Annotated in this window: 50 protein-coding genes and 4 tRNA genes (1 of these 54 running past the window's edge); 40 read left to right on the top strand and 14 right to left on the bottom strand. The window is 57.6% G+C overall.

What is annotated here, in order from left to right:
• Both LHW45_04460 and LHW45_04455 read right to left on the bottom strand, forming a co-directional pair.
• Positions 1–537 carry the 5' portion of a cysteine desulfurase gene (locus tag LHW45_04460; GenBank protein MCB5284826.1) on the bottom strand. It extends 657 nt beyond the left edge of the window, so only the first 537 of its 1,194 coding nucleotides appear in the window; its start codon is at positions 535–537; its stop codon lies off the left edge, out of view.
• Positions 534–941, bottom strand: a complete 408-nt coding sequence (locus LHW45_04455; GenBank protein ID MCB5284825.1) for an Rrf2 family transcriptional regulator — start codon at positions 939–941, stop codon at positions 534–536. Before LHW45_04455 ends, LHW45_04460 begins: the two co-directional genes overlap by 4 nt.
• Before the next feature lie 130 nt (positions 942–1,071).
• Here LHW45_04455 and LHW45_04450 point away from each other — a divergent pair, with 130 nt between their 5' ends.
• Entirely contained in the window at positions 1,072–1,848 is a 777-nt protein-coding gene (locus LHW45_04450) for an ABC transporter ATP-binding protein (GenBank protein MCB5284824.1), read from the top strand.
• Positions 1,845–3,986: a TonB-dependent receptor gene (locus tag LHW45_04445; protein ID MCB5284823.1), complete on the top strand. Its 2,142-nt coding sequence runs from the start codon at positions 1,845–1,847 to the stop codon at positions 3,984–3,986. The genes LHW45_04450 and LHW45_04445 overlap by 4 nt, the downstream gene beginning before the upstream one ends.
• Position 3,987: 1 nt before the next feature.
• Here the strand turns inward: LHW45_04445 and LHW45_04440 are convergent, their stop codons facing one another.
• From LHW45_04440 to LHW45_04430, 3 genes are all read right to left on the bottom strand, one after another.
• Positions 3,988–5,967 (bottom strand): T9SS type A sorting domain-containing protein, encoded by a 1,980-nt coding sequence (locus tag LHW45_04440; protein MCB5284822.1) that lies wholly within the window; start codon positions 5,965–5,967, stop codon positions 3,988–3,990.
• A 116-nt stretch (positions 5,968–6,083) separates the two neighbouring features.
• Positions 6,084–7,775 (bottom strand): AMP-binding protein, encoded by a 1,692-nt coding sequence (locus tag LHW45_04435; protein MCB5284821.1) that lies wholly within the window; start codon positions 7,773–7,775, stop codon positions 6,084–6,086.
• 2,303 nt (positions 7,776–10,078) lie between these two features.
• Positions 10,079–12,508: an FAD-dependent oxidoreductase gene (locus tag LHW45_04430; GenBank protein MCB5284820.1), complete on the bottom strand. Its 2,430-nt coding sequence runs from the start codon at positions 12,506–12,508 to the stop codon at positions 10,079–10,081.
• 178 nt (positions 12,509–12,686) lie between these two features.
• On the opposite strand from LHW45_04430, the gene LHW45_04425 reads away from it, so the two are divergent.
• From LHW45_04425 to mltG, 12 genes are all read left to right on the top strand, one after another.
• The gene (locus LHW45_04425; protein ID MCB5284819.1) at positions 12,687–13,811 is read left to right on the top strand and encodes a M20/M25/M40 family metallo-hydrolase; all 1,125 of its coding nucleotides are present in this window, start codon (positions 12,687–12,689) and stop codon (positions 13,809–13,811) included.
• A 3-nt stretch (positions 13,812–13,814) separates the two neighbouring features.
• Positions 13,815–14,555 (top strand): 4-hydroxy-tetrahydrodipicolinate reductase, encoded by a 741-nt coding sequence (dapB, locus tag LHW45_04420; GenBank protein ID MCB5284818.1) that lies wholly within the window; start codon positions 13,815–13,817, stop codon positions 14,553–14,555.
• Positions 14,549–15,325: a diaminopimelate epimerase gene (dapF, locus tag LHW45_04415; GenBank protein ID MCB5284817.1), complete on the top strand. Its 777-nt coding sequence runs from the start codon at positions 14,549–14,551 to the stop codon at positions 15,323–15,325. Before dapB ends, dapF begins: the two co-directional genes overlap by 7 nt.
• Entirely contained in the window at positions 15,313–15,948 is a 636-nt protein-coding gene (locus LHW45_04410) for a helix-turn-helix domain-containing protein (protein MCB5284816.1), read from the top strand. The genes dapF and LHW45_04410 overlap by 13 nt, the downstream gene beginning before the upstream one ends.
• Positions 15,949–16,061: 113 nt before the next feature.
• Positions 16,062–16,547 carry a ferritin family protein gene (locus tag LHW45_04405; GenBank protein ID MCB5284815.1) on the top strand — a complete coding sequence of 162 codons (486 nt, stop codon included), beginning with the start codon at positions 16,062–16,064 and terminating at the stop codon, positions 16,545–16,547.
• 8 nt (positions 16,548–16,555) lie between these two features.
• Positions 16,556–17,077: a transglycosylase SLT domain-containing protein gene (locus LHW45_04400; protein ID MCB5284814.1), complete on the top strand. Its 522-nt coding sequence runs from the start codon at positions 16,556–16,558 to the stop codon at positions 17,075–17,077.
• A gap of 55 nt (positions 17,078–17,132) precedes the next feature.
• Entirely contained in the window at positions 17,133–17,840 is a 708-nt protein-coding gene (locus LHW45_04395; GenBank protein MCB5284813.1) for a hypothetical protein, read from the top strand.
• A gap of 96 nt (positions 17,841–17,936) precedes the next feature.
• Positions 17,937–19,211 (top strand): bifunctional folylpolyglutamate synthase/dihydrofolate synthase, encoded by a 1,275-nt coding sequence (locus LHW45_04390; GenBank protein ID MCB5284812.1) that lies wholly within the window; start codon positions 17,937–17,939, stop codon positions 19,209–19,211.
• 567 nt (positions 19,212–19,778) lie between these two features.
• The gene (locus LHW45_04385; protein MCB5284811.1) at positions 19,779–20,348 is read left to right on the top strand and encodes a hypothetical protein; all 570 of its coding nucleotides are present in this window, start codon (positions 19,779–19,781) and stop codon (positions 20,346–20,348) included.
• Positions 20,332–20,919 carry a hypothetical protein gene (locus LHW45_04380; GenBank protein MCB5284810.1) on the top strand — a complete coding sequence of 196 codons (588 nt, stop codon included), beginning with the start codon at positions 20,332–20,334 and terminating at the stop codon, positions 20,917–20,919. Before LHW45_04385 ends, LHW45_04380 begins: the two co-directional genes overlap by 17 nt.
• A complete protein-coding gene (gene ruvX / locus LHW45_04375; protein ID MCB5284809.1) occupies positions 20,916–21,335 on the top strand; it encodes a Holliday junction resolvase RuvX in 420 nt (139 codons plus the stop codon). The genes LHW45_04380 and ruvX overlap by 4 nt, the downstream gene beginning before the upstream one ends.
• The gene (gene mltG / locus LHW45_04370; protein MCB5284808.1) at positions 21,332–22,342 is read left to right on the top strand and encodes an endolytic transglycosylase MltG; all 1,011 of its coding nucleotides are present in this window, start codon (positions 21,332–21,334) and stop codon (positions 22,340–22,342) included. The genes ruvX and mltG overlap by 4 nt, the downstream gene beginning before the upstream one ends.
• Positions 22,343–22,387: 45 nt before the next feature.
• Here the strand turns inward: mltG and LHW45_04365 are convergent.
• The 4 genes from LHW45_04365 to LHW45_04350 all read right to left on the bottom strand — a co-directional run bounded on the left by LHW45_04365 (position 22,388) and on the right by LHW45_04350 (position 22,765).
• Positions 22,388–22,461: transfer RNA gene (locus tag LHW45_04365), tRNA-Gln, on the bottom strand.
• 16 nt (positions 22,462–22,477) lie between these two features.
• A tRNA-Gln gene (locus LHW45_04360) sits at positions 22,478–22,552 on the bottom strand.
• Between the two features lie 10 nt (positions 22,553–22,562).
• Positions 22,563–22,654, bottom strand: a tRNA-Ser gene (locus LHW45_04355).
• A gap of 25 nt (positions 22,655–22,679) precedes the next feature.
• Positions 22,680–22,765: transfer RNA gene (locus tag LHW45_04350), tRNA-Ser, on the bottom strand.
• 140 nt (positions 22,766–22,905) lie between these two features.
• Between LHW45_04350 and LHW45_04345 the strand changes: the two genes are divergently transcribed.
• From LHW45_04345 to LHW45_04330, 4 genes are all read left to right on the top strand, one after another.
• Positions 22,906–24,048: a protein kinase gene (locus LHW45_04345; protein MCB5284807.1), complete on the top strand. Its 1,143-nt coding sequence runs from the start codon at positions 22,906–22,908 to the stop codon at positions 24,046–24,048.
• Positions 24,049–24,054: 6 nt separating this feature from the next.
• Positions 24,055–24,474 carry a DUF2752 domain-containing protein gene (locus LHW45_04340; GenBank protein ID MCB5284806.1) on the top strand — a complete coding sequence of 140 codons (420 nt, stop codon included), beginning with the start codon at positions 24,055–24,057 and terminating at the stop codon, positions 24,472–24,474.
• Between the two features lie 3 nt (positions 24,475–24,477).
• Positions 24,478–25,299 carry a GNAT family N-acetyltransferase gene (locus tag LHW45_04335; protein MCB5284805.1) on the top strand — a complete coding sequence of 274 codons (822 nt, stop codon included), beginning with the start codon at positions 24,478–24,480 and terminating at the stop codon, positions 25,297–25,299.
• Positions 25,300–25,608: 309 nt separating this feature from the next.
• Positions 25,609–31,911, top strand: coding sequence for a choice-of-anchor J domain-containing protein (locus tag LHW45_04330; GenBank protein MCB5284804.1), 6,303 nt, complete (start codon positions 25,609–25,611; stop codon positions 31,909–31,911).
• 73 nt (positions 31,912–31,984) lie between these two features.
• Here the strand turns inward: LHW45_04330 and LHW45_04325 are convergent, their stop codons facing one another.
• Positions 31,985–32,212, bottom strand: a complete 228-nt coding sequence (locus LHW45_04325; protein ID MCB5284803.1) for a hypothetical protein — start codon at positions 32,210–32,212, stop codon at positions 31,985–31,987.
• A 450-nt stretch (positions 32,213–32,662) separates the two neighbouring features.
• On the opposite strand from LHW45_04325, the gene LHW45_04320 reads away from it, so the two are divergent.
• Genes LHW45_04320 through LHW45_04300 form a run of 5 tightly spaced genes read left to right on the top strand, consistent with a single transcriptional unit; the run spans position 32,663 to position 38,006 of the window.
• Positions 32,663–33,388, top strand: coding sequence for an XRE family transcriptional regulator (locus LHW45_04320; protein ID MCB5284802.1), 726 nt, complete (start codon positions 32,663–32,665; stop codon positions 33,386–33,388).
• A 13-nt stretch (positions 33,389–33,401) separates the two neighbouring features.
• Positions 33,402–35,150: a DNA recombination protein RmuC gene (gene rmuC, locus LHW45_04315; protein ID MCB5284801.1), complete on the top strand. Its 1,749-nt coding sequence runs from the start codon at positions 33,402–33,404 to the stop codon at positions 35,148–35,150.
• Positions 35,151–35,207: 57 nt separating this feature from the next.
• Positions 35,208–36,182 carry a class II fructose-bisphosphate aldolase gene (locus tag LHW45_04310; GenBank protein MCB5284800.1) on the top strand — a complete coding sequence of 325 codons (975 nt, stop codon included), beginning with the start codon at positions 35,208–35,210 and terminating at the stop codon, positions 36,180–36,182.
• A gap of 11 nt (positions 36,183–36,193) precedes the next feature.
• Positions 36,194–37,192: a type I glyceraldehyde-3-phosphate dehydrogenase gene (gene gap, locus LHW45_04305; protein ID MCB5284799.1), complete on the top strand. Its 999-nt coding sequence runs from the start codon at positions 36,194–36,196 to the stop codon at positions 37,190–37,192.
• Between the two features lie 40 nt (positions 37,193–37,232).
• The gene (locus LHW45_04300; GenBank protein ID MCB5284798.1) at positions 37,233–38,006 is read left to right on the top strand and encodes a GYF domain-containing protein; all 774 of its coding nucleotides are present in this window, start codon (positions 37,233–37,235) and stop codon (positions 38,004–38,006) included.
• Positions 38,007–38,040: 34 nt separating this feature from the next.
• On the opposite strand, the gene LHW45_04295 is transcribed toward LHW45_04300, so the two are convergent.
• A complete protein-coding gene (locus LHW45_04295) occupies positions 38,041–38,901 on the bottom strand; it encodes a hypothetical protein (GenBank protein ID MCB5284797.1) in 861 nt (286 codons plus the stop codon).
• A gap of 164 nt (positions 38,902–39,065) precedes the next feature.
• Here LHW45_04295 and LHW45_04290 point away from each other — a divergent pair, with 164 nt between their 5' ends.
• From LHW45_04290 to tsaB, 5 genes are all read left to right on the top strand, one after another.
• On the top strand, positions 39,066–39,443 hold the full coding sequence (locus LHW45_04290) for a desulfoferrodoxin (GenBank protein ID MCB5284796.1): 378 nt from the start codon (positions 39,066–39,068) through the stop codon (positions 39,441–39,443).
• A gap of 27 nt (positions 39,444–39,470) precedes the next feature.
• The gene (locus LHW45_04285) at positions 39,471–40,061 is read left to right on the top strand and encodes a rubrerythrin family protein (protein ID MCB5284795.1); all 591 of its coding nucleotides are present in this window, start codon (positions 39,471–39,473) and stop codon (positions 40,059–40,061) included.
• Between the two features lie 10 nt (positions 40,062–40,071).
• Entirely contained in the window at positions 40,072–40,215 is a 144-nt protein-coding gene (locus LHW45_04280) for a rubredoxin (GenBank protein ID MCB5284794.1), read from the top strand.
• Positions 40,216–40,290: 75 nt separating this feature from the next.
• A complete protein-coding gene (locus LHW45_04275) occupies positions 40,291–40,743 on the top strand; it encodes a ferritin family protein (GenBank protein MCB5284793.1) in 453 nt (150 codons plus the stop codon).
• A complete protein-coding gene (gene tsaB, locus LHW45_04270; GenBank protein ID MCB5284792.1) occupies positions 40,740–41,411 on the top strand; it encodes a tRNA (adenosine(37)-N6)-threonylcarbamoyltransferase complex dimerization subunit type 1 TsaB in 672 nt (223 codons plus the stop codon). The genes LHW45_04275 and tsaB overlap by 4 nt, the downstream gene beginning before the upstream one ends.
• Before the next feature lie 392 nt (positions 41,412–41,803).
• Here tsaB and LHW45_04265 read toward each other — a convergent pair whose 3' ends face one another.
• Entirely contained in the window at positions 41,804–43,060 is a 1,257-nt protein-coding gene (locus tag LHW45_04265; protein ID MCB5284791.1) for a glycosyltransferase, read from the bottom strand.
• A 1-nt stretch (position 43,061) separates the two neighbouring features.
• Positions 43,062–44,195 (bottom strand): glycosyltransferase, encoded by a 1,134-nt coding sequence (locus LHW45_04260; protein MCB5284790.1) that lies wholly within the window; start codon positions 44,193–44,195, stop codon positions 43,062–43,064.
• Positions 44,196–44,380: 185 nt separating this feature from the next.
• Between LHW45_04260 and LHW45_04255 the strand changes: the two genes are divergently transcribed.
• The 12 genes from LHW45_04255 to LHW45_04200 all read left to right on the top strand — a co-directional run bounded on the left by LHW45_04255 (position 44,381) and on the right by LHW45_04200 (position 55,413).
• Positions 44,381–45,601 (top strand): carboxypeptidase regulatory-like domain-containing protein, encoded by a 1,221-nt coding sequence (locus LHW45_04255; GenBank protein MCB5284789.1) that lies wholly within the window; start codon positions 44,381–44,383, stop codon positions 45,599–45,601.
• Positions 45,602–45,700: 99 nt separating this feature from the next.
• Complete coding sequence (locus tag LHW45_04250; protein ID MCB5284788.1) at positions 45,701–47,158, top strand: NADP-dependent malic enzyme; 1,458 nt, start codon at positions 45,701–45,703, stop codon at positions 47,156–47,158.
• A 1-nt stretch (position 47,159) separates the two neighbouring features.
• Positions 47,160–48,044 carry a flippase-like domain-containing protein gene (locus tag LHW45_04245; protein MCB5284787.1) on the top strand — a complete coding sequence of 295 codons (885 nt, stop codon included), beginning with the start codon at positions 47,160–47,162 and terminating at the stop codon, positions 48,042–48,044.
• Positions 48,045–48,051: 7 nt separating this feature from the next.
• The gene (gene trmFO, locus LHW45_04240) at positions 48,052–49,359 is read left to right on the top strand and encodes a methylenetetrahydrofolate--tRNA-(uracil(54)-C(5))-methyltransferase (FADH(2)-oxidizing) TrmFO (protein ID MCB5284786.1); all 1,308 of its coding nucleotides are present in this window, start codon (positions 48,052–48,054) and stop codon (positions 49,357–49,359) included.
• Complete coding sequence (locus LHW45_04235) at positions 49,352–49,699, top strand: DUF3795 domain-containing protein (protein ID MCB5284785.1); 348 nt, start codon at positions 49,352–49,354, stop codon at positions 49,697–49,699. The genes trmFO and LHW45_04235 overlap by 8 nt, the downstream gene beginning before the upstream one ends.
• A complete protein-coding gene (locus LHW45_04230; protein MCB5284784.1) occupies positions 49,692–50,540 on the top strand; it encodes a hypothetical protein in 849 nt (282 codons plus the stop codon). The genes LHW45_04235 and LHW45_04230 overlap by 8 nt, the downstream gene beginning before the upstream one ends.
• A gap of 168 nt (positions 50,541–50,708) precedes the next feature.
• Positions 50,709–52,037 carry a GTPase HflX gene (gene hflX / locus LHW45_04225; protein MCB5284783.1) on the top strand — a complete coding sequence of 443 codons (1,329 nt, stop codon included), beginning with the start codon at positions 50,709–50,711 and terminating at the stop codon, positions 52,035–52,037.
• A 56-nt stretch (positions 52,038–52,093) separates the two neighbouring features.
• A complete protein-coding gene (locus tag LHW45_04220) occupies positions 52,094–52,759 on the top strand; it encodes a CoA transferase subunit A (protein MCB5284782.1) in 666 nt (221 codons plus the stop codon).
• Positions 52,752–53,393 carry a 3-oxoacid CoA-transferase subunit B gene (locus LHW45_04215; GenBank protein ID MCB5284781.1) on the top strand — a complete coding sequence of 214 codons (642 nt, stop codon included), beginning with the start codon at positions 52,752–52,754 and terminating at the stop codon, positions 53,391–53,393. The genes LHW45_04220 and LHW45_04215 overlap by 8 nt, the downstream gene beginning before the upstream one ends.
• A 12-nt stretch (positions 53,394–53,405) precedes the next feature.
• The gene (locus LHW45_04210) at positions 53,406–53,993 is read left to right on the top strand and encodes a plasmid pRiA4b ORF-3 family protein (GenBank protein MCB5284780.1); all 588 of its coding nucleotides are present in this window, start codon (positions 53,406–53,408) and stop codon (positions 53,991–53,993) included.
• 41 nt (positions 53,994–54,034) lie between these two features.
• The gene (locus LHW45_04205; protein ID MCB5284779.1) at positions 54,035–54,988 is read left to right on the top strand and encodes a DUF523 and DUF1722 domain-containing protein; all 954 of its coding nucleotides are present in this window, start codon (positions 54,035–54,037) and stop codon (positions 54,986–54,988) included.
• A gap of 29 nt (positions 54,989–55,017) precedes the next feature.
• The gene (locus LHW45_04200; GenBank protein ID MCB5284778.1) at positions 55,018–55,413 is read left to right on the top strand and encodes a DUF2809 domain-containing protein; all 396 of its coding nucleotides are present in this window, start codon (positions 55,018–55,020) and stop codon (positions 55,411–55,413) included.
• A 179-nt stretch (positions 55,414–55,592) separates the two neighbouring features.
• Here LHW45_04200 and LHW45_04195 read toward each other — a convergent pair whose 3' ends face one another.
• Positions 55,593–57,332 carry a cation:proton antiporter gene (locus LHW45_04195; GenBank protein MCB5284777.1) on the bottom strand — a complete coding sequence of 580 codons (1,740 nt, stop codon included), beginning with the start codon at positions 57,330–57,332 and terminating at the stop codon, positions 55,593–55,595.
• Positions 57,333–57,671: the final 339 nt, after the last annotated feature.

The following is a 57,671-nucleotide window of genomic DNA, read 5'->3' as shown; positions in this document are numbered from 1 at the left end:
GGCGTGCCAGAAGATGCGGTGACCGGCTTCCGCCAGCACCCTGGCGTAGGCCTCGATGGGTTGGATGGTTCCCACCACGTGGTTCACGATGGTGGTCAGAAAGAGGATGGTGTCCGGACGGATGGCTGCTTTCAGCTTGTCCGCGCTCACCAGGCCCGCGGCGTCCGGCTCCAGATAGCTCACTTCAAAGCCCTGTTTTTCCAGCCAGGCGGCGTTGGTGAGCAGGTCCGGATAATCCACCACGGATACGATGGCGTGTTTGCCGGCGGAGCTGTGGGCCCAGGCCAGGCCTTTGATGGCTAGGTTGTTCGCCAGGGTGCCGCCGGAGGTGAAATGGATCTCCGGGCCGGTGGCGTTGAGGGTTTTGGCGATCGCGTCGTGCCAGCCGGCCAAAGTGGCGCTGGTGGCTTCGCCGGTGCTGATGAAAGCGCCGGGAAACCAGAACTCCTCGCTGAAGTAGGGACGCATGGCTTCCAGCGCTTCCGGGGCCAGCGGGGTGGTCACGCAATTATCCATGTAGATCTTGCCGGGGGTCATTTTTTCTCCTGTGTGAATAACTTGGCGATGCGGGCCAGGCTGTATTTTTGCAAAAGCTCACGCTGCCGGGCCGCCAGATCGCCAAACAGGGGCCGCAACGGGCAATCATCGCCCAGACAAAACTGTTTGCCCATGCCGCAGTCCAGCTCCAGATTGTGGTCGTTCACGGCTTCCATGATGTTGTAAAGGTTGATCTGGCCTGCCGGACGGGCCAAAGTGTAGCCTCCGCGGGAACCGGAACTGCTGGCGATCAGCCCGGCCTTCTTGAGCGCGCTCAGCAGATGCTCCACATACTTTTTGGGCAGCTGCTGGCGCTCGCAGATCTGATTCGCGGACACGCTGGACTTTGCGGGTATCTCCAGCAGGGCCCGCAGCGCGTATTCTGTCTTTGTGCCAATGGCCATCGTTTCTCCTTGGGATTGTTCTTCTGAATATATAGTAATTTGCTAGGCTATTCCAGGCAACAAAATTTCGCTTCTTCACGCCGCCATTGACAGATTTGGCCACCGCCAGAAATTCGCCTTGGATGAAGACATGATCGAAGTAACCAAACTTAGCTGCGCCTACGACGCCCAGATGGTGCTCAGGGAACTGGACCTGAGCCTGGCGGGGGACGAATTCACCGTTTTGGTGGGGCCCAACGGCGCCGGGAAATCCACTCTGGTTTACGCGCTGCTGGGGTTTCTGCCGGCTCTGAAGGGCGAGATCCGCCTTCTGGGCAAGCCCTTGGACGCTTACAAACGCTCCGGGCTGGCCCGCCTCATAGCCTTCGTGCCCCAGGAAAGCGTCTTCCAGTTCGATTATCCTGTGCGCGACATCGTGCTGATGGGCCGCTATCCCTATCTGGGCCTGATGCAAAGCTGGCTTCCGGCCGATCTGGAGGCCGTGGGGGAGGTGCTGGAGCAGCTGCAGTTGGCAGGTCTGGCCGGCAGGTTCTATTCCCAGCTCAGCGGCGGTGAAAAACAGCGGGTGCTGATCGCCCGGTCGCTGGCCCAGAACACACCCTACATCCTGCTGGATGAGACCCTTTCCCAGCTGGACATCAACCATCAGGTGGAGATCATGGCCCTGCTGCGCGGGATCGTGCGCGCCAGCGGCAAGGGCATCCTGCTGATCTCCCACAACCTCAATTTGGGCGCCAATTTTGCCGACCGGATGGTCTTTCTGGCCGGGGGCCGGGTGCTGGGCAGCGGAACTCCGGAGGAAATGATGCGTCCCGGGCCCCTGCGCGAGCTGTTTGGCCTGGAGCTGCAGACCATGCTCAATCCCGCCAGCGGCAAGCCCAATCTTCTCTATCCGGGCGTTCCGTGAAAAAGGTCCTTCTGCCTTTCCTGCTGCTGGTCGCGGTGGGGTGGCTGAACGCTTTTGTGATCGAGGGAAAGGTGGTCGATCCCTCCGGGCAGGCCATCTCCTCGGTGCTCGTATCAGATGGACTGATCCAGATCTATGGCTCCGAAAACGGCGCTTTCAAAATCTCCACCCAGGCGGATTCCCTGTCTTTCAGCCGTTTGGGCTTTCAGGCCAGGACCCTGCCCGTTACAGAGGTGGGCAAGCGCGTCACGCTGCTTCCGGAACCGGTGCTGTTGCCCAAGATAACCGTCAGCGAAAGCGCCTGGGACTTCTTCGCGCCGCCGGCGGACCGCGTGGCCCTGCCTGTGGATCCGGACCGGCACTACTACTCCGCGGGAGAGGTGTTAAGTTCCAGCGCCTCAACTCATTCCGGCGACGTTCGGCTGGCGGGGGAAAGCCAGGGCGTGTCCATTCTGGGCAATCTGGCCCGCCACAGCCTGATCATCCTGGACGGCGTGGCCCTCAATCCCGGTGGTGAAAGTTACGACCTTTCCCTGATCGACGCCGCCAACATCGCTTCCATCGAACTGATCAAGAACAACGCCTCCGTCTATGGCGGGGGCTCGGCCATCGGCGGGATCCTGAACATCCGCACCAGACAGGGGCGGAACCAAGGCCGTTCGGACTTTTCCCTGAGCACGGAACTTGGCTCCTTCGGCCATGCCCAGACCGCGCTGGCCTTCGGCACCGCCTTCAAAAACCTGGACCTTAGGCTGAACGCCTCGCATCTGGACACGGACAACGATTTTCCCTACCGGATGCCGGACTGGTGGGCGCCGGATAGCGTGGCCATCCGCGAGAACAACGCCAAGCGCCAAAACTCTCTTTCCGCCTCGCTTTCCACCGCCTGGGGCCAGGCTCGCCTCAGTCTCCAGACCGATTACGTGGCCTTTCACCGCCAGTTGCCCGGCACGGTGAATTTCTCGGAGGTCTATCGCAATGCTTTTTTAGAGGGTTACGCCAACCGCAACCGGGTTACGCTCAGTTCCCCGCTGCGGGGCCTGAACGCTGACCTGTTGGCCTGGCTGAACCTCGACGGCACCCTTTACGACAACACCCGCGCCCCCCTGCCGGTTTTCCTCTCCCAATACCGGCAAAAGCTGCTGGACAGCGGCCTCAGAGGCAGCCTGGGCGGTGAATTGGAGCTCACGCAAGGCCTGAAATTGAGCGCCGGACTGGCCGCGGAACTGGGTTCCGAGCGTTATCAGAACCAGAATATGCTGCTGCCCGCCAATGCTCTTGACCACCGCGCGGGTTTTGCCAACGCCAGCCTGAAAAGCTCTCTGGAACTGGACCGGGGCGACCTCATCTACAGCGGGGCCGGAGCCTTGCGCTACGATCACGCCGGAGCGGACGACAACCTCAGCTGGCGCCTGGAGGGCAGCATCCGCCGCTACGGCTACGTGGAAAGCACGCTGGGCGGTACTTTGGGCACTTCCTTCGCCCTGCCTTCACCTTACGACCTTTACTGGCGCGGAGATTCCCAGGCCATCGGCAATCCGGACCTGGCCAGCGAGAGGTCCAAAGGCTGGCAGATCTGGCTGGACAATCGCCTGGGCACCTTCAATTTGCGTGCCGTCTGGCATCACAACACCATCGACAGCCTCATCCAGTGGCGCCAGGTGCAGATGTTCGGCAACGTCTGGAAACCCCTGAACATCGGCCGGGCACGGATCCGCAACCTGGAACTCGAGGCTGGCTGGGAGCCGCTGGCCTGGCTGAAACTGGCCGCCGCGGCGCTGCTCACGGATGCCCTCGACTTCAGCTCGCAACCCGCGGAGAGCGCTCCCAGGCTGATGTACACGCCGGAACTGAGCTACACCCTGAAGCTGGACCTGAGCTGGCCAAGATTCAGTTTTTGGAGTGCCTACCGGTTTACGGGGGAACAGTTTACAACTCCGGACAACCTCTCCGCCCCGCTGCCGGGTTACGCTCTGCTGGATCTGGGCGCGGCGGTAAATTTCCAACTGAGGGGCTGGACCCTCTCCCCCCATTTCAGCGTTCGCAACGCCCTCAACCGCAGCTACTCGGTTTATGCCTACGTGCCCCAGCCGGGGATCTCCTTCCTCGGCGGCGTCACCCTCCGCGTGAGCGACTGAGCTATTTCACCACGCTGAATTTCAGCAGCACCGGAGTCCCTTCCAGCGGTTTCAGCCGGGCGAGATAGATTCCCGAGGCCTTGTCCGCGAAGGGCAGGATGTGTTCGGTTTGGATGAAGATGAAGTCTTGCGTCTGGATCTTCTGGCCGCGCAGATTGAAGATTTCCACCAGCATCGGTTCCAGCGGCAGGTCGTAAGCTTTGGTGATGGCCAGCTGCCCGGCGTGGTAGTTCACATGGTAGAGGGTTTCCGGAACCTGCCCCTGCCCGCTGAAGTCCGGGATATAAAGGATTGATTCGCCGTTCGCGGGCAGAATGTCGATGCTGTAAACATCATCTTTATGGCTGAGGCTCAGATCAGCCAGGTCACGCTTCGCCCCGCTGGCCAGGGTCACCTTCAGGATATGTTCCTGCGGGGTGGTTTCCACCGCCGTGATCTTCACTTCCTCGATATCCAGCATGCGGTCGAAGATGTCCTCCAGCGGCGCGATCCAGAGGCCCCGGTGGCTGCGGTAGTGGTCCAGCATCAGCAGCATGTCGTCCACGTCGTCGCGGATCTCGTAATCCCCGGTGGGCGAGATTTGCCAGAAACTGTAGGTGGAGCCCGATTGCGACTGGCAGAGGTGGGTATAGGCAATGTGCAGGCCCCGGGCGGCGATGAGGGCGTCCAGGTTGTCCGGCGTCATCATGTATTTCATGCTGAGTGGGTTGTAGTGGCCGTAATATTCCCAAACCTCGCATCTGGTGCGGCCAAAGAACCAGACCGGTTTGGTGAGGGATTTGGCTTCGTAGAGGAAGTGGGGCAGGCGCCAGGCCTCTTCGTAGGCGTTGAAAGGGTTGGTGGGCGGGGTTTCGCCGGGCCAGATGTAGTCGATGTTGCTTTGGTTGATCACGTCGCCCACATATTGCAGGCTGTCCGGGAAGAGCCCGTTGTAGGCTATGTCTTCGGGATTAAAGGGAACGGCGTGGTCGATCCAACTGCGGATGTTCAGGTGCGCGAGGTCGTGGAGGATGGCCTGTTCGTTGCTGCCGGGGGGATCTTCCAGCATGGTGTAGGTGTGCCAACCAATGCGGTTGCCGTGATCGCGGATGAGTTCCCACATGCTTCCCAGGTTGGGCTGGTTCACGCCGTGGATGGTGGTGGAGATGGGGATGTTCCGGGCGAAAAAGCCTTTGGTGTAATAGCGCGGGTTGGCGGGATTGCTGCTGCCTTCAAAAACGGCTTGGAGGCGGGGGAGGGTTTCGCCGTCGGCGTCGTTGCTGATGCAGAGGGCGGCCTTGCGGTCGCCTGGCCAGCGGTTTATGTCCAGCAGCAGGGGTTTTTCGCCAAAGAGCAGGAAGCCCCAGCGGTGGGAGCCGCCGGCGGGCTTGTACATTGTGTCGCGCAGATAGCCGTATTGCGGCGTGGCGGGATTATGCATGCGAAAGAAGTGTGCCCGGTAGTCGTAGAGCACGATGTTGTTGGTCTGGAGGCCTTCCAGCCCCCCACACTCCGCGTAGCCGGAAGCCACGATCCAGAAGCGTTTGTCCCCGCTGGAGAATTCCACCGCCTTGTCCATGCAGGGCCCGATCGTGCGGTTGAGGCTGGGATCGCCGCTCTGGATGGCTTCCACCCCTTTCAGCTCAGCGCTCACGGGCGCCTGGGGGTTGTCCATGCTCAGGACCAACTCGTGGAGATAGGTTTCCTGCTTGAAATCGGCCCGGACGTCGAAGAGCCAGGACTGGGCCAGATAGGCGTTCCGGGGTGAGACCTTCACCCTCAGGTCAAGTTCGGCTGAGGAGAACACGATCACCGTGCTGTCCTGCCAGCTTTGGCTGGTGGGCGTGAAAACCAGGTCCGGATAGCTGTATTCGCCCGCCCTCTTATCGGCCCGGACGTTCAGGTCAAAGCTGATGTCGCCCAAGGTCAGGCTGGTTGGCCCCGCTCCCAGAGAAGCAGCCATGGTGGCCAGAACCATGATCAGTAAAGTGGTCCGTGTCATCTATCCTCCCGTGAATCCGCCCCTGCCTCGTTTTCGTTTGGGCCAGCAGGCCGTGGCGCTTATGCCGTCATCACTTTCCCGGATGATGCAAATTGCGTTCCAGACCCTTCCCGGCCTCACTGATAGAGGAAGCGCTTGATCTTCTGCGTGGCCGTCTTTTCAAAGGGCTCCCGCTGTTCGATCACCTTTTTCACCCGCGAGAACGTGGAGAGATTCTGATTCGCCGCGGTCTTGATCTCCTCCAGGAGGATGTTTAAGTGCCGCTGATAATCCGCGCTGCCCAGTTTATCTGGATGATAGTGCTTTTCCAGGTATTCGGGATTGAGGAAGACGCGCGCGGTTAGCTGTCCGCCCACATCCAGGACCAGCGATTCCAACACGGCCTCGTGTTCGTTCAGTTTGCTTTCCACATCCTCGGGATAGATGTTTTCCCCGGAGGCGGCCACGATCACGTTTTTGGAGCGGCCGATGATGTAGAGGTAGCGGTTTTTGCGCAGGATGCCGAGGTCGCCGGTGCGGAAGAAGCCATCTTCGGTGAAGGCTTCCGCGGTGCGCTGGGGATCCTTGTAGTAGCCCATCATCACAGTTTCGCCCTTCACCAGGATCTCGCCGATCCCGGTCTGGGGCGCGGGGTTCTCGATCCGCACCTGCAGATGCTCCAGCACCTGTCCGGTGGAGCGGAAGCGCACGGCCTGGGGATTGCTCCCCGCGATCAGCGGCGCCGTTTCCGTGAGCCCGTAGCCGATGGCGTAGGGGAAGCCGGCCTCGTTCAGAAAACGCTCCACCTCCCAGGAGAGCAGCGCTCCGCCGATGCCAAAGAAATGGATCTCGCCGCCGAAGGTCTTCATCAGCTTTTTGCCGGCCACCTTGTGCAGGAATTTGCGGCTGGGCGGAAGCTTGTACATGGCGCGGAAAGCTGGATTGGCCGTGAGCTGCGGATGCACCTGCATTTTGAAGATCTTTTCGATGATCAGCGGCACGGTGAGGATCATGGTGGGCCGGATCTTTTGCATGGCGGGAACCAGCACCCGCGCCGTGGGCGGCTTGTCCAGATAGTAAACGCAGGCGCCGCCCATCATCGGAATGATGAAGCCCACCGTGCATTCATAGGTGTGCGAGAGCGGCAAAACCGAGATCAGGCGGTCTTTTTCCCCCACCGGCTGGAACTGGGTGGTGATCCAGGCGTCCAGCACCAGGTTTTTGTGGCTGAGCATCACACCCTTGGAAAGCCCGGTGGTGCCGGAGGTGTAGATGATCGAGGCAAGGTCATTCTCGTGCACCTTGGCGTCGATCAGCCCCACGGCCCTGAGGGCCCGGTTGCTTAGTTTCTGCAGCTGTTTCAGCGGCTCGTAGATGAGTCCGCCGATCAGGTCCTTGGGGGCCTTTAGCTCCAGCGGCTCGAAGTTGTCCAGCGCCACCAGGATGATCCTGGGGTCCAGGTCCGCGTAGCCGATCTTGTCGTATTGGGCTCCGGAAACAAAGATCATCTTTGCCTCGGAATGGCGCACAATGTTCAGGATCTCGTTCACGTGAAAATCCGTGAGGATGGGCACCACCACCGCTCCCAGAGAGGCGATGGCCAGATAGGCGATGCCCCAGTTCGGCATGTTCTGCCCCAGGATCGCCACCCTGTCGCCCTTCACGATGCCCTGCTCGCTCATCATGCGCATCAGGCCGTCGAGCTGCTTGCGCATCTCGCCGTAGGTTACGGGTTCGCCGTCCACGTTCGATAACGCCGGCTTGCGGCTGAAAAGCTCGCAGGACCGGTCTATCATGCTCTTTAATGTTAGCTCGAAAGGAGGATTCACATCATCTCCTGGGGTTTCAGTTTTGAGGCTGCAAGTTTTGTTACACGGGGCTATCCTGTCAAGCTAAGTTTTCCCCGACCCCGCCCCAAGCCTCATCCCATTCACATCCCATTTACTTCCCGTTTACTTCCCGTTGGTTGGGCGGGAACTCAGGGGGATGTCAATGGGAGGCGAATGGGATGAGGCTTGGGGCGGTAAGACAGCCCTCCGCCAAGGCTTGTCCCTCACCCACCCCGTTCCAAACGCCTGTCATTCCGGGGAGGCGTGCGCTTGCACGCGGGGCCCCGGAATCCAGGTTTGGCGGGAATAGCCAGTCCCGGTCCCAGGTCAAGGCGGGGTCGATCCAGACGCAGTCTGCATCGACACCCTCTGAGGCATTACCCGTAAGGTCTGGATTCCGGGACCCCGGGGGTTGAAACCCCCACCCCGGAATGACACCCAGTGGGTGTTTGAATTGACAACGCCGGGAACGCCTGCCAGCTATAACGCCAAGACGCCCAAAGCCGCCAGGACAGGAGACGGAAGGCGGTGGCTTCAGCCACCGTTCCTCGGTATCAGCGGCCAGGGAGATACGATCTCCGGCGGTTTCAACCGCCGGTCTGTTTTCCGCTGCCAGGTCAGGCCGGTCCCAACTCCGGTGGCTGAAGCCGACCGGACATCGTCTTTTTCTGGCTCCGGTGTTTTGGGGTACGGTGGCTGAAGCCACCGCCTTCCGTCTTGGCGCGAGGTTCTGGCTGTATTGTGGCTGAGGCCATCGCCGATATTCCCGCGCCATTTAAAACCGGTTTACCCCTCCGCCAAGGCTTGTCCCTCACCCACCCCGTTCCAAACGCCTGTCATTCCGGGGAGGCGTGCGCCAGCACGCGGGGACCCGGAATCCAGGTTTGGCGGGAATAGCCAGTCCCGGTCCCAAATCAGGGCGGGGTCGATACAGACGCGGTCTGCATCGACACCCTCTGAGGGCATTACCCGTAAGGTCTGGATTCCGGGACCTCGGGGGTTAAAACCCCCACCCCGGAACGACAACTCGGGGTGGAGTGGGGGATGTGCCAACAGGGCATTACCCGTAAGGTCTGGATTCCGGGACCCCGGGGGTTGAAACCCCCCACCCCGGAATGACAACTCGGGGCGGAGTGGGGGATGTGCCAACAGGGCATTACCCGTAAGGTCTGGATTCCGGGACCCCGGGGGTTAAAACCCCCACCCCGGAATGACAGGTTTGGGCTATGTGGATGATATGGCTGGATTCCGGGACCCCGGGGGTTAAAACCCCCACCCCGGAATGACAGGTTTGGGCTATGTGGATGATATGGCTGGATTCCGGGACCCCGGGGGTTAAAACCCCCACCCCGGAATGACAGGGCGGGGCTATGTGGATGATATGGCTGGATTCCGGGACCTCGGGGGTTAAACCCCCACCCCGGAATGACAACTCGGGGTGGAGTGGGGGATGTGCCAACAGGGCATTACCCGTAAGGTCTGGATTCCGGGTCCCCGGGGGTTAAAACCCCCACCCCGGAATGACACCCAGTGGGTGTTTGAATTGACAACGCCGGGAACTCCTGCCGGCTATAACTCCAAGATGCCCAAAGCCGCCAGGACAGGAGACGGAAGGCGGTGGCTTCGGCCACCGTTCCTGGGTATCAGCGGCCAGGGGGATACGATCTCCGGCGGTTTCAACCGCCGGCTAAAAATTGGTATAGCCCTCCGCCATCAAATTACCGCAAATTATCTCAGATTCTCAGGGCCCTGTAACTTGCCAACCCGCATCAGTTCAGGGTTTGGAGGTCAGATTCTCAAAATAACAGCACCCCCACCCCCGGAGGAGGGAAACAGGCCAGGTACCTGGAGCGGGAGGAAGGAGAGAGGTCAGGTATCGGGAGCGGGTGGAAAGAGAGAGGCCAGGTACCGGGAGCGGGTGGAAAGAGAGGCAAGGCAGGGTAAGGGAATGCTCTTTATACCATAGGTATAAATATAACATAAATATAAAATTATATAATAATATATTAGTATATATGTATATATCATTAGATGATAGCATCATTGTTGATGCAAGTTGCATCAAGCAGGTGTGCCCGTGCCGCCAGGGGGGCGGGGGTGCTGTTATTTTGAGAATCTGACCTCCAAACCCTGAACTGATGCGGGTTGGCAAGTTACAGGGCCCTGAGAATCTGAGATAATTATGATCATTTGAGAGCAGCTGTAAGCTCCCGACCTCGCCGCGCCGTGAGCTTCGCTGGTGTGATCGACCCACGCCGTGAGCCTCCGCGAGGCGATATCAAGGGCAGCGTGAACGGGCTGCCTCACTCACTCATATAAAGCGCTCCGGCGAAGCAGAGTTTGGTGCAGAGCGAGCAGCCCACGCATTTGTCCTTGTCGATCACGGGGAGGAGATCTTCGTCCAGGGTGATGGCCAGATAGGGGCAGCGGGTGCAATTGCCGCAGTGGACGCAGAGTTCGGGAGTGAGGGTGCTGCTTTTGGTCTTGGGGGGCAGGTCCATGAAATCGGTGATGGGAGCAGGTTGGGCGATGCCGATCAGTTCCTTCACGGAAGGGATGTTTTTGGCTTCCAGCAGGTGGGAGAGGCCCAGCTTGAGTTCGGCGATGATGCCGTAGCCGTATTTTTCGGCAATGGTGCAGAACTGCACGGTGGAAGCGCCGAGGGCCAGGAAGTTGGCCGCGTCGAGGTAGTTCATCGCGCCGCCGTTTCCGGAGACGGTGACGCCTTTGCCGCAGGCCCGGGCGAGGCTCAGATAGCTGATGGGTACGACACCTTCGCCGCTCATGCCCACGATCACGCCCTCATCCCAGGCGACGCCTTCCTTATGCCGGAAACCGAGGCAGGGGAAGGTGTTGGCGAGGGTGACGCCGGCTTTTTTACCGGGATACCTGTCCAGGACGCCTTTGACGGCTGTTATGATGGGCTGGATGGCCGTGACAGCGCCGGTTAGCTTGAACAGCTTGGGCACTTCGGGGTCGCTGATCTCCATCACCCAGCCGATTATCTTCGCCGTCAGTTCCGGGTTTTGGGCCACGATGTCGCCGTGGGTGCCGTCTCCGCCCTGGGGACAGGAGAGGCTGTATTCTATGCCCATGGCTCCGGCGGCCTCCAGCTTTCTGGTGTTGGCCTGCCAGACGGCCTTGTCCGCGGCGTCGTTGCCGGTGACGGGCCCGCCGGTGGAGGCCAGGGTCAGTTTGTCCGGATACTCTTTGATGAGGCGGGAGATTTCCTCGCACACGCGATCCAGGGGATGGTCCGAAACGTTGTCGCAATTGGCGAAGGTCTTATCACCCCAAACCCACATGTATTCGCCCGGGATGTGGATCTCGAGGCCGTCGAAGGCGGTTTTCATGATGCCCCCGGCCCAGCCGGCCTCGTAGGCGAGCTTCATCTGCTCGTAGCCGTCGGTGGGCGGCGCGGCGGAAAGCAGGAAGGGCGAATCGAGGGGGCGGCCGAAGAAATCGGCTTCCAGGGGCACGGGATGTTTGTTCCAGCCGAAGACGGGAAGGCAGCTTTTGGTGGGCTTCGGCGGAAGTTCATAGTGGCTGGAGCGCAGGGCGGAATCGACCTCCAGGGCCGCGTTCTTGCCGGAGGCGACGGCCTCGACGACGGTGGTGGGGCCATGGGCCTGGTCGCCGCAGGAGAAGATCCGCTCGCCCTGTTCATGGAGGATGGGGCGGTTGCCCACCGCTATCACCACAAGGTCGAAAGGACGCTCCAGTTCGCCGGAACCCTCTTCGTCCCTGATCTTGGCAGGGTGGAAGGTTTCGCCGGCGGGCAGCTGGACGCGCCTGGTTTTGATGGCCACGGTTTTGCCCGCGGAGTTGACTATCTCGCTGATCCGGGTGCGGGGGCTGAATTCCACCCCGGCTTCCACCAGGCCTTGCTTTTCGTCTTCGGTGAGGGGCATTTCGTGCCAGGCTTCCAGGGTGATAAGTTCCACGTGGGCGGCGCCGCGCAGTTTGGCGGTGAGGGCCTGGTCCGCGGCAATGGCCCCTCCCACGAGGGCGATCCTTTTTCCCTCAAAGAGCCAGCAGCCGGGGTTGCGGAGGATGTCCAGGCCATAGATGGCGCTGTCATCGCCGGGAATGTTGAGCCGGATGGGGTCGTTCAGACCGCCGGCCTGCACCACGGCGGCATAGCCGGAGGCCAAAAGCTCTTTCGCGGTGGGAGCGCCCTGTTTAAGGTGGTTTAGCTGGAAAACCTCGGTGAGGAAGAGCAGATCGGCGGCGAGGATGCCGGGGTCGAGACGCCGGGAGGGGATGAGGCCTGCCTGGCCGCCCAGGGGCTCCGGGTCAAAGATATCCACCTCATAGCCAAGCTGGGTGAGGGTTACGGCCGCGCCGATCCCAGCCGGTCCGCCGCCCACGACGGCAACTTTGAGGCCGTTTCTGAGGGCTGGCGTGAACTCCGGCAGCTGGCCCAGTTCATGGGCTTTGCGCACGATGGCGGCCTGGACCTCGGGGATGCGGATGGGAGTGTCGAAAGTTTCGCGCGAACAGGCTTGAACGCAGTGGTAATCGGGGCAAACGCTGCCGCAGATCCCCCCCAGGGGATTGCTGGAGAGGATGATCCCGGCGGCGCGTTTGAAATCCGAGGGCAGGCCTTGGGCCGCGGCCATCATGAAATCGGCCGGGGAGCAGTCGCAGGGGCAGGCTGTCTGGCAGGGTTTTTCCGCGCAGTATTCGCAGCGGCGGATCTCGCTAATGAGCTGGGCGTGGGTCAAAAACATCTCTATGCTCCTTGTGGGGTTGTTTCAGGAAGAAAAACCATTAGCCGGCAAAAGGGGATATCCGTCAATGAAAACTTGTGGCAAGGCGGTGAGGAGGCAGGCACGCAAATAGTTTTTGACAAAAAAGCCAAAGGCAGAATAAATGGCGTGACAAGCAATAATCTTTATGGAGACAAGCATGCACGACGATGTGATCAGATACTTTCTGGAACTGGTGGCCATCGACAGCGAATCGCGCGATGAACGAGCCGTGACCGACCGCCTCAAAGCCGACCTGGCCGAGCTGGGAGCGGATATCCTGGAAGACGACGCCAACACTTTCACCGGCGGCAACGCGGGCAATCTGCACGCCCTGATCCCAGGCCGGGCAGACCAAAAACCCATCCTCTTCTGCGCCCACGCGGACACCGTCAAACCGGGCCTGGGCGTGAAGGCCTCCATCACCGAGGGCCGCATCCACACGGATGGAACCACCGTTTTGGGCGGCGACGACAAATCCGGCCTGGCCGAGATCATCATGGGCATCCGGGATGTGGTGGAAAGCGGGGAACCGCACGCCCCCATCGAGGTATTGGTAACGGTTTCGGAAGAGATCGGCCTTTTGGGCGCGAAACATTTTGACAAGAGCAAGCTGCGCTCGGCCTTCGGCTATGCCCTGGACGCCCACCGGGTGGGGGACCTGGTGGTGGGAGCGCCGGCCCAGAACTCGATCCGGATGGTGATCACGGGCAAGGAAGCCCACGCGGGCGTGGAGCCGGAAAAAGGGATCAACGCCATCCGCGTGGCCGCCGAAGCCATCGCCGCCATGCCCCTGGGCCGCATCGACCATGAAACCACCTGCAACGTGGGCATTATCTCCGGCGGCAGCGCCACGAACATCGTTCCCAACCGCGTGGAGCTCAAGGGCGAAGCCCGCAGCCACAATCCGCGCAAGCTGGAACAGGTAACCGCGGATATCCGCCACGCCGCCGAAAGCGCCGTGCAGAGGCACAACTACGATTTTGGCGCGGCAGCCCTGGAATGGGAATCCAAACAAGAATACGCCGCGTTCCGCGTCGGCGACGGCGAGGCCGTGGTGCAGCTGGCCCTGGACGCCCTGAACGATCTGGGGATCAAAGCTGAGGTGACCGTGGGCGGAGGCGGCAGCGACGCCAACATCATCAACGCCGCCGGCCTGCCCATGATCATCTGCGGCACCGGCATGAACAAGGTGCACACCGTGGCCGAAGACATCGAAGCCGAAGAACTGAAGCGGGGCGCGGCCTTCATCGCCGCGCTGATCCGCCGCCATGCACAGAGGTGACCGATGCTGGAGATAAGCTTGATCGGATACGGGAAGATGGGACACATGATCGCCAGCCTCGCCGAGGCGCAGGGCTGCCGGGTGCGCTCCATCATCGATCCCAGCCAGGCAGGCTGCGAACGCGAGATCAGGCCGGAGATCCTGGCCGACGTCTGCATCGATTTCAGCCTGCCGGACACAGCCCTGAACAACATCCGCCAGGTGGCCGCCGCGGGAAAGCACATGGTGGTGGGAACCACCGGCTGGCACAAGCATCTGGACGAGGTGAAGGACCTGGCCGAACGCCACGGCACCGGCATTCTCTGGGGCGCCAATTTCTCCATCGGCATGAACCTCTTCACCCGCGTGATCCAATATGCCACCTCCATCTGCGACAAATTTACCATGTACGACGTCTGCGGCTGGGAAATGCACCACAACCAAAAGGCGGACAGTCCCTCCGGCACGGCGATCCAGCTGGCCGAAGCCATCCTGCGGGAAAGCAGCGTGAAAGATGAAGCCGTTTACGACAAGCTGGACCGCCGCATCCTCAAGAACGAGTTGCACTTCGCCAGCCTGCGCGGTGGTGCAGTGCCCGGCACCCACAGTGTGATCTTCGATTGCGAGACCGACAGCCTGGAACTGAGCCACCGGGTGCGTTCCCGGGCCTGTTTCGCCACCGGAGCGCTGCAGGCCGCGCAGTGGATCTCGCTGCGCAAGGGTTTGTACAGCTTCAACCAGATGATGGAAGACCTGCTATGCTGATCCCCTTTGGCAAGATCCAGGCCCAGGGCAACGATTTCGTGGTGCTGCAGCTTTTGCACACCCGGGAAACCTCGCTGCCGCCGGACGCCCTCGCCCGCGACATCTGCGACCGCCGCACCGGCGTGGGCGCGGACGGCCTGGTGCTGTTGCTGGCCGAAGCTGGGGCCGACGCTCGCATGGTGATCCACAACAGCGACGGCAGCCACGCCCTGATGTGCGGCTCCGCCCTGCGTTGCTGCGCTTCCCTGCTGCACAGGCTCACCGGCAAGGCGGAGCTGCGGATCGCCACCGCCAGCGGCCTTAAAAACGCCTCCGTGCGGGATCGCCAGATCAGCGTCAATCTGGGCAAACCGGTGCTGCAAGAGAAGGACCTTGACCTGGAGGGGGTGACCGGAACGGTGGTGGAGGTGGGGAATCTGCATTTCGTCTCCTTCCAGGCCAGGCTGCACGGCCAGGAACTGGAAACCGGCCCGCGCCTGGAGCGCCATCCGCGCTTCCGGGAGGGGGTGAACGCCGAATTCGTGCGCGTGGTCTCACGCCTGGAGATCGAAATGAAGGTCTGGGAACGCGGCGCGGGGGCCACCCAAGCCTGTGGGACCGGCGCCGTGGCCAGCGTCTTCAGCGGCATCAACAAAGGCCTGCTGGACAATGAGGTCTGGGTGAAGATGCCCGGCGGGGCGGTGCATGTCGCGCGCCTGGAGAACGGGGAATTCATGCTCGCGGGGACTGTGGAACACACTTTCAGTGGAGTTTACCAATGGAAAATCTAGGCTCGCATCTACAAAAATTGCGCGAGGAAAAGGGCATCGACTACCAGAAGGTTTTCGAAGACCTGCGCCTGCGGGAGGACCAGCTGCGGCTGATCGAGGAAAACCGCTATTTTGAGCTGGGGCATTTCGGCTTCGCCAAGGCCATGGTCCACAAATACGCCGGCTACCTGGGGGCCGACCTGGACGAGGTGATGGCGGAATTCAGGGTGATGGTGCCGGAAAACACCAAGAAACAACTCGTCCGCTCCAGCGGGGATAAATCCGGCAAGATCATGCTCTCACCCAATCTGCTCTGGCTGCTGGGCATCATCCTCTTCGTGGTGGTCTTGGGTGCCATCCTCTGGCATGCCAATAACCAGGGTTGGCTGAAAACCCCGGAATTTTTGCGCCCTGCCGCGGCTGACACCACGGTGGCGAGCGAGCCCCAATTGCCGGCGGAAGAGGCGAAGGAACCAGCCGTGGATCCCATGCGGGAAGTGCAGAAAGAGGTTACCAAAGCAGCTGCGGTCCAGGCGGCGGACCCGGCCCAGCCGAGCCAGGCGGCACGCCAGGCGGTTCAGGACAGCACCGACCATATCGGCGAACTGATGGGCCCTTCGCAGGTGAACGTGGGCCTGGAATGAACGGGACTGCGTAGCCCGGAAACCAGGGCGGTTTTGCACTTTCAGCTTGACAAATACGCTCCCGGTGAGCATACTGTCTGAAATCAAAAAAAACATATCCAACTGGAGGAAAAATGCCAGCTTTCTCGATCAATGAGATCATTGAAATGGCCGTGCAGATCGAACGCAACGGCTACGCCTTTTACCAGGAAGCCACCAAACGTAAGGACCTGGACGCCAAAAGCATCGAATTCATCGCTTTTTTGCGTGACCAGGAACTGGACCACGAAAAGACCTTCATGGCCCTGCGCGACGACGCGGACATGCAGGATCTGGAACTCACCCAGGACTGGGAAATGGTTTCCGCCTATCTGAAGACCATCGTGGACGGCCGGATCTTCAACAGCGAGGAATCCGCCATCCGCAAGGCCACCGAGGCCACGGACATGGCCACCCTCGTGGACAACGCCATCATCTTTGAAAAAGACACCCTGCTCTATTTCCACGCCCTCAGCGACAGCATTTCCAACCCCAAGGCCCTCATCGCCCTGAGGCGCATCATTAACGAAGAAGTGTCTCACGTGTTGCGGCTGAACGATTTCAAGAAAGGCCTGGCCTGACCGAAACCGTGCCTTCCGCCAAAAAGAAAAGCAGGATCAGGAGGATCATCTATTTCCCCCTGGTCCTGCTTTTGGTGCTTTTGATCCTGGTTTACAACCCCATCTCGGTGAGGTTGATGACCCTTAGCGCGGCTGTGGTTTACGGCCTCGACCCGGGCATTTTCTACCGGCTGATAAACACGGAAAGCCGCTTCCGCAGTTTCGCCGTTTCCCCGGCCAAGGCCATCGGGTTGGGGCAGGTGCGCGAATCCACCGCCAGCTACGTGCACATGAGCCACAGGCGCGGCATGCTCTATTTTCCGCCTTACAACCTCAGCATCTCGGCCCGCTATCTGAACTACCTGCGCGAGCGCTTCGACAACAACTGGACCCTGGTGCTGGCGGCCTACAACTGGGGTGAAAGCAATGTGGGCAGGCGGATGCGAGGCATCAGGATCGACCCCGAGGCCGATTACCGCGAGCGTTTTTCCGACATCCGGGAAACCTACGGCTACATAAACAAGATCATGCCGCCAGCAAAAAAGGCTTGACGTGATTGGGCGGCGTAAAATTATTAGAAAAACTATATCTTTTCAGGAGTTACTCATGTTGAAAAACCAACAGGGAAGCGTGCTTTTCTGGGTGCTGAGCGCCATTCTGGCCATCGCTCTGATCGCCATCCTGGCTTTGTCCGGGATGTTCAACCTCGATCCGGAGAAGAATACCAACGATTGCACCACTAACATGAAAAATATCTGGGTGGCAGCCAACGACTATGTGCTGGAAACCCAGCAGGACTTCAGTGGCGACCTCGACCAGCTGCGCAACGCCATCAAACCCGGCAGCAAACAACCCTACCTCAGCGAGGAGAAATACTGCCCCGAACTGCAGGGCGAGAAAACCCCGTACCAAGTCTTCGGCAAACACCTTTACGAAGTGATCGACGGGGATACCAAACACTATTCCGGCATCCTGGTCTTCTGCCCCAACATGCTTGACTTTCCCACCCACGTTTTGGACAAGAATTTCTACGACAACATGAGCACCACCAAACTCCAGAATGTGATGATAGCCGATCTCGCGCTGATCGACAACTTTGCCAAGAACAGCGCCAAGATCAAATCCGAAGAGCTTCAGAAGTATCTGAACTATTGGAAAAACACGCCTCACCAGGAATTCACCGCCGCCAACGGCGATCCGGCCATCATGCAATGGCGGCAGTCGCTTGCCCCGGAGATTCCCAACCCGGAAGAAGCTTTTCCGGATGACGCTTCCGCGCAGGAAACCGCTCCAGCCGAGCCTGAGATGGAGTAGCCGGGCCTGAACGGACATGGATGTTACCCCGCGGCAGTGGCAGACAAGCCCGCCGCGGGGAATTTTTTGCCCCCCAGCCAAAACCAAGGAATAGCTTTGCAATATCAGGAATTTTTGGACCACATCTACCGGAAATATTCCGGCAACGTCAAGCTGGAACTGAACCGGATGAAACATCTGCTGGACGCCATGGGCAATCCCCAGGGCGATTTGCGCGGTTTCCACGTGGCCGGCACCAACGGCAAAGGCAGCGTTTGCGCCACTCTGGAAGCCCTCTGCCTGGCCCACGGGCTGAGCACCGGTCTCAACACCTCGCCCCATCTGATCGATTACACCGAGCGCTTCCGGGTGAACGGCCATGATCTGCCCTTCGAGCGGATCCTAGACACTTTCCACCGGTTGGAGCCGCTGTTTGAAGAGTGGGACGCCTCATTCTTCGAGATAACCACCGCCATCGCCTTTCAGATCTTCCGCGAGGAAAACCTCCACAGCAACGTGATCGAGGTGGGCCTGGGCGGCAGGCTGGACGCCACCAATCTCTTCACTCCGAATGTGGCGGCCATCACTACCATTGGCCTGGACCACGTGAAAACCCTGGGCGGCAGCCTGGAACTGATCGCCGCTGAAAAAGCCGGCATCATCAAAGCCGGCGTGCCGCTGGTGCTGGGGCGCATCCCGGCTTCGCCGCGGCGGATAATCCTCGCCCGCGCGATCGAGCTGAATGTGCCCTTCCATCTCCCCGGCCGGGATTATTGCTTCCGCATCACCGCCCGCCGTCCTACCGGGCTGCGCTTCGATTACAGCTTTGGCCACCATGTTTACCGGGGCCTGAAGGCCAACCTCATCGGCGAACACCAGGCTGGCAACATCGCCCTCGCCCTCACCGCTTTCTTCGTTTACGCCGATGCCCGGGGCATCAGGGTCTCGGCCACCAAAGTGCGCCGCGCCCTGCTAAGCATCAACTGGCGTGGCCGCATGCAGGTGCTGGGCACGGCGCCGGTGATCATTGTCGATGGCGCGCACAACGTTCAGGGCGTGGAAGCCATGCTGAAAACCCTGCGCCGGATCTGGCCCCACCGCCGCTTTCGTTTTCTGGTCTCCATCCTGGCCGACAAGAATTACGCCGAAATGCTGCGCCTGATCTGCCGGAACGCGGAGAAGATCTACTTCGCCCAAAACGGCTCCGACCGCGCCGCCACCGTGGCCGAACAGGCCGCCGAGGCGATCAGGCACGGGGTGGAACATGTGGCCGCGGATTCCGTGGCGGAGGCCTTCCGGATCGCCCAAGCAGAGCTGAAACCCGCGGATATCCTGGTCTGCGGCGGCTCGCTCTACACCGTGGGAGAAGTGCTGGGCTGCCATAGCACATAAGATTCCTGGCATTTCCATTCCCTACGCATTTACGGATTTTCTTGGGCTGTTGTTTTCCGTGGCCTGTCCGATTCTCTCTGGGTTTCCTGTTTTCACTCATCTTCCTTGTACGCCAGGAAACATATGGCTTTCTTTCACATCGGGTGGGTGAAGCCCAGCTGCGGAATACGTTGGCGTGAGGGCGAAGTGGCCGAAGACCCTGTGTAGGAGCGAAACGCTGCCCCTCTGGCCCTAAAGGCCATTTCCCGGGTCCCGGACCCGCCTCCCGCCTGATGGCCGCGTTTGATGCGATGATCAGGCGGGGGGCGTGGGAGGGGGATGGTAGCGAGCGCTCAAGGCGTGACTGACAGGACATGGCGGTGGGGAAGCATTTCTGTCACTTCCAGGCTTTACCCGTCCGGTTTTGAAGAAAGCCGATCATGTCCCGGGCGTCCGGCTAACCGATCCCAGAAATTGCTCTGTTGGCTCTTTCTGCTTCCTTCGCGTCTCTGGAGTGGAACAACCTCTGTCAGATCCCCAGCCCAAATTTATGTTGACACGAATGGGAGGCTCGGTAAAGATGAAATCATGAGAAATATCGCCATACTCCTCACCATGATGCTGGCGCTGTCCGGCTGCGACCTTTTCCGCCTGCGGGAATCGGAACCCCCCGTGGAACAGGCCCCCTGGAGCAGCTATCCCACCAATTGGGACCTCTGCCTGCAAAATCTGGAGTATTGCTTTGAAGACAGCCGCAACGCCGTGAAATACTCCGGGCTGTTCACTCAGGATTTCAGTTTCCGCTTTGCCGCGCAGGATGTGAACGACTACAACCTTCCCGCCTCCTGGAACGCCACTCAGGAACAGGACATGTTGCTCAACCTTTTCAGCCAGACCCCCGGCCTGGACAACGCAACGGTCACCCTCACCCCGCTGGCCGCCCAACCCGACGAGATCGGCTCCACGGAGGCACGGATCTTCCGTCAGTACGAGCTTGGGGGTTTTCCCGCCGTGGCCGGCGCCACCGGCCCTTACAAGGGCAACCTGGAGATCCAGCTGCGCAAATCCGGCGCTTACTGGTACATCAGCAAATGGTTCGATTACCGCACCTTTGCCAACCCCACCTGGGGCAGGATGAAGCATGGCTTCTCGCAATAGGCTCCTCTTCCTGCCGTTGCTGGCGCTCATCCTGCTGCTCTCCAGCTGCTGGAATCCTTTCCATCCGCCGCTGATCGACAATTCCGACGGCACCTTGCGCTTCGGCACCCCCTTGGAGGTTCTGCAAAGCCTGGAACTGGCCTACAAGGAACGCAACATCAACATCTACAAGGAGTTGCTGGCCCCGGATTTTCGCTTTGAACTGATCTCCAGCGAGGTGGGCCTGATCGGCATCGACGTGAATGGAGACGGCATCCGCGATTCCTGGTGGGGCTACGACCAGGAGGTCATCTCCACCGAAAACCTCTTCACCAGCGGTTCCACCGACGGCAGCACCCCCGCTCCGGACGACCTCTACCTGCGCCTGCAGATACCCCCGGAAGTCAATTGGGAAGAGGATCCTGAGCTTGGCCATGAAGACTGGGTGGTGGTGCCCGCGCCCTTTGACCTCAAGCTGAGCTATTATTCCTCCAATTCCATGCTCACGGCCAGCGGCATTGCCCGCTTCTATCTGAAACCGGCCAACAACCGCTGGTACATCGCCATCTGGAGGGATGAATCGAACCTGTGACCCCGCCGGGACGCGTCCTGGCCGTGGATTACGGCAGCAAGCGGGTGGGCCTGGCGCTCTCGGACCCGCTGCGGATCTTGGCCAAACCTTTCAAAGTTATCCCCAATGAAGGTTTGGCCGGCATCCTGACCGATCTCAAGGCCACCATCGCGGAGCAGGGCGTGACCCTGCTGATCTGCGGCATTCCCTACGCCATCGAGGGCGGCGACACCCCCAAAACCACCGAGACCAAAGCTTTCCTGGCCAAACTGGCCGCCGCGCTGGAGGTTCCCGTGATACCCTGGGATGAACGCTACTCCACGGACGAAGCGGTGCGAGAACTCATCAAGCTTGGCTACGGCTGGAAGCAGCGCCGCCCGATCCAGGACGCCATGGCCGCCGCCATGATCCTCAAAAGTTATCTGGAAAGCCTGTGAACCTGCCTCCCCGCCTCAGGCCTATCCTGCGCTGGCTGCCGCTGGCCTTGGCCCTGGCCCTCCTGCTCAGCTTGCTCGGCAGCCTCTTTCTGCCCCTGAGGTCCGACCAGATCGCCATCCGCATCAGATCTGGCGACAACGCCGCCACCATCGGCCAAAGGCTCAGGGAAGGCGGGATCATCCGCAGCGCCAGGCTGTTCAGGATCATGGCATCCCTGCGCGGCACCGACCGGCGCCTGATCGCCGGGACCTATTCCCTGGGCGGCAACCACAGCCTCTTCCAAACTCTCAGGCTGCTGGAAAAGGGCAATGTCAGCGCCGTCAAGATCACTTTCCCGGAGGGGCTCTCCCTGCACAAAACCCTGCAGAGGATCGAGCGCAGCGGCCTGGCCGGATATGCTGAACTGCACCAACTGGCCACGGATTCGCTGTTTGTGGAAAAGCTCACCGGCTTTAGCGCTCCCAGCCTGGAGGGATGGCTCTATCCCGAAACCTATTTTTTCCCTCTGGATGTGGGCCCGGAGGAGATCCTGCGCCAGATGGCGGAGCAGTTTTTTAGCCGCCTGAGCAGCGCTGGGATCGATCCCGCCCACACCCAAAACTTTTTCCAGCTGCTCATTCAGGCCAGCATTGTGGAAAAGGAAAGCAATTATGACGACGAGCGGCCCCTGGTGGCCAGCGTGATCCGCAACCGCCTGGAGTCCGGGATGAGGCTGGAATCCTGTCCCACCGTGGATTATGTGCTCGAGCGCCAGGGCGTGAAGAAACCCGTGCTCTCCATTCAGGATACCCAGATCCAGTCGCCTTACAACACCTACCGCAATTTCGGCCTGCCCCCGGGCCCCATCTGCAATCCCTCCGTTTCAGCTCTCAAAGCCGTGCTGGAACCGGCCCAGACGGATTATTTTTACTTCGTGGCCGATCGCAAAGGCCGCAACGACTTTTCCGCCACCGCCGACGAACACATGCGCAAAGCGGCCGCTTACAAGCGCGCCGAGTGGGAATAAACTCCCTTTAAACCAAAAACCCCGGCGTTGAACCGGGGTTTGAAGTGGCTGGGATGGAAGGATTTGAACCCTCACGTACGGATCCAGAGTCCGCTGTCCTACCATTAGACGACATCCCATGGGAAACTTTGAAGTTGGCTGGGCAGGGAGGATTCGAACCCCCGGATGGCAGGACCAAAACCTGCTGCCTTACCGCTTGGCGACTGCCCATTGCAATATCTGGCGGAGAGGGAGGGATTCGAACCCTCGGAGGGCTTTTGACCCTCACACGCTTAGCAGGCGTGCACCTTCAGCCAGCTCGGTCACCTCTCCCCTTTCGGGATCACACTATATTTTTTGGCGGAGGATGAGGGATTCGAACCCCCATGGGCAGAACCCGGCGGTTTTCAAGACCGCTGCCTTACCAATTAGGACTAATCCTCCACAAGCAAGTTTTATCCTTGAATTTGCAGACCCCTTTTTTGTCAATCACTTTCTTCCCTTCCCGTTCCGCCCCATCTTTTGCTTGACAGAACTTCCGCCCCGCCCAGCTTTTCCTCACCAACGTTTTCTGAGGAGGTTTGATGCTGGTACCCGGCTCCATGATTTCCAACTACAGGGTGGAAGCGCTCATCGGCAAAGGCGGCATGGGCGAGGTTTACAAGGGTTTCGACACCGCCCTGAACCGCCCCGTGGCGATCAAGGCCCTCAACCCCGAGCTCACCACCGACACCGATTTCGTGCAGAGATTCCGCAACGAGGCCAAGATCCAGGCCAGCCTCAACCATCCGAACATCGTCAGCCTCTACACCCTCAGCGAGGAATTCGGCACTTTCTACATGATCCTGGAATACGCTTCCGGCGACACTCTGCGCGAATTGATCGCCCGCATTGGCCCCATCCCCGAAAAACGCGCCCTGAACATCCTCAGCCAGGTCCTCAGCGCCCTCAGCCTCGCTCACAGCCACGGCATCATCCACCGCGACATCAAACCCACCAACATCGTCGTGGGCGCCAACGACCAAGTGAAGATCCTCGATTTCGGCATCGCCCGCCTCATCGGCGACAAAGGCCTCACCAAAACCGGCCAGAACGTTGGCACCGTCTATTACATGAGCCCGGAGCAGGTGCGCGCTGAAAAGGACCTCGACGGCCGCTCGGACATTTTCAGCCTCGGCGTCACCTTCTTCGAAATGCTGGCCGGCAGGGTGCCTTACAACGTCGAAACCGCCAGCGATTACGCCATCATGGACGAGATCGTCAAAGAACCCGTTCCCGATCCCCGCAAATATTACGAATTCATCTCCGACAACTCCGTGCGGGTGCTGCGCACCATGGTGGCCAAGGACAGGGAGCAAAGATTTGGCAGTTGCGACGAGGTTTTGCAAGCCCTGCAGGGGGATTTCCGCCTACCGGAACCACAGGTTTTTGAGGCCCATCTGGCCGCGCCTCAGCCTTACAGCGCCGCCGGGCCGGAAATTCAGGCGGGGCCGCCTCCCAAAACCTACATGGCCGAGGCCATTCTGGTAACCCTGTTTTGCTGCATGCCCTTCGGAGTGGCGGCCATCGTCAACGCCGCCCAGGCCGGTTCCGCCATCAAACTGGGCGATCTGGAAAAAGCCCGGGCCGCCGCCATCAAGGCCAAATCCTTTGTGAACACCTCATTCTGGCTCGGCCTGGTGGTGGGCATCATCAGCTTCATCGCCAACATCGGTTCCAACCTGTAAGCCGCAATGCCCAAAAGACAGGCGTTCAAAGCTTTTCCCGTGCTTACCCGCTTGCGCGGGGTGGATTTCGCGAACCGTTTCGTTATCCTGGGCCTTTTTCTGCTGTTGCTGGCAACGCTTACGGTGGTCGATCCCACCGCGGCCAACCCCCTGCCCCGCTGTCCCTTTCTCAGCCTCACGGGCCTCAGGTGTCCCGGCTGCGGCTCGCTGAGGGCTGTGCGCGCCATCCTGGAAGGTGATTTTCTTCAGGCCCTGCGCTTCAACGCCCTGGCCGTGGCCCTGCTGCCGGCCGTGCTGCTGGCCTTGATCTACAGCGCCCTGTGGAACCGGGACGCGCTGGCGGAGCTCCGATCGCGTTGGCTGGGCTGGGTCCTCGCGGGTGGGATCATCCTGTGGTGGATTCTGCGCAACGTTTTGGGGTGGTGAACCATGAATTTTGAGCTCGACAGCTGCTTGATCCGGCCGGCCACCAAGGCCGACAGAGACGATCTGATCAGCGTTTCCAAAGGTATCTGGGGCGGCACGGACTATCTGCCCAAAGTGATGGACCGCTGGATCTCTGAACCCTGGTTTCTGGTTTGTGAATACCAGGGCCACGTGATCGCCTGCCTCAAGCTCTCGCTCTTTCCGGACCAGGTGCTGTGGTTCGAAGGCTTGCGGGTGCGTTCCCGCTATCAAAACCGCGGTGTGGCCACCCTCATGAACCGGCATTCCTTTGCCCTGGCCCACGATCTGCGCCGCGCCGGCAAGGTGCGCTCCTTCGAATTCTGCACCTACTATCTGAACAAGGAAAGCCTGCACCTTACGCAGAAACTGGGTTTCAAGGTGGTGGCCACGTTCTGGCAACTCAACAAACGCGGCATCAAGGCCACCCGGGAACCCAAGCTGCTGCCGCGGGTGGACCTCAAAGCCTTTCGCCACTACGGAAAGTACATCCCCTGCGCCTGGCAAAGCCTGCATCACTGCCCGGACGCGCTGCCCTTCCTGAACCGCCACGGCCGGCTCTTCCAAACCCCGCGCGCCACCTACTACCTCGGCGGAGGCCACGAACCCCACCTCACTTTGCTGGAAGCCCCCACCCCGGCCATCAAAGAGGACCTTCCCTATTTCCAGCACTTCTTCGGCAGCCGTAAAAGCTATGGGGTCATCGTGCCGCCGGCCTTCAAGGACTCCCTACCCCTGCTGCAAAGCCTTGGCTTCCACTTCTGGGAACGTGAGGTGGCGGAAAACATGCTCATCCTGAAGATGTAGTTTTCCCAGCCCTTGGTCCCCAGGTTCGCTGATCAGGAGCGGCCGGGAACGGGAAAAGGATTCTGAACGTGATTACCGAGGAAACGAGAGGAAGAAGATAAAAATGATGCAAATGGCTGTTATTGAGGCCATGCTTTCGTTTTTTTGCGTGTCGGTGTCCAGAAAACCTTCGTTTTTTAGACTGAAGGATGTCTTCGGTCTGCAGCTTGCCCACAAAGGTTTAAAGCATGGAAAAACATGATTATGAACCCAACTATCTGTCTCTCTCCCCAACAAATATCTTGACACAAATATGCGCTGCGAGTAACTGTGAAACAAGAAGTTTATTCAAATGTGGAGGATCGTATGAACACTAGTTGGATTAAATTCTGGCTTTTCTTTTTTATGCTTGGTGCTGTGGCTGCACATGCCCTGGTAAGCGAATATGGATTTACAAGTGCTATTGGCGCTTACACTGAGATTACCGGAGGTACAGTCCTGGGCACAAGTGCCAATGATAATGAGAGCTTCAATTCTTTACCCTTGGGGTTCTCGTTTCATTACAACGGAATTACTTTCTCCGAAGTCAGTGTGCAGACCAACGGATTTCTGGCTATGGGCGTGGAAGTACTGAACACCTATCTGCCCTTAAGCTCATCAACAGGATCCAACAATGTTGTGGCTGCCCTGAGCAGAGACATTAAAAGCCGGGAAGACGGAGAACTCAGCTATCTTCCAACAGGAACCGCCCCCAACCGGGTTTTCACAGTCCAGTGGAAGAACTATCGCCGCATCCCGTCTTCATGTGCCCCAGACATTTTTAACTTCCAGATACAACTGCATGAAAACGGCAATAGGGTTGTATTAGCCTACGGTGATTTCACTGCGGTCGATGCCTCTGTGGCATGGACCGTCCAAGTTGGCTTGAGGGGAGAATCAAGCGCGGACTTTAACAACCGTACTACTACCACGAACTGGTCAGCCACTGAGGCGGGCACGGCCAGCAACGCTTCCTGCCGGATAACTTCATCAGTCTTTCCTGCAACTGGTTTGGTTTTTATCTTTTCCAACTTACCTCGGCCAGCTCAGGATCCATTACCTGTAAACCTGGCAACTGATATTTCACCTGAAACCAGCTTCAGTTGGAATCCTGGAATTGGTACGATCATCGGATACAAAGTTTATATTGGAACTAATACGCCTCCCTCAAATTTAGTTAATGGTATCATTCAATCAGATCAAATTTACATAACAGACCTATTGTTGAGTTTCAATACTGTTTATTATTGGCAAATTATTCCTTACAATAACTATGGTGAGGCGTTAGAGTGTCCAATTTGGAGATTAACCACCCATAGTGATCCTGAGATAGTCGAGTTGCCATACTTACAAAACTGGGACGCAGTATCAGTTCCTGCTCTGCCTTACGATTGGACCAAAATCATAGAATCAACATCCACAAGCGCCACCGTGAGCACCTACTCCTCTACTACAAACGCCCACAGCCAGCCAAATACAGTTCGCCTCTATAATTCAAGCGATGCTGAAGCAAATCTCATCTTGGTGGGGCCGTCTTTAGCTGTAACATTACCGGTTAACTCAGTACGTGTGAAGTTCTGGGCCAGATCCAGCGGAACGGGATACCCACTATCTATCGGTGTGCTAACTGATCCCACAGACCCCTCAACATATACCGATGTGCTTAGCTTGCAACTCACCACTACCCTTAGTGAGTACGTGGTCCCGTTTTCAGGCTACACAGGAAACGGTACTAATATAGCATTTAAGCATGGTCTTGGAGGAACAGGTCGATACATATATGTGGACGATATAGTGTTCGAACATAACGTTGCCAATGATCTCGGCTGCATTACGCTTAACGGAAACGCAACCCCCTCGGTCGGTGAATCAGTAATCTACCAAGCGATAATCTTCAACTGGGGTACTGCCCCTCAGAATGACTACACAGTAAAGCTATTGGATGGGGATGAGGTGGAACTGGCATCCGCTACTGGTGTTGCATTTGCTGCAGGCACTTCTGTCGAGATACCTCTGACTTGGACACCAATTGATGAGGGTTCTATCGTACTCAAAGCTAAAGTCTTACTTATCGGTGATTCCTTTACTGCTAACGACCTGAGTCAAGATCTGAATATTCTAGTAGTTCCTGCGGGAGCTAACATTGTTACTATAGGCAACGGAACGTCTGCCAATACGGCTTCAGGATCACCAACCCCTTATGGCACATATTATAAAAATTTTCGTCAGCAGTATCTTTATACAGCTGATGAGATAACCGCTGCAGGGGGATTACCGGGATTGGTAACGTATATAAGCTTCAACGTTCTGTCTGTTAACGACTGCTCACCTATGTCATACTATTCAATTAGGATGAAGCAAACAGAGCAAAGCTCCCTGAGCACAATTTTTGAAGTGGGAGAATACACCCAAGTGTGGAACCAAAACAGTTACATGCCTATCATCGGCTGGAACACACACCAACTAACAACTCCTTTTATTTGGGATGGAAGCTCAAATCTGCTGGTGGATATAGTGACATCTATGATCCCGGGAAACTTTACGCAAAACGCTTCTGTTTATCATACTGAAACGACGGGCACCAACACCTGCCTGCGCTTCCAAAGTGATTCAGTTGATGCCTCAACCGCTACCACAGGAACTGCTTCAGTGAATCGAGCCAACATCCGAATAATCAACCAAGCTATTGACCCACCCAATCCAGTATCTATAGTGTCTCCGGCTGACAATGCAATTAATGTGCCCCTCTCCGCCCCTCTCAACTGGTCAAGCGACGATATGTTCCTAACTGGTTACAAGGTTCATTTCGGACTATCAAATCCGCCGCCTCTTGCCCAGAACACAGGTTCTTCAACATATGATCCAAACTTAACTTACAGTACAACTTACTACTGGCAAATCATTCCTTTCAATGCAGCAGGAGATGCAAGTAATTGCCCAGTATGGAGCTTCACAACACAACCAAACCCAGAAGTAACTATGCTCCCCTACGCGCAAAATTGGGATCAAGTGACTGCACCTGAATTACCATTTGACTGGACAGCAGTTATCCAATCTGTTTCTTCAGATGCCGTTGCAGGAACTCGAGCCAGCACCATTTACTCTTATAGCCAGCCAAATTGTGCAAGACTCTACAATCCCAATGACGCAGAAGCAATCCTAATCCTTGCCGGTCCTCCACTCGCTGAATCAATTAGTGTAAGCGACATAATCCTTAAGTTTTGGTCTCGAGGTGGAGGAGTCAATTTTCCACTTTCAATTGGGGTTATGACAAATCCAACTGATCCTGACACTTATATAGAAACACACAGCCTAACCGTAACCACCAACCTAACTGAATATATGCTATCTATGCAGGACTATTCTGGTCCAGGTTCATGCATCGCATTCAAGCACGGTTTGGGAGGAGAAGGCCGCTCCATCTACATCGACGACATTATGTATGAAAGACATGAGCCTCCTTTGGTAACTGCTATTATTCCTGATGTTTTGATAAATATGAATAGTCAATTCGTTCTTGACACTGTGGAGACATATTTCTATTCATCTTTACCAGGCTTGCATTATGAGATCATCGACAACGAATACGTAGACACACAGCAACTAGCAGATGGACAATTGTTGCTGATCCCACAGCAGAACTGGTATGGGACCACAATTCTATCAGTTGAAGCCGTGGATATGTGCGGGTGGGTTGCCGAGCAATCAGTGGTTTTAACTTCAAGAGAAACATGGATGTCATATGAGACGTTTAACAATGAAGGGGTATTACCCGACGGATGGGGTTCTCTGCACTCTGGGACCACAACTTTCCCCTGGCAACCCATCTTGCTAGGAGATGACAATTACGTGATGAAGACAATGGCTACCGTTGGGGGCACAGTTAATGAGCGTATGTTATCTTTTCTCCATGATTTAACTGATTACAAAGAAATTCAGGTTTCATTTGATTCGGAATTCCTACCTTATAGTGATGGACTTGGCTCTTTTGCGTACACATTGAATAACGTAAGCTACACAGTAGTTGATGCTTATTCTACAAGTCACACTGGTTTAAAAACTTATTCAGTTCCTGTGTTAGATGGCAAATCTTCGGTGAGGTTTCGTTGGCTTTACAGCAATCCTAACGCTAACATTGGGCAGGATAATTTTTGGACTGTAGACAATTTCATTATTAGTGGTTTAGTTAGAGACACACAAGTCCCTTCTCCCGTTGGAGGTTTGCACCTTATAGTACAGGATAACAATTCTGCGATGCTTGGTTGGGATCCGAGTTATGATACGTATTTTGGGAAATACGAACTATATATTTCTACCGATAGTGTTGTCGATAATTCAGATCAATTATGGTCGGTATTCCAAGATTCCGAACTCCGATTCATGCCTACGACACAAACAAACATCACACCTCTTGAACATGGAGAGTATTGGATAGCGATCAGGGCTGTGGATCAGAGCAATAACGTATCGCAGATGTCAGACCCTGTTTTTGTATTCATTGATAGATCGGGTCCAGTGTTTACAGATCCCTTACCTGCCGGACAACCAGAGCCTGATTGGTTTGGTGGTAGAGTAGCTTCTATAGGATGCAAAGTTTCAGATTTTAACTTGATAGATCCAAACTCAATACAATACAGATATGATAAAAACGGCAATGGAATCTATGATGAATCCGAAACTTGGTTGAATATCTCCCGGCTTGAACTATATGACACTAATAGAGATACCTTGGACATCAATGTAGATGTTGAATATGATACAGATGGTTCGTTGCCTTTTGAATTCAGGGCTGCGGATATCTATGGTAACGTTGGTTATAGCGGGATCAATGAATCCGAAGGCATTGTTGACGATTGGGTAGTCCGCATAGATAGCACGCCTCCAGTTATCTCAGATCCAGTTCCAACAAACCAACCTGATCCCGACTGGATGACCAGAGAAGTCGTCTTGGGATGCACAGTAAGTAACTCGCATGCTATAATCAGCGTTGAATTCCGTTATGACCGTAACGGAAATGGAGTATATGATTTTGACGAATCTTGGCAAAATGTTGACAATTTTGAATATGCGTCTTGTATGCTTAATATTCTTCAGTCGGTAATATTTGAGGCGGATGGCCTATGCAGATTTGAATTCAGAGCTCTGAATGCTCTGGGAAATATTGGTTACAGCGGAGATCAAAATGCAGAAGGCATCAATGACGACTGGTTGGTTAGGATTGACACAACAGCGCCATTATTCGTTAACCCAGTTCCGGCTAACCAGCCCGATCCAGTATGGATAGACTCGATGGCAGTAATAATCGGCGCTACAGTCCAGGACATGAATGCCATATCCGAGATGCTGTTCCGATATGATGCAAATAGAAATGGCGTTTATGACGATGACGAGTCCTGGCAACAAATACAACGGCAGAAACTGCTATCTACCCAGAGTGACTGCACAGTTACAATCCAGCTAGACCTAACTAGTGACGGCCATTATTGCTTTGAATTCAAGGCAATAGATAACCTTGGAAATATCGGCTACAGTGGCAACCAAAACATTGAAGGAATCAATGATGATTGGCTTGTGCGAATCGACACTACAGCGCCGCAATTCTTTAACCCTGAGCCTGAAGGTCAGCCTCTACCTGTTTGGAGCAACACGACGGATCTTGTTATCGGGGCTTTGATGTCTGATGCAAGTGGCATTAGTAATGGATCAGTTATGTATCGCATTGACGAAAACCAAAATGGTGTCTACGATCCAGAAGAGGCCTGGCAAGTGTCAGACCCTGTTAAGAGCAATGTTGTGCGAAACGCGCAGTTTGGGGTGATTATTCCTGTTTTTGTTACTTCAGATGGCATTTACAAATTTGAACTCAAGGCTACCGACCTCTGCGGCACTATTGGCTTTAGTGGCCTAACTAATACTGAGGGTATTGATGATGATTGGGTTTTCAGAGTGGACACCACACCGCCCGTTGATATCTCCAGCTTCTTCGTGCAGGATGTGTCCGATACCACAATCTTACTTACTTGGTCTGCTTCCAGCGATCTAAACTTCGCTGGTTACATGATCTACTATTCAAACGAAGCGGACGTAAGCGAGGCAGATATGCTTTGGGATAACTCAAATGATCCTGTTCTGGCTTATGCAGGCGAAGGTTTGGTGTTCTCCACAGTTGCCGGTCTTGAGCCTGCAACACGCTATTACTTCCTGCTTCAAGCAACTGACGAAGCAGGATGGGTTACCCAACACCCTGTGATTGTGACAGCCATGACCTCATCTGCATACGAACCTCAGGTGCCACAACATCTGAGTATCAGTGTGCAGAATGAAGTGTTGAGCATAGATTGGGATGACGTTACTCAGGATATCATGGGTAATACCATAACGGTCAGTCATTACGAGGTACATGTGAGCGACCAACCATACTTCGACTGCTCATTTGACACATTGTTGCAAAATGTGGAATCCTCCCAGATCATTATGGAAGGCCTTACGGAATATGCTGACCGGTTGTTCTTCAAAGTGATAGCCGTGAGTGGGGCAATCAGGCACCCAATTGTTAAGCATAAACTGATAAAAGGTACTCAAAAAATACCATAGATTTTCAAATTAATTTTTAACATGGGACGATCGCAAGGGTTCACCACAACAATACACAAGTCAAGACATCTGACTATGTGGACCGGGAGGTGCCGCTGCTGGCTGCCATGATCCGAAACATAACCTCGGCCGAAAAGGCATCCCGACCCGCCACAGACAGACGCCGGATCTCTACTTTGGCAAGAATGGTCCTGATCCTTTTCCAGTCTATCAGGATTTCTATGTCTTTGAGAAAGTGTTTGCGGTTTGCCAGGCGATTGGCAATCTCTTGATCGGCGAAGGTTATGGTCTCTTTTTCCATGTTTGGCTCCTGTGTTGTGCTGGTACCAAAATGAATTGCGTATATAATTTGTCAAGAACTTATTATGCATACTTTTTGTCCACTTTTAGGTGCAACGGTCTTCAGGGTTCATTGTGCAATTTAGACTGGATCGATGAGTATCGCCCGGATGATAATTGTACAGCTTGGACAAACCCCGTGATCCCGATACTGCATGCATGAGTCGTCCTGGCGGCATAGGCCCTATCAAGCCGTCAGCAGTCCGGGCTGAGAGGACAAAAGCTGTCAGGACAAACGGGTCCAACACCAGGAGGGCGTTAAACCGAATCAGGAATAACCGCGCCTGGCGGCAGCTATTAGCGCGAATTACAAAAAAGCGCTTGACAGGGCAGGGCGGGTGGAAAAAGTTGCTCTGAGCGACAAGGTTCCCGCGTGGCGGGGGCGAAAACAAGCTCAGACTGGAGGAACAACATGATCGGAAGAAGAATGAGGGCCCTGCGTTTAACCTTGAAGGTCACGCAAAGCGCCCTAGCCAAAACCCTGAAGGTGAAGCCATCCGCCATCTCGCAGATCGAATCCGGAAAGATACGTCCGTCCACAGACACGATGCTGCTGCTCACCAAACTCTGTGACGTCAATCTGCACTGGCTGATCACCGGCAAGGGCCCGATGTGGGTGGATCCGCAGGATTCGCGGCAAAAAACCAGGGAAAAGCTCAATCAGGTGCGCGATTTCATCCACAGCGAACTGGACGTTCTGGCGCGTTCCCGCGAGCAGGCCCGCTGGGCTGATCTGCTGGACATCCCGGTTTCCGGAGAGATCGCGGCCGGCCCGCCCGTGGACAATTTTGACACCTATATGGAATTTCTCACCATTCGCCGGGCCATGATCCGCGGGGTGGTGGACGACTATGTTTGCCTGCGCGTGAACGGCTGCAGCATGGAACCCACGGTGCTCAACAACGATCTGGTGCTGATCCGCCAAAGCCAGGACTGGAGACAGTTGGCGGGACAGATCTGCGCTTTGCGGATCGACGGCGGGATCACCCTGAAACGCCTGATGATGGACGACAAGGAAAAAATGATCATCCTGGTTTCGCTCAACGACGAGTACCAGCCCCTGCTGATCAACCCGGACGAGCATCAGGACATCACCCTGATCGGCTCGCTCTACTATCTGATGCGCAAAGTATCCTAAGCCTGGTGCAATGATGCTTTGGGCGATCCTGACCCTGTGCGCGCTGATCCTGGTTTTGGGAACGGTTGCCGCCATCCTGCTCTACCGCAAACGCTCAGCTCCGGATGACAGGCTGGAGGCCGTAACCAGGTTCTCCGGCGCATTGGAGGCCTTTGAACGCAATCTGCGCGATGATCTGCAGCGCCTGCGCACGGACCTGCTGGCCCTGGAAACCGACACCCGCAAGGAACTGGTGGCCTCGCTGGACCGGCAGAACGAAAACCTGAACAGCGAAAACCGCAAAAACCGCGAGGAAAGCAGCACTTCGCTGAACAAGCTGACCCAGCTGATCAACGCCGACGCCGCCAAAAACCGCGCGGAACTGGGCACTTCACTGAACAACCTGGCCGAATCGCTGGCCCGCAAACTGCAGGATCTGGTGAACACCCAGCAGCAGCAGTTCGATGCCTTGAAAACTGCTCTGGAAGGACGGTTGGAGCTAATCCGGACCAGCAATGAAAAGAAACTGGAAGACATGCTGAACCTGGAATCTGAATCCCGCCGGGAAGTGGTTTCCGCCCTAAATTTGCAAAAGGAAAACCTGAACAGCGAAAACCGTAAAAACCGCGAGGAAAGCAGCACTTCGCTGAACAAGCTGACCCAGCTGATCAACGCCGACGCCGCCAAGAATCGCGCGGAACTGGGCACTTCGCTGAACAACCTGGCCGAATCGCTGGCCCGCAAACTGCAGGACCTGGTGAACACCCAGCAGCAGCAGTTCGATGCCTTGAAAACTGCTCTGGAAGGACGTTTGGAACAGATCCGCGCCAACAACGAGACCAAGCTGGAAGAGATGCGCAAAACGGTGGACGAGAAGCTGCACGACACCCTGGAAAAGAGACTGGGCGAATCCTTCAAGCAGGTGAGCGAGCGGCTGGAGCTGGTGCACAAGGGTTTGGGCGAAATGCAGAGCCTGGCCAGCGGGGTGGGCGACCTCAAAAAGGTGCTCACCAACGTGAAAAACCGCGGCATGATGGGCGAATTCCAGCTGGACGCGATCCTGGAGCAGATGCTCACGCCGGAGCAGTACACGCGCAATTTCAAACCCCACAAGCGGCGCGACGAGGTGGTGGAATTCGCCATTCGCCTGCCTGGCCGCGATGAAGACCAGGAAAGCGTTTACCTGCCCATCGACGCCAAGTTTCCCATCGAGGATTACACGCGCCTGGTGGAGGCCTGGGACGCCGGTGACCCTGTGGCCACGGAAACCGCCCGCAAAGCTCTTTACAACCGCATCCTGGGCTGCGCCAGGGATATCCGCGACAAATACCTCAATCCGCCCCTGACCACCGATTTCGCGCTGCTCTTTCTGCCCGTGGAAGGCCTCTACGCCGAGGTCCTGCGCGATCCCGCCCTCTTTGAGCAGCTGCGCCGCCAATATCAGGTGGTGGTGGTGGGGCCAACCACGGTGGCGGCCATCCTGAACAGCCTGCAGCTGGGTTTCCGCACCCTGGCCATCGAAAAGCGCACCGGCGAGGTCTGGAAGATCCTCAGCGCGGTGAAGAACGAATTCGGCAAATTTGGCAAAGTGTTGGAGCACACTCAGAAAAAGCTGCAGGAAGCCTCCAACACCATCGAACAGGCCAGCCACCGCAGCCGCCAGATCCAGAAAAAACTGAACAAGGTGCAGGAACTGCCGGTGGACGACGCGGCCCAAGTCCTCGAACTGGAGGCGGAAACCGATTTGACGGCCACCGCGGAGGACGAGGAGGATTTCGCTTGACATCCACTCCAAAGCCTAAAGATTATGAAAAAAAACATCTGACCAGGGAGGTTATAAATGTTTCTAACCGGTAAACAATTGGGAGAGGTATTCCTCAAAGCCAAACGGCAGCGTTTTGGCATCATCGCTTCGAACGTGGTGTTCGACACCCAGATCCGCGCCATCGTGCAGGGCTACGCGGCGGCCAATTCCGACGGCCTGATGCAGATGAGCAGCGGGGCCTGCAAATTCGCCGCCGGCGAATCGCAGGACATGAAAGCCGGCGCGGCGCTGATCTCCACCATGATCAAGACCTTTGCCGCGCAATTCCCCAAAAGCGGCGTGGGCCTGCACATCGACCACGCCACCCCCAACTATTTTGACTTCATCGTCCACTGCATCGAACAAAACCTGGTGACCTCCGTGATGATCGACGCTTCCAAAGAAGATCTGGCGGAAAACATCCGCGTCACCAAAGAGGTGGTGGAGGTGGCCCACAGGCACGGGATCATCGTGGAAGGCGAGATCGGCCACATCAAGGGCACCGAGGACGAGATAGTTTCGGACACCGAGCTCTACACCCGGCCCGAAGAGGCGCTGGAGTTTGTGCAAAAAACCAACGTGGACCTCTTCGCCGCCTCCGTGGGCACCAACCACGGCGTTTCCAAGGGTGAAAACATCGTGCTGCGCCTGGACCTGATCAAGCAGATCGACGACCTGCTTATCCGCCACGGTGTGGAGCGCGGACTGGTGCTGCACGGCGCTTCCGGGCTCACCGACGAGCAGCAGCGCGTGGCCATCGCCAACGGCGTGGTGAAGATCAACAAGGACACCCACTACCAAATGGACATGGCCCAGGCGATCCAAGCCTATTGGGAAAAAGAAAAATACGCCATCGTCTGCCCGCCCGACGTGGCGCCGGAAGCCTACATCCCGGACAAGGGCAAGTTCGACCCCCGCAAGTGGCTGGCGAAAGGCGAAGAAAAGATGAAGAACACGGTCATGGGCTTTTGCCGCGTGACCGGCAGCGCTGACAACAGCATATTACTCTAATAGGAGCATACATGACAAAAGTAGCCATCAACGGATTTGGACGCATCGGACGCCTGGTTCTGCGCGCCATCCTGAAATTCCACCCCGAGATCTCGGTGGTGGCCATCAACGACCTCACCGACGCCAAGACCCTGGCCTACCTGCTCAAATACGACAGCGTGCACAAGATCTTCGCCGGCGAGGTGAGCCACACCGACGCCAGCATCACAGTGGACGGAAAAACCATCCGTGTTTACGCGGAAAAAGACCCCGAAGCCCTGCCATGGAAAGAACTGGGCGTGGAATATGTGATCGAGTCCACCGGTGTTTTCAACACCCGGGAAGCCGCTTCCAAACACCTCAAAGCCGGCGCCGCCAAGGTGATCCTCACCGCCCCGGCCAAGGACGAGGTGGACGCCACCGTGGTGATGGGCGTGAACCACACCAGCCTCAAACCCCAGCACACCGTGGTTTCAAACGCCTCCTGCACCACGAACTGCCTGGCTCCCGTGGCCAAGGTGCTGCAGGATAAATTCGGCATCGCCGGCGGCCTCATGACCACCGTGCATTCCTTCACCAACGACCAGCGCATCCTGGACCTGCCGCACAAGGATCTGCGCCGCGCCCGCGCCGCCTCCATGAGCATGATCCCCACCTCCACCGGCGCCGCCAAAGCCATCGGCCTGGTGATCCCGGAACTGGCCGGAAAGCTCGATGGCATCGCGATCCGCGTGCCCACGCCGGACGGCTCGCTGGTGGACCTCTGCGTGAACCTGGAACGCGAAACCACCAAGGACGATCTCAACGCCGCCATGAAAGAGGCTGCCGAGACCTATCTGAAAGGCTATCTGCAATATTCCGAGGAACAGCTGGTTTCCATCGACATCGTTGGCAACCACCATTCCTCCATCTTCGACGCCCCTTCCACCAACGTGAAAGGCAAGCTGGTGAAGATCTTCAGCTGGTACGACAACGAGTGGGGCTACTCCTGCCGCGTGGTCGATCTGCTGGATTACATGAGCAAACTCTGATCTGAACCCGGGGTGGCCGCGGCCACCCCGCGTTTTTCAGATGGCGAAGTATTACTACACTTTCGAGGGCAAAACCCTCGGGCCGGCCAGCCCCAAAGAGGTGCTGGACCTGATCCTGGACGATGTGCTGGATCAGGATTCCTTTGTGATGGACAGCCGCTCGCCGCGGTGGCTGAAGATCCGCGACATCCCGGAACTGATGCGCTATCTGCATGAATCGGACGTGCGGATCACGGATTGGGCGGAGGAAAAAGATCTGGCCGGGATCGATGACCAACAGGAGCCGCTGTTTTTCCACCTTCCCGTTTCCCGGCTGGTCTGGCTGAGCCTCATCACCTTGGGACTTTACGAGCTCTACTGGGTTTACAGGAACTGGCGTTTTCTCCGTTTTCAGCGCCGGGGCCGCACCGCGGCGTATTTTTGGAGGGATTCGCTGAACCCCTTCGCGCTGGCGGGCGTATTCACCAAGATCTCACTGGACCGGGATTTGGGCAAGGATCTGCCGGAACAGGATTTCACGCTCCACGGCTGGCTCTGGATCGTGGCCCTGCTGGCGCTGGCGGCACGCTCCATCCTGGTGTTCTCGCTACTCCTTAGCCTGGGGGCGGATATCGCGCTCACCCTCGGCGCGCTGGCCTTCTCCATCCTTTGCCTCGTGCCCGTGCAAAAACACATCAACGCCGGCAATGCCAAAGCCGCCAAACCGCTTTCCAGACCTACCTTTGGGCACTATGCCGCGATCGTGGGGGGAATAGTGGGCTGGCTGTTCGTGCTGCTTACCTGGATACCGCGCCTGGCCAGGCTTTTCGCCTGAACCTTTAGCTCCCAGACCCGGTCAACCCCCTGCCCTATTTCCGGTGCAGATGCTCCCTTTCCCGGTGGTGCTTAATGGCGTCGTGCAGATGGGAACGGCGGTTGATCCTGATCATCCAGATGATGAAAAACAGCACGAGAGCGCCCGCGAGGCCGATCAGCGCGTAAACGATCCAGCTCAGGCCCTTTTTCATCTCCACGGTCATCAGTTCCTTTTTGTTCCACATGTTCAGGGTGTCGAACTTCCAGGTGACCACTTTGTTGGCGTGATCTATGCTTTGGGAGTTGTCGCCCGCGTGGATGATCTTCCAGGGCAGGTGGAGTTTGTAGGTCCAGAGCGGATGTTCGGTTTGCTCCTGCATGTAGATGCCCTGCAGGATGTCGTTGTCGTCGGGCAGGCTGTTGATGTAGTCATCATCGTAAACAAGGCTGTCTTCCGCGGCGAACATGGAGCTGTCATCACCAGCGGGGTAATTCTCGCCTGCCCCGGAGGGGAACCCGGTTCCAGCCGGAGCCGCATTCTGGCTGCCCAGCGAGATGAGGCGCTGAAATTCTATGTTGCCCTTGGCATTCTTGGCGAGGGTGATGTTGCCCCAGAAATCCGCGGACCACAGCTGGTCGCTGATGCTGTTGAAAGCCTCGATGCTGTCGAACTTTAGCTCCACTTCGTAGATCATGTGCGGCCCGCTCTGCTTTCTTTTGATGTCTTCCAGGTGGATCCCGGGTTTGTCGAGCTTGTTCATGATCTCCTGGGTGTTGGCATAATAGGAGCGGTGGACCAGGCGCACCTTGGCCCGGCCCGAACCGTTGGAGTTCAGCCAAAGCTCTTCATCGTATTCCACGCATCCGGACAGCAGCAGGAGCAGCGCGGCCAGTAGCGGCAACAATCTTTTCATGGATATCTTGTTCCTCATGTTCAACAAACCTTGTGTTTCCACTAATAGAATAATCGCTTTTTTGGCAAGCAAAATATTTCCCGCGTACAGGGCGCAGATTTCTGTTGACAAAAGATGCCGCCCTCCGGACTCTTGAACCTCAACATCAAGACAAGGAGTTAAACATGACAGAACTGCGTCAGATATACCACTGCCCGATTTGCGGAAACTTGGTGGAAGTGCTTTTCACCGGGGCCGGCGAACTGGTTTGCTGCGGCGAGCCGATGAAGCTTCTGGCCGGCAACACTGTGGATGCCGCGCTGGAAAAACACGTTCCCGTGGTCACTGAAATGGGCGACAAGATCAAGGTCGCCGTGGGCTCTGTGCCACATCCCATGGAGGAAAAGCACTACATCAGCATGATCGAGGTCTGCACCAAGAACAAGGTTTACCGCCGCGAACTCAAGCCCGGTGACGCCCCGGAGGCGATCTTCCGCGTGAAGGCCGACAAAGTGCTCACGGTGCGTGAATACTGCAACCTGCACGGTCTCTGGAAAGCCTGAAATCACCCAAGGGGAGGAAATAAAGCAATGCCATTCAAAGACACCCAAACCGCCGGCAACCTGATGAAGTCCTTTGCCGGGGAAAGCCAGGCCCGCATGCGCTACCTCTACGCGGCCAAAACAGCCAAAAAAGAGGGTTTCGAGCAGATTTCGAACATCTTCACGGAAACCGCTGAAAACGAAAAGGAACACGCCAAGCTCTTCTTCAAACACCTGCTGAAACAAGGCTTGGAAGGCGAAATGATGAGCATCATGGCCTCCTACCCCGTGGGCTGGTCGGCTGAAAGCACCCTTAAAAACCTGAAATACGCCGCCGACGGGGAAAAAGAGGAATGGACCGAGCTCTATCCCATTTTCGCCGATATCGCGGAAGAAGAAGGCTACAAGGATATCGCCCTCACCTGGCGCCTGGTGGCCAAAGTGGAAAAAGAGCACGAAAAACGCTTTCGCAAGCTCTACGACAACGTCAAAGACATGAAGGTCTTCAAAAAGGACGGCGGCTTGTTTTGGAAATGCCTCAACTGCGGCTACATCCACGAAGGCGCCGAAGCGCCGGAAACCTGTCCCTGCTGCCTGCATCCCAAGGCCTATTTCGAAGTTCACTGCGAAACCTATTAAGGAGCATAAAATGCAAAAATTCATCTGCACTGCCTGCCAGTGGGTCTACGACCCCGCGGAAAACGACAACATCCCCTTCGAGGACCTGCCCGAAGATTGGGTTTGCCCCATGTGCGGCGTCGGCAAAGATTTCTTTGAACCCGTCGACGAATAAACTTGAACGATCCGGAAAGCCTGCCTCCCGGCAGGCTTTCCCTTTTACACACCCGGAACCTATTCAGAGGAAAATATGACCATACAGGAATACAACGACATTCTGGACTTCGCCGTCGCCCGTGAGCGGGAAGCCGTCCAGTTTTACCGTGATCTGCAGCAGGAAGCCAAATTCCAGGACCAGCTGGAGATGCTCAAGGAACTGGAAGCCATGGAGATGGGACACATCGTGGTGATCGAAAACATCCGCCGCAGAGGCGTTTCCGCCGACGAGATCCCCCTCGTGCCGAATCTGAACATCTCCGAATATCTCAGCGTCGAAGCCGAAAACCTCGATCTCAGCTATCAGAACATCCTCATCAAGGCCATGAAGCGCGAGGAAAATTCCTTCAAACTCTATTCCGAAATGAGCGTCAAATTCCCCGACAACGAGATCTCCACCCTCTTCCGCAAACTCGCTTCCGACGAGGCCAAACACAAGCTGCTGTTCGAACGCCTGTACGACGATTGGATCAGCTCTGGCAATTGAAACTCGCCCTCGACACCTCGCAGAACTCCGGCTCCATCGCGCTCTGTGAATCCGGGCGGGTGGTTTACTCCGCCTGTTTCGACATCAGCATCACCCACAGCGAAACCCTGATGCCCCAGGTGGACGCGGCCCTGAAATTCTGCGGCTTCCAGCCCGCGGACATCCGCGCCGTCTATCTGGCCAACGGTCCGGGCTCCTTCACCGGACTGCGCATCGGCCTCGCCACCGCCAAGGGCATCGCCTACGGACTCAAAATTCCCCTGCGCGCCTTTTCCACCCTGCAATTGGCCGCGCTGCGGCGCTACCGCTGCGGCCGCGGGATCCTGGCGGTGGTGGACGCCAAGATGCGTGAAGTATATGCCGCCCTTTACGATGAGGATCTGAACGAACTTGCCGGGCCCGCGGTGCTCACCCCGGAGGAACTGCTTGACTGGGATTTGCGCGGAGCTTACCTCACCGGCAGCGGCAGCCAACTGCTCAAACCCGCCCTGGAAGAACGCGGCGTCCCCTTCGTATCAGTTCCCCAAGCGCCCCTCGACGTCTCCGGGCTGTTCACCCTGGCCGCCCTCTCTCCCCAGGAGGAAAGCTACGATTTTCAGCAGCTTGCCAGCCTCGAACCCCTCTACCTAAGGGAATCCACGGCCCAACTGCGCCGCCAGGGAAAGTGATCTTTCCCGCCTCGGCCCTCCCTCGGGAAAGCCATGTCGCGGCCATATTCACGAAATATATGTAACCGTAATTATACCAAATGTATACCAACTGCACTCCCCAGCCGCTCCCAATATCAATACGGTATCAATACGGAATCATTACGGATGAAATCCGTATTGATTCCGTATTGATACCGTATTGATATTGGGAAGGGATCGGTAACAGACTGGTGGAATTGAGTTCAAGAGGAAGGTTTAGGGTAAGGGAAAGGGAGACTGGTTTAATTTGATCGCGTACGCGTGAGCCCTTGGCTCCGCTGAATGTGGCGCACTAAGAAAGTTGGTTTTGGCGCGAATGACTGCTGCCGGGTCTGTTGCTCGGCTTTGGAAATACACTGGGAGCGTTGGTGTCAGAAGAGGCTTTTGAGCTTTTCCGCCAGTTTTGCCACTTGGTTTTTCCGTTCCAGTTCCCAGGGGATGCTGTATTCACGGGCAGGCTGGGCGAAGAGTTGTTTGAGGCAGTGGTAAATGCTGTCGGAAGATTCCATGGCGCAGATGAGGTCGTGTCCGCAGGCGCCGAGGAGCTTGGCCGCTTCGTATTGGCCGGGAACCATGGCCAGGATGGGTTTTTGGGCGCGGAGATACTCGAAAAGCTTGGAGGTGAGGGTTCCGCGGGGGCTGGAGCTGTTGATCACCAGGAGAAGGGCGCTGGAAGCCTGCATGGCGGCCAGGGCCTGGCGGTGGCTGAGCTGGGGGACGATGTCGATGAGGTCCTGGATGCCGCTATGCTCCACTTCCCGCAGGGTTTCACGGAAGAAGTTGCCGTAAAGTTTCACCCGGGTGCCGGGGGGCAGGGTGTTTTCCGCACGGAGGCGTTTGAGGGCGGCGTAGAAATGGCGGAGGCTGCGGCGGGCGTAGATGTTGCCGAAATAGGCGAAGGTGAATCCGGCAGGGGTTTCCGGCGCGGGCAGGCCGCTGAAGTCGGCTTCGTCCCAGCCATTGTAAACGGTGAGCATTTTTTCCGCCAGATCCGCTCCGAAGGCTTGCGCGGCGTCGGTGCCGATGCCCGCGGTGGCTGTGATGATGAGGCTGGCGTGACTGTAGATGCGCTGTTCCAGACCGCGGGAGAGGCTCCGGTTGAGCGCGCCGCCCTGCAGGTCGTAGTCGCCCAGGAGGGTCCAGTAGTCGCGCAGGTCCACGGCCAGGGGGATGCCGCTTTCGCGGGAGAGGGCGTAGGCGCCGATCCCGGAGGAGAAAGGCCCCAGGGAAACAAAGATCAGCTCGGGTCTCCGTTCCCGGATGGCCCGGCGCCCGGCTTTGATCAGGGCTGGCAGCCAGCCGATCTTGTTGTCCACGGGGTAAAGCTGGCGCACGCGGAGTTTTAGCTTTTCCGGGGTGTTCAGGTAGATCCGGGATAGATCCCCGCCGCCGGCTTCACGGCCTTTTTTCAGCAGGGCCATGGGATCCAGGGAATCCGTGCGGATGAGGGTGGCCGCGGCGTTTTCCTCCATCAGGGCGGGATCCCGGTAGAGGTATTCGATGTCGCGCACGGTGATCACGTCGCAAACGATGCCGCTTTGGGCAAGGTATTTCACCGTTTTGAGGTTGCGCAGCGCGGCGGGGCCGCCCAGGGGTGGATAGAAATAGCTGAGGTAGAGAACGCGCATCTCAGTTTGAGGCCAGCTTGCGCATCAGTTCAAGGAGGCGCGGCTCGAGGGCCTCCCAGTTGAATTTCTGGTCGATGAGGTTGCTGCAGCGCTTGCTGAGCAGGCGGTATTCGCTAGGGTTAAGGCGGAGGAGGCCGGCCACGGACCTGGCGATGCTGTCGCTGTGGTATTCGCAGCAGGCGCCTAGCTCATTGGCCTCGATCAGGCCGCGCATCAGAGGGGTGTTGATGGAAACCACGGGCAGCCCGGCGGCGAAATATTCCAGCACCTTGAGGGGCACGGCGCGGCTCATGCGGCGGTTTTGGGGATTGAAGAGCCAGAGCCCCACCCGGCTGCGTTTGAGCAGCAGGCCGATCTTTTCCGCCGGGATCCAGCTTTGGTAATAGATCACGGCGTTGAGGTTGAGAGTGTTTAGCTGTTCGTTGAATTCGCGCTCCACCGCGGGATCGAAGAATTTGCCCAGGATGAGGACGTTGAGGGCGGGAAACTCGTTCCTGAGCAGGCTGACGCTTTTAAGCAGCTTGAAGACACCGCGGTCCGGAGTAAGGCCGCCGATGTAGATCAGGTCAAAATCCATCTCGCAGATGGCGCTGAGCTCCATCGGGGTCTCGCAGGTGTAGTCCCATACGTTCTTCACAGGGTAGTTGGGCAGGGCGATGGCGTTCACGCGTTTGCCGCGGGGAAGCAACTGGTCCAGGATCTCCTCGCTGACGGCGGTGGTGGCGTCCACGCTGCGCTGCAGGCGGCGTTCAAAACCCAGGTAGAGGGCTTTCGCGACCCAGCTCAGGGGCGGGCGGAAGCGCTCGGCGAAGGCGTCAGGGAAAAACTCGTGCACATCGAAGACCACCTTGCAATTCAGCTTGCGGCGCAGGGCCAGGCCGATGAAGACGGTGAGCGGCTCCACGCAGATCACTATGTCCGGTTTGAGCTTTTTGGCTTTTTTATACAGCAGCGGCAGGGCGTACCAGGTGGATTCGGTTTCCACCACATCCTGAAAGGGGTTCACCGCGGCGTTGCGCACCCCGCTGGCGCAAAGCAGATGCACCTCCCCCAGCTTCGCCAGGCTGCGCGCCATCTTGTAATAGAGGCGCACGTCCGTGGTGTGGTGGGAATTGGACACGATGCATATCTTCATTTTCTTATCTCTCTGACCGCGGACACTCTTTTGCCGTAAATGCTCTGTTGTCAAGCACTTTTTGCGCCGGCAGCCAAAAACGGCGCCCGGTTGGCTGGGATTTTGCATTGTTTGCTGTACTTCAAAACCATTTCGCGCCGGATCAGGTTGATTCGGGCGGCAACAGCTTTGAAGCGGGAGAAAAGATGAAAAGCATTGGCCTGGCGATCTTGCTGCTGGCCCTGATCCCGGCCTGTCTGGCCGGCGGATTGGCTGAAAGCGGCGGGGACAAAACACTTGGACTTGACCAGAGTCCTGCGCATCAGTTCACAGAACCGCCGCAAAGGTCTTCCGTGACTGTGGGCAGCGGCAACCAGTTGCTGCGGATGCCGGTGGACATGTATTTCCAGAACTCGCTGTACGAGACGCTTTACTATCCCGGTGAGCTGCAAAACATGCGGGGAAGCATCACTGAACTGGGGTTTTTCAACGACTTCGCCAGTGATCTGACAGACAAACCCGTGAAGATCTGGCTGGGCACCACCACTCTGCCGGACCTTGAGGCGGGCTGGATACCCTCCACGGAGCTGAGCCTGGTTTTTGACGGAACGCTGGACCTGCCCACTGGTGAAAATGACATAATCATCCCGCTGGACCCGCCCTTCTGGTATCTGAACCAGCAAAACCTGGTGCTGCTGGTGCAACGGCCCATGGACAGCAGCTTTTACCTGTCCTCAGACCGCTTTCGGGCGCAGTACTCCAGCCAAAACCGCTCCCGCAAAGCCCAAAGCGATGCCACAGCCTACGATCCGGCCAATCCTCCGTCCAATTCCACACTCGGCGGGGATTTTCCCCAAACCAGATTCACCTGGATTCCGGTGGAGGTGGGCACCCTGCAGGGGACCGTGACGGGAACCGACAACTGGCCGCTGCAAAACGCCACCGTGCAGGCGGAGGGGTTTTCCGCCCAGACGAACTACGCCGGAGTCTTTTCCCTGCAGCTTCCCGTGGGCACATATTCCGTGACGGCCACCGCCACGGGATATGACCCCCAGACCATTCCCAGCGTGAGCATCAGCGCCGGCCAGACCACCACGATCGCTTTCAGCCTGGTTTCGGTGGCTGCCAACGATCCCGCCCTGCCCGGGCTTAACACCCTGTTGCTGGATCCGCGTCCCAATCCCATGGCCTCAGAAACACTTATCCAATACAGCCTGGCCAAAGCCGGCCCGGTGAAGGTGGGCATCTTCGACATCCGGGGCCGGCTGATCCGCAGCTGGACCGATCCCAGCGCGCCGGCGGGGATCTCCGGTTTGGTTTGGGATGGCCAAAACGAAAGCGGGCAAGCGGTTTCCGCTGGGATCTACCTGCTGCGCATGAGCGCCGGGGAATATCAGGGGGCGGTGAAACTCATCCTGATCAAATGAACTCTGCCTGAAAGCGGAAGGGCGGCTTCGCCCGATAAAGGTTGACAACATGAACCCGATCGCAAATTTGGAATTCTCAAATGCTTTCAGGATGAATCAATGGAAGAATTACGCAGTGACCTGGCCAACCTCCAGGCATATTTTTCGGCCAACTACGCTCCCGATCTGCGCTCCGCGGCGCAGACGGCCTTTCTGAAGAAGCTTTCGGAACTCACCCACGCTCACTACCGGGGCAAGATGCAGACCCTGCCCAAAGCGGGGATCTGGGACTTCAACTGGTTCAACGTGTGGTACACCCCCGGGGTTTCGGCAGTTTCGACCGCCATCCGCGACGCAAATGAAAGATCCTTTGAACTCAGCAACCGGGGCAACCTGGTGGCCGTGGTTAGCGACAGCACCAGAGTGTTGGGCGACGGCGACTGCGGCCCCGCCGGGGGTTTGGGCGTAATGGAAGGCAAGGCCATGCTGATGAAATACCTGGGCGGCTTCGACGCCATCGCGCTCTGCGTGAATAACCGGGACGCGGTGGGCAAACCGGACCCGGCCAGGCTGATCGAATTTGTGAAGATGCTGGAACCCAGCGTGGGCGCGGTGAATCTGGAAGACATCTCCCAACCCAACTGCTACCGGGTTTTGGACGAACTTCGCGCCAGCTGCGGGATCCCCGTCTGGCACGATGACGCCCAAGGAACAGCCTGTGTGACCTTGGCCGGGCTTCTGAACGCCCTGAAGCTGGCGGATAAAAGGATACAGAACATCCGCACCGTGCTCTTCGGCGCCGGGGCTTCCAACACCACCATCGCCAGCATCTTGCTCCAATCAGGTCTGGACCCGCAAAATCTGATCATGTTCGACAGCAAGGGAGCGCTGCATCCCGGGCGTGAGGACCTGGCCCGAAACCCTGCCAAATTCAAGCAGTGGGCCCTGGCCCAGATCTCCAACCCGCTACGCCTGAACACGATGGATGAGGCGATGCGCGGCGCGGATGTGCTGATCTCGCTTTCCACCCCGGGACCCCACACCGTGAAACCCGAATGGATCAGGCTGATGGCCCCCAGGGCGGTGGTTTTCTGCTGCGCCAATCCCGTGCCAGAGATCTATCCGCACGACGCCAAGGCCGCCGGGGCCTTCATCGTGGCCACCGGACGGGGCGATTTTCCCAACCAGATCAACAATTCCTGCGGCTTTCCCGGCATCCTGAAAGGCGCGCTGCTGGTGCGGGCCAGCCAGATCACGGACGGGATGGCGATCCGCGCGGCTCATTCACTGGCCGCTTTCGCCGAGGCCAGAGGCATCGATCCCGCCAACATCGTTCCCCGCATGGACGAGGAAAACGTTTTCGCCCGCGAAGCCGCCGACGTGGCCGAGCAGGCCGTTAAAGAAGGCGTGGCCAGGCTGCCGCGAAGCCGGGACGAGGTTTTTGCCCTGGCGGAAGCGGACATCCGGGCCTCCCGGGAACTCTGCCACCGCATGATGAGCGACGGCAGCATCGCTCCGCCGCCCCGGAAACTGATCGAAGCCGCGCTGCAACACACCCGGGAGCTTCTGGCCAATTAGCATGGACGCCACCACCCGCAAAAAGATCTGGCGGATCCTGAGCTTCGCGCTCAAGCTGCTGGTAACGGCCCTTATCCTGTTAGGGCTGTTCAAAGAGATGGAGTTCGTGAAGGTGTGGCAAAACCTGATCAACCAGCCCCCCTGGCTGATCCTGGCCATCCTGGGCCTGGCCGTGCTGCGCCACTGGGGGCAGTATCTGGCCTGGCAATACTCCCTGCAGGTGAATCCCCTCTACACTCTGAAACGGAAAGAGGTGTTCGAATCCTACATGATAGGCCAGGCGCTGCGTTTCGCCGTTCCCGGCAGCTGGGGCATCCTCGGCAAGGTGGCCTTTGTTTCGAACAGCAGCAAGGGCGCTTCGGTGATCTCCTGTTTTCTGGAGCGCATCTACGTGACCTGGAGCATCTTCGTCTTTGCCAGCCTGGCCCTGCTTTACCTTCCCCAGGGCATACCGGGCTGGATCCGCTGGTCGCTGTTCGCCTGGCTGATCACGCTGCCGGTCTGGCTGTATTTCTTGCTGTATCTGAACCGGCGCTGGAACCATCTGCGGCCCAATTACATCCGCTACGCGCCGCGGCTAACGCTGCTGATGGTGGCCACCACCCTGCTGAACCTTTTCCAATACTGGCTGATGCTGCATCTCACCCAGGCGGTGTCCTTTTGGGACGTGGTGAAAAGGATGTCGCTTTCCCACCTCTCCTACAGCATCCCCATCACGGTGGCCGGGCTGGGGCTGAAGGAGAGCTTCGCCATTTCGCTGCTCTCCAAGATCGGCCTGCAGGCGGAAAGCATCGCCAGCACCACCCTGGCCATCTTCATCATCAACGATGTGGTGCCTGCCCTGATCGGCGCGGGCATCTTTCTGAAGGTGCGGGAACCCCGCTGAGGCAGCCATGGCGGCGATAAACATCATCGGCGCGGGCCTGGCAGGTAGCGAAGCCGCCCTGTATCTGGCGGACATGGGCCTCAAGGTGCGTCTCTTCGAGATGCGCCCCGGCAAAATGACCCCGGCCCACCAAACCGGCCTGGCCGCGGAACTGGTTTGCAGCAACTCCCTCAAATCCACACTGCCGGACACCCCTGCGGGCATGCTTAAAGCGGAATTGCGCCTGCTGGGCTCAAAACTGCTGCCGCTAGCGGAAAGTTGCGCCGTGCCGGCCGGACACGCCCTGGCCGTGGACCGTGAGCTCTTTGCCCAAAAGGTGGATACCCTCATCCGGACCCACCCAAACATCGAACTGGTGCAGGAAGAGGTGGCCAGGTTTCCCCAGGGTGTGTGCATCCTTAGCAGCGGGCCTCTCACCTCAGACGCCCTGGCGGCTGAGCTGCAGGGTGTTGTGGGCTCCAGCCAGCTCTGTTTTTTCGACGCCATCGCCCCCATCGTGTCCGCCGACAGCCTCGACCTTAGCCGGATATACCGCAAAGACCGCTATGACAAAGGCGATCCCGACTACCTCAACTGCCCTTTCAGCCGCGAGGAGTATTACGCCTTTGTGGACGCTTTGATGAGCGGCGAACAGCACGAAGCCCACGAGTTTGAGAACGAGTTTTTCCGGGACCTGAAATTCAGCTACTACGAAAACTGCAGCCCGGTGGAGGAACTTGCCCGCAGAGGTAAAGACACTCTGCGGCATGGCGTTATGCGTCCCATGGGCCTGGAACACGAGGGCAAAAAACCTTTCGCGGTGCTCCAGCTGCGCACCGAAAACCAAGATCAGACGGCCTTCAACCTGGTGGGCTGCCAGACCATGCTGCGCCAGCCTGAGCAGAAACGCGTCTTCCGCCTCATCCCGGGCCTGGAGCAGGCGGAATTCCTCCGCTACGGTTCCATCCACCGCAACAGCTATCTGAACGCCCCCCGGGCTCTGGCTCCCAACCTCACGCTGCGCAACGCCCGCCAGGTCTTCGTGGCCGGCCAGCTCAGCGGCGTGGAAGGCTACATGGAATGCGTCGCCACCGGATTGCTGGTGGCCAGGATCCTGGCCGAGGGCTTTCCAATGCTGCCTCCGGAAACCATATTGGGCCAGCTCTGGCGACGCCTGATCGATCCCAAGCAAAAGAATTTCCAGCCGGTGAACGCCAATTTTGGCCTGCTTCCCGCCCTGGAAGTACCCATCAGGGACAAGAAACTAAAGAAAATGAGCCTCTCCCGGCGCGGCCTGGAGGCCCTCAAAAAATTCCTGGAGGAAGAGAATGACTGAACTCACATCCGCCTGCGGCCTTGGTTGCAAGGCCTGCGAATGCTACCTTGCCACCCAGTCCGGCGACCTGGAACAAAAAGCCGACATCGCCGTGCGCTGGAGCAAGAATTACGATCACGCCTTCACCGCTGCAGACATCAACTGCCAGGGCTGCCTCAGCGATGGGCCCCACTTCAGCTGGTGCGGTCAGTGCCCCATCCGCGCCTGCGCCTTTGGCAAGGGATACATAAGCTGCGCTGAATGCGGCTCCTTTCCCTGCGACATCAACAGCTTCCTCTACGAAGCCGTCCCCGCTGCCAAAGCCAACATTCTCGCCCATAGGAGTGACAATCATGGATAAAGCCTTCATCCTCATCCTCTTGACCTTGTTGATCGCCATCGGACTGCTCAAAGCGGAAGACCTGACGGACCCCGCATCTTTCTGGCAGGACGGCTACTGCGTTCAGACCACAGCTGAGACCCCGGCAGCCACAGCGAAAGTGATTCGTGCACAGGTGGACGGCGTCTGGCAGGATTTTCCGCTGGTGGATTTTCCCCAGTCCTTCTGGGATTGGAACCGCTCCCAGCGCAAGGAATACCTGGACATCTTCCGCGAAATGCTGTCCAAAGGAAAGGAAGCCACGCGCAGCCCCCAGCTGTCCGGGCCCCACAACGGCATCATCGCCACTTATGGCGCCGCCCGCCAGGATTCACGCTTCAAGCTGAACAACGCCGTGAAAGGCATGGGTTTCCTGCCGCCGGAAGGCAGGATCGGCGAGCTGATCCAGCTGCTGCGCGACAACATGGAACAACCCCTGGACGTGAAGCTCAACGTTTTGGACAGCCTCTACACGCACGCGGAGCATAACTTCAGCGCCAACCGCATGGGCTCGCTGGAGCTCTATTCCGAGCCGGGTTTCGCCACCCAGACCTTCATCAACCAGATGGTGAATCCCGCCTGCGTGACCGTCTGGCTGGACATTCCCACCTACAAGATCAAGCAGATCGCCCGCCTGCTACATCCGCTGGACCCCAAACTTAGCGCCTACGAGCGTGAGGTGGTGCAATACATCAACCTCATCCACAGCTTTTTCCACGGCGAGTTTCCCCGTGATTACATCGCCGTTATCTACTACAACATCGAGGTTTACGACAGCTCGCCGGGGCGGAAAGACGCCCGCGGGACCAAGCTCAGTCCCTGAGAACAACCCTGACCCCATGTCCCTGATACTGATCCGGTTAGCTGCCTCCCGCCTGATGCCCGCCTCAGATGCGGCCATTGGGCGGGAGACAGGGGCGGGACGAACTTTCGGGGGCTCAAGCCCGAGCGTAAAGGGGCCAGGTAACCAAAGGATAAAGCGGTAAAAAACATGCCAAACGAAGACCAAGAACTGTTGGTGGAGGAATTCGACCTCGAGCCGGATTCCTGGGACGATTTCGAGCGCGCCGAAAAGACCGCCTTTCTAGCCGCGATCGTGCGCCAGGGCGAGCCCGAGGCCGAGGTTACGGCCAGCCTGGAAGAATTGCGGCGTCTGGCCGACACCGCCGGGATCGAGGTTTTGGGCAGTTACACCCAGAAACGCAACCATCCCGAGCGGGCCAGCTATTTCGGCAAAGGCTTCCTGGAAGAAATGAGCCGGAAAATGCGCCAGGCACAGGCTGAAGTGCTGATCGTGAACGAAGAGCTCAGCCCTATCCAGGGCCGCAACATTGAGAACGATTTCGGCATCCGGGTGATCGACCGCACCGAGGTGATCCTTTCCATCTTCCACGAACACGCCCGCACCCGCGAAGCCAGGCTGCAGGTGCGTTTGGCGGAACTCCAGTACCAACTGCCCCGCCTGCGCCGGCTTTGGGGCCATTTCGACAAGGAACGCGGCTCCCAGCGCTCTTCCGGCGGCGCGGCCACCCGCGGCATGGGGGAAAAGCAGATCGAGATCGACAAACGTCTCATCCGCCTGCAGATCCGCAAGATCAACAAAGCCATATCAGACATCACCCACCAGAAGGAAACCCAGCGCAAACAGCGCGAGCGCACCAAAAAGATCTGCCTGGTGGGCTACACCAACGCCGGCAAGTCCACCCTCTTCAATTCCCTCACCGAAGCTGGGGTCCTGGTGGAGGACAAGCTTTTCGCCACCCTCGATTCCACTTCGCGCCAGCTGAAGCTCTCCACCTCTTTCCCGGTGGTGATCTCCGACACGGTGGGCTTCATCTCGAACCTGCCCCACCATCTGGTGGCCTCGTTCAGCGCCACCCTGATGGAGGTGAAGGACGCCGATCTGCTGCTCCACGTGGTGGACCTTTCCGACGAACGCTTCGGATATTACATCGATCAGGTGAACTCCGTGCTGGCCGGCATCGGTGCCCAGGACATCCCCCAACTGCTGATCCTGAACAAAACCGACCTCGTGGACGACACCATCGGGATCTTCGTTCGCCGGCGCTATCCGGACGCCGTGCTGATCAGCGCCCTGAAACACGAGCATGTGGACGAACTGCTGCAAAAGCTGGAGCAGCGGCTCTTCCAGAACCGCCTGGGCAAAGTCTTTCTGCCTTACAGCCAGGGCTCTCTGGCCTCACTGCTGCACAGGATCGCGGATATCCAAACAGAGGAGTACCGCGCCGACGGCATTTATTTGGAACTGAAGCTCAGCGAGGATGACCTCCACCACGTGAAAGACTATCTGTTGACATAAATGCCCCCCGCGGAAAACATGCCCGCAATATATCATTTACAACCATAGGAGAAGCAATGTTCAAGCTTATCACCGCGGCCGAGGCTGCGGCCATGATCAAACCGAACGCCCGGCTCGCCATCGGCGGATTTTTGGCTGTGGGCGCCCCGGAAACCATCATCGACGCCCTCGTTGCCGCCGGCACCAAAGACCTCCACGTAATCGTCATCGCCTCGGATTGGGAAAACCGCGGCATTGGCAAACTGGTGGTGAGCCACCAGGTTAAAAGCGCCCAGGTGTCTCACACGGGCACCAACAAAGAGATCCAAAGCCAGATGAATTCCGGCGAGATCTCGGTTGAGCTCATTCCCCAGGGCACGCTTATGGAACGCTGCCGCGCTTTCGGAATGGGTTTGGGCGGCGTGCTCACCCCCACCGGGATCGGCACCGTGGTGGAGGAAGGGAAGCAGGTCATCAATTTGAACGGCCAGGATCACATCCTTGAAACCGCCATCCCCAGCGACTATGCCCTCATCCGCGCCTGGAAGGCCGACCGCAGCGGCAACCTTATCTACCGCAAAACCGCCCGCAACAGCAATCCCATCATGGCCATGGCGGGCAAAGTCACCATCGCCGAGGTGGACGAGATCGTGGAAACGGGCGAGTTGGACCCGGAACAGGTGGTAACTCCCGGAGTTTTTGTGAATTACATCTGCCTGAGCAAGGAGGCCAGCAATGGATAAGCGCGCGCTGATCGGAGCCCGGATCGCCAAAGAACTCAAAGACGGCGACTACGTGAACCTGGGCATCGGCCTGCCCACCGAGGCCGCAAACCACATCCCGCCAGGGGTGCATGTGATCTTCCAGTCTGAAAACGGAATCATGGGCGTGGGACCCGCGCCGGTGGAAGGCATGGAGGACCAGGACATGATCAACGCCGGCGGCGGCTTCATCACAGCCTTGCCGGGAGCTTCCTTTTTCGATTCCGCCACCAGTTTCGGCATCATCCGCGGCGGCCATCTGGACATCACCGTCCTGGGCGCCTTGCAGGTTGATCAGCAGGGCAACCTGGCCAACTGGATGATCCCCGGCAAGATCATCCCCGGCATGGGCGGCGCGATGGACCTCGTAACCGGCGCCAAAAAGGTGATCGTGGCCATGGAACACTGCGATAAGCACGGCAACCCCAAGATCCTCAAACAGTGCAATCTGCCCCTCACCGCCAAAGGCAAGGTGAGCCTGATCATTTCAGATCTCGCCGTGATCGAGGTGACCCCCGGGGGCCTGCTGCTGCGCGAAGTGAGCGAAGGCTACAGCGTTGACGACGTGGTGAAGGCCACCGATGCCGAATTGATAATCCCTGATCACCTGAAATAAGGGAAGGCCTCAATGAGCAAATTCAAGCAAGTATATCAGTTCAAGATCACTCTCCTGGATACCAAACCACCCATCTGGAGACGCATCCAGGTGCCTGAAAACTATCGCTTCTGGGATCTGCATGTGGCGATCCAGGATGCCATGGGTTGGAAAGACTGCCACCTGCACGAATTTTCAATTTTTTCTCCCAGCGAATTGGACATCGTGGATATTGGATTGGCCGAGGAAGACTATAGCAAAGCCAAAATATTCCAGCGCATATCCAAGTTCTTTTCTCGGGAGAATTCTATCGCACGCTACTGGTACGATTTCGGAGATGATTGGTACCACCAGGTCAACTTGGAAAAGATACTACCAGCGGATCCCAATCAAACTTATCCTTGCTGCCTGGCCGGAAAACGAGCCTGTCCACCTGAGGATTCAGGTGGCGTATGGGGGTTTTACGAGAAACTGAAAATCCTGCAGGATCCCAAGAACGAATGTTACGAAGATATACTTGAGTGGATGGGGCGTGACTATGACCCAGAGTACTTCGATCCCAAAAAGGTCATTTTTGACGACCCCAAAGAGCGTGAAATTAGCCTTACATCTCTGTATTGATGAATTTAAGGCCCTGCTTTGAACGAATGAGGATTTTTTGAATGAGCGATTATCTGAAACTCGGCATCAGCTCCTGCCTCCTGGGCCACAAGGTCCGCTACGACGGACAGCACAAATATGACCATTGGCTGGTGGAAACCCTCGGCAAATACGTCACTTACGTGCATGTTTGCCCGGAGGTGGAATGCGGCCTGCCAGTTCCCCGTGACGCCATGCGCCTGGTGGGGGAAGTGGAAAACCCCCGGCTGCTGACCATCAAGGACCGGCTTGACCACACCCCGCGCATGCTGGAATTCTGCTTTCGCAAGCTTGCCGAACTCACGGACGCGGATCTCTGCGGCTTCGTGTTCAAGAGCAAATCACCTTCCAGCGGCATGGAACGCGTGAAGGTCTATCCGGCCAAAGGCGGTGCAGGCGAGAAAAAAGGCGTGGGCATCTTCGCCCGGGAATTCATGAAAGCCTTTCCCCTCCTGCCCGTGGAGGAGGAAGGCCGGCTGCACGATCCCGTTCTGCGCGAAAATTTCATCGAGCGCATCTTCATCATGCAGCGCTGGAACGAAATGCGGCGCAAACCCTTTTCCGCCGGCGCCTTGGTGGATTTCCACACCCGCCACAAACTGCTGCTGATGGCCCACAGCCCTCAGCTCTACCGGGCCATGGGTAAACTGGTGGCCTCCGTTAAACAGCACTCTCCGAGCGAGTTCGCGAAGCTCTATCTGGAGCAGCTGATGCGGGCAACCTCCCATCCCGCCACCCGGGCCAAACACCAGAACGTTTTGCAGCACATCCTGGGCTATTTCAAGCAGGAACTCACCCCCGCTGAAAAAGCCGAACTGCTGGAATTGATAATGAACTACAGAAACCGCCTCCTGCCCCTGATCGTGCCCGTGACCCTGATCAACCACTACGTGCGCAAATACGACAAGCCCTACCTCGCCGAGCAGTATTACCTGCAGCCCCATCCCCTGGAACTGGCGCTCCGCAACCACGTTTGAAGACCGGCTCCGTTCCCCGGGTGCGAAATTTGCTGTCCCGCGGCAGCTTGATCGCCCTGGGGCTGATCCCGCTTGCCGCCGCGGCCGGCCTTGCTTCCCGGCGCTGGGGAGCTTGGCTGCCGGAATTTGTGGCCCTTTATGCCGGCGATGCCATGTGGGCCCTGGCCTGCTATGCCTTTTTTCGCCTGATCCTGCCCAGCTTCAGATCGAGCTCGGTCTTACTGCTCACCCTGGCCTTTTCCCTGCTGATCGAACTCAGCCAGCTTTGGCATCCGCTTTGGCTGGACCGCATTCGCCAAACCCTGATCGGAGGCCTGCTCCTCGGTTTTGGCTTTCGGGGGAGCGACCTGCTTTGCTACCTCGCGGGGGCTTTGGCCGGTTGGGGTGTTTTCGCCCTGGCTGGATCCCGACCGGAAAAGTTATGATCGCTTCGGTCGGATGGAACTTACCCACGTCCAGACTCGTTAGGATCACTCCAAAATGTTGGTTTTCAGCTGGTGAAACCCCTTTGGGGGCTTATCCAATCAATCATTCCCTTATGTAATGGCATCTTATCCACCCCTTAGCACCATGGCCAAACTGCGATCCAATCACATCCCGGCCGCTACGCCAACCGGCAGCGGCTGCAGGTGGTGAGTTCGCTTCTGATCGTGTTCCAGAGGAATTTGGGGTCATTGCTGTCCAGCAGCTGCGCGGTTAGTTTGCGGTCTTGCAGGGCCAGGGACAGGCTGCGCAGGATCTGGATCTGGGCGTTTTGCCTGGCCTTGGGCGTGAGGATCAGGATAAAGAGGTGCACGGGCAATCCGTCCGGGCTGTCCCACTCGATCCCGTGCTGGTTTTGCACGATGAAGACCTGCGATTTTTCGATGCCTTCCAAACGCGCGTGCGGCATGGCGAGCGAGCGTCCCACCGCCGTGCTTAGTTGTTCCTCCCGATCCGTAAGTTCCTGCAGGATGGTTTGTTGGTCGATCCCGGTCTTGCGCGCGGCGATCCCGCTCAGCCAGGCCAGCATGGCCTGGGGATCGGAGTTGTCACGGTCGATGAAGACGTCGTTTTCCTCCAGCACGATGTCGTAGGAAGTTTTGCGCAGGCGGTTCACGATGAAGGACAGCCAAAAACCGAAGACAATGGTGGAAACCAGCGAGGCCACGATGATGGCCACCAGCACCACTTCGTTGATCAGGCCTGTGGTGTAGGCCAGCATGCCCACCACGATGTGCATTTCGCCGCCGGGGGTGTGGCTGATGGCGATGGTCTGGAAATTCTCTCTGGGTTGCCTGGCCCAGGCCGCCCCGGCGTAGGCGCCCAAAAAGCGGCCCGCGATGCCCAACCCCGAAAGCAGCAGCACCAGAAACCAGTCAAAATTGGCCACGAAATCCAGGCGTAGCCCGATATTGGCAAAAAACACCGGCACAAAGATCGAATAGACCAGCCGGTTCACCACAAAGCGGTCTTTTTCGTGGATGTGCCGCGCCTCGCCCAAAACTATGCCGGCGATAAAGAAACCGAACAGGGCGTGGATGCCGATCCCCAGCGTGAGCGAGCCGAACAGCGCGCCCACCAGCACGATCAGCGTTACTTTCAGGCCTTGGTTGTCCTCCGCGCGGTCATGGATCAGGGTAACCGCCCTGTCCAGCAGGCGGCGTCCCAAAGTGAGGCTCAGCACGGTGAACAGCAGGGTGAGGCCCACCAATTGCCCCACGAAACCCAAATCCATGGAGCCGTGCGCGAAGATGCCCATGATGATGGTGAACACCACCCAGCCCACGATGTCGTTCATGGTGAGTGCCGAGATGATGAGCAGGCCAACGTCGGTTTTCAGGATATTGAGGTCCCGCAGGCCGCGGATGGCGATGGGCAAGGCGCTGATGGTCATGATCACGGAAATGAAGAGGGCAAAGAGAAAACGCTGCGAGGGATCCACCAGGTAGCGGTCCGGCAGCAGATAGATGGGCAAAAAACATAACAGAACGGGGATGAGCAGATCCGCCACGGTGATCTTCACCGCCTCCATCCCCTGTTTCCAGACCCGGGAGAAATTTATCTCCAGCCCTGTTTCCATCAGCAGAAAGAGATTGCCGAACCAGGCCACGGTCTCCAGCATCGAGCGCTGGGCCAGGTCGTTCGGAAAGATCGTGTTTTGCAGGCCGGGCGCCAGTTTGCTAAAGATCGCCGGACCCAGCAAAATGCCCACCAGCAGCTCACCGGTCACGCTGGATTGCTTCATTTTAGCAAAGAAAAAGCCCACCAGGCGGCACAATCCCAGCAGCAGCGCGAACTGCAGCAAAAACAACAGCAGATTGTGTTCACTGATCACCATGTGATGGCTGAGGATGTCGTTCATATTCTTGTCCTGATCTCAGATTTGGGCCAAAGAACGATTTTTCTTTCCACCCCGCTCCGAGTCAAGGTTTTTTCGCCTTGCACCCCGCTTTTGACGTACCGCAGGCTTGGGCCAGAACAACATCACGTAAATGTATCAGCGTTCATTTCCCTTCTCCTTGGTTTGGATTTAAGACCGTGAATTCACGGGAAAAATCCATGGCAAAAACCCGCGTCGTGTCAAGTCCTGAAATAGTGGACACTCAATTTTGTTGTTTAGCCAAACAGCCCCTACGCCAATATCCCTCCGATCTTCATGCTGAAACCTGGAGGTAATTAACTCACTCTGGTGGATATGGTT

This window comes from Candidatus Cloacimonadota bacterium, assembly GCA_020532085.1.
GTDB lineage: Bacteria > Cloacimonadota > Cloacimonadia > Cloacimonadales > Cloacimonadaceae > Syntrophosphaera.
Note: the sequence above shows the minus strand (reverse complement) of the source record. Positions and strands in the feature narration are given on the sequence as shown.

Bases quoted from the DNA above. Each gene is read 5' to 3' on its own strand.
- dapF (MCB5284817.1), top strand. From the start codon at position 14,549: ATGCTGATCCCCTTTGGCAAGATCCAGGCCCAGGGCAACGATTTCGTG.
- LHW45_04280 (MCB5284794.1), top strand. From the start codon at position 40,072: ATGCAAAAATTCATCTGCACTGCCTGCCAGTGGGTCTACGACCCCGCG.
- LHW45_04325 (MCB5284803.1), bottom strand. From the start codon at position 32,212: ATGGAAAAAGAGACCATAACCTTCGCCGATCAAGAGATTGCCAATCGC.
- LHW45_04195 (MCB5284777.1), bottom strand. From the start codon at position 57,332: ATGAACGACATCCTCAGCCATCACATGGTGATCAGTGAACACAATCTG.
- LHW45_04340 (MCB5284806.1), top strand. From the start codon at position 24,055: ATGCCCAAAAGACAGGCGTTCAAAGCTTTTCCCGTGCTTACCCGCTTG.
- LHW45_04250 (MCB5284788.1), top strand. From the start codon at position 45,701: ATGGAAGAATTACGCAGTGACCTGGCCAACCTCCAGGCATATTTTTCG.
- LHW45_04430 (MCB5284820.1), bottom strand. From the start codon at position 12,508: ATGTTTTTGACCCACGCCCAGCTCATTAGCGAGATCCGCCGCTGCGAA.
- LHW45_04215 (MCB5284781.1), top strand. From the start codon at position 52,752: ATGGATAAGCGCGCGCTGATCGGAGCCCGGATCGCCAAAGAACTCAAA.
- LHW45_04235 (MCB5284785.1), top strand. From the start codon at position 49,352: ATGACTGAACTCACATCCGCCTGCGGCCTTGGTTGCAAGGCCTGCGAA.
- rmuC (MCB5284801.1), top strand. From the start codon at position 33,402: ATGCTTTGGGCGATCCTGACCCTGTGCGCGCTGATCCTGGTTTTGGGA.
- LHW45_04220 (MCB5284782.1), top strand. From the start codon at position 52,094: ATGTTCAAGCTTATCACCGCGGCCGAGGCTGCGGCCATGATCAAACCG.
- LHW45_04265 (MCB5284791.1), bottom strand. From the start codon at position 43,060: ATGCGCGTTCTCTACCTCAGCTATTTCTATCCACCCCTGGGCGGCCCC.
- LHW45_04405 (MCB5284815.1), top strand. From the start codon at position 16,062: ATGCCAGCTTTCTCGATCAATGAGATCATTGAAATGGCCGTGCAGATC.
- LHW45_04285 (MCB5284795.1), top strand. From the start codon at position 39,471: ATGCCATTCAAAGACACCCAAACCGCCGGCAACCTGATGAAGTCCTTT.
- LHW45_04260 (MCB5284790.1), bottom strand. From the start codon at position 44,195: ATGAAGATATGCATCGTGTCCAATTCCCACCACACCACGGACGTGCGC.
- LHW45_04290 (MCB5284796.1), top strand. From the start codon at position 39,066: ATGACAGAACTGCGTCAGATATACCACTGCCCGATTTGCGGAAACTTG.
- LHW45_04450 (MCB5284824.1), top strand. From the start codon at position 1,072: ATGATCGAAGTAACCAAACTTAGCTGCGCCTACGACGCCCAGATGGTG.
- LHW45_04410 (MCB5284816.1), top strand. From the start codon at position 15,313: ATGGAAAATCTAGGCTCGCATCTACAAAAATTGCGCGAGGAAAAGGGC.
- LHW45_04425 (MCB5284819.1), top strand. From the start codon at position 12,687: ATGCACGACGATGTGATCAGATACTTTCTGGAACTGGTGGCCATCGAC.
- hflX (MCB5284783.1), top strand. From the start codon at position 50,709: ATGCCAAACGAAGACCAAGAACTGTTGGTGGAGGAATTCGACCTCGAG.
- LHW45_04455 (MCB5284825.1), bottom strand. From the start codon at position 941: ATGGCCATTGGCACAAAGACAGAATACGCGCTGCGGGCCCTGCTGGAG.
- LHW45_04395 (MCB5284813.1), top strand. From the start codon at position 17,133: ATGTTGAAAAACCAACAGGGAAGCGTGCTTTTCTGGGTGCTGAGCGCC.
- LHW45_04255 (MCB5284789.1), top strand. From the start codon at position 44,381: ATGAAAAGCATTGGCCTGGCGATCTTGCTGCTGGCCCTGATCCCGGCC.
- gap (MCB5284799.1), top strand. From the start codon at position 36,194: ATGACAAAAGTAGCCATCAACGGATTTGGACGCATCGGACGCCTGGTT.
- LHW45_04230 (MCB5284784.1), top strand. From the start codon at position 49,692: ATGGATAAAGCCTTCATCCTCATCCTCTTGACCTTGTTGATCGCCATC.
- LHW45_04320 (MCB5284802.1), top strand. From the start codon at position 32,663: ATGATCGGAAGAAGAATGAGGGCCCTGCGTTTAACCTTGAAGGTCACG.
- LHW45_04345 (MCB5284807.1), top strand. From the start codon at position 22,906: ATGCTGGTACCCGGCTCCATGATTTCCAACTACAGGGTGGAAGCGCTC.
- LHW45_04295 (MCB5284797.1), bottom strand. From the start codon at position 38,901: ATGAAAAGATTGTTGCCGCTACTGGCCGCGCTGCTCCTGCTGCTGTCC.
- LHW45_04310 (MCB5284800.1), top strand. From the start codon at position 35,208: ATGTTTCTAACCGGTAAACAATTGGGAGAGGTATTCCTCAAAGCCAAA.
- LHW45_04205 (MCB5284779.1), top strand. From the start codon at position 54,035: ATGAGCGATTATCTGAAACTCGGCATCAGCTCCTGCCTCCTGGGCCAC.
- LHW45_04380 (MCB5284810.1), top strand. From the start codon at position 20,332: ATGGCTTCTCGCAATAGGCTCCTCTTCCTGCCGTTGCTGGCGCTCATC.
- LHW45_04385 (MCB5284811.1), top strand. From the start codon at position 19,779: ATGAGAAATATCGCCATACTCCTCACCATGATGCTGGCGCTGTCCGGC.
- LHW45_04275 (MCB5284793.1), top strand. From the start codon at position 40,291: ATGACCATACAGGAATACAACGACATTCTGGACTTCGCCGTCGCCCGT.
- LHW45_04300 (MCB5284798.1), top strand. From the start codon at position 37,233: ATGGCGAAGTATTACTACACTTTCGAGGGCAAAACCCTCGGGCCGGCC.
- LHW45_04440 (MCB5284822.1), bottom strand. From the start codon at position 5,967: ATGACACGGACCACTTTACTGATCATGGTTCTGGCCACCATGGCTGCT.
- LHW45_04210 (MCB5284780.1), top strand. From the start codon at position 53,406: ATGAGCAAATTCAAGCAAGTATATCAGTTCAAGATCACTCTCCTGGAT.
- dapB (MCB5284818.1), top strand. From the start codon at position 13,815: ATGCTGGAGATAAGCTTGATCGGATACGGGAAGATGGGACACATGATC.
- trmFO (MCB5284786.1), top strand. From the start codon at position 48,052: ATGGCGGCGATAAACATCATCGGCGCGGGCCTGGCAGGTAGCGAAGCC.
- LHW45_04335 (MCB5284805.1), top strand. From the start codon at position 24,478: ATGAATTTTGAGCTCGACAGCTGCTTGATCCGGCCGGCCACCAAGGCC.
- LHW45_04245 (MCB5284787.1), top strand. From the start codon at position 47,160: ATGGACGCCACCACCCGCAAAAAGATCTGGCGGATCCTGAGCTTCGCG.